Raw genomic sequence first — 51813 nt, 5'->3', positions numbered from 1 at the left:
CCCGAACGGATCGGCGTCCACCTCTCCGAGGAGTTCCAGCTCCACCCCGAACAGTCCACCGACGCCATCGTCATCCACCACCCCGAAGCGAAGTATTTCAACGCACGCTGACGCGGACCGACGTACACTTGTCGGTCCCATACAGGCCGGTCGCCTGTTCCTCCCGGGCATGCCCGCGGGGAAGAGGTGACCGGCCTTCTCGTCCCTACAGAGAGGTGTGCCGGATGACCAGCACCGTTCCCGCGCCCGTAGCCCGTACGGCCGACGGACACGCCCTCCAGGCGGTGCTGCTCGACATGGACGGCACCCTCGTCGACACCGAGGGGTTCTGGTGGGACGTCGAGGTCGACATCTTCCGCGAACTCGGCCACCGACTTGACGAATCCTGGCGTGACGTCGTCGTCGGCGGGCCCATGAGCCGCAGCGCCGCCTTCCTGATCGAATCCACCGGCGCGGCCATCGACGTCGCCGAGCTCTCCGTCCTCCTCAACGAGCGCTTCGAGGCCCGCATCGCCGACGCGGTGCCCCTGATGCCGGGCGCCGAGCGGCTGCTGTCGGAGCTGGCCCGGCACAACGTCCCCACCGCCCTCGTCTCCGCCTCGCACCGCCGCGTCATCGACCGGGTCCTGCGTTCGCTGGGCCCCGAGCGCTTCGCGATCAGCATCGCCGGCGACGAAGTGCCGCGGACCAAGCCCCACCCCGACCCGTACCTGATCGCCGCCCGCACCCTCGGCGCCCACCCCTCGCGCTGCGCGGTCGTCGAGGACACCGCGACCGGGGTCGCCTCGGCCGAGGCCGCCGGCTGCCGGGTGGTCGCCGTACCGTCCGTGGGCCTGATCCCGCCCGCCCCGGGCCGTACCGTCGTCCGCTCGCTGGAGGACGTGGACCTCCGCTTCCTGCGGTCCCTCATCACTCCGATGAACTGATCGCGCACTCAGGGTTCCGAACAGAATGAGGGTGGGACCGAGGTCCCACCGCAGACCGTCCGGTACGGAGCCCCGGAGGCCGAAATTCCATCCTTGCCGGGGCAGTTGCTCGGGTGACCTTTGTCACCGGAGCGGCTGCCCCCGGCCATGCCCAGAGCACCCATCGGCTTCCTTTGTGTCCCGATTGATCAGCTCCTGACCGAATCCGCGCGGACTTCGGTGTGAGCAGGCGTACTCCTCCCATCACGGTGTGAATACACCCCCGCCGCGACCCGTTCAAGCCACCCCTTCCGGGCCCACTAATGTCGTCGCGGGACCTGCCGCCGCACCGCAGCCGCCCCGCGCACACACCCTTGTGCCGGGGTCGCGCGGACCGATCGTCACACCACCGGCCCGATCGTTCCGCCCTGAACGGGCGACGCCGCGCAGTGCCCTTTTCACCGCTGTGAACAAGTGCCGGGTTGAGGGAGTTTTTCGAGGATGAACCGCAAGACCATGGTGCTGACGGCCGCGGCCGGCCTGCTCACCCCCGCGCTGACCGCCTGCGGCAGCACCAGCGGAACCGGAGCGGGCACAGGAGCGATCGTCGTCGGCACCACCGACCGGTTCGAGGCCGCCGATACGGTCCCCGCCCCGTTCGACCCGGCGTACGCCTACGACGCCGGGACCTGGAACGTACTCCGCCAGACCGTCCAGACCCTGATGCACACCCCGCGCGGCGGCGGCCAGCCCGTCCCCGAAGCGGCCTCCGACTGCCGCTTCACCGACGCCGGCAACGAGAGCTACCGCTGCACCCTGCGCCCCGGGATGAAGTTCGCCAACGGCGACCCGCTCACCGCGAAGGACGTCAAGTTCTCCATCGAGCGCGTCCTCGCCATCAAGGACGAGAACGGCCCGGTCTCCCTGCTCTCCACCCTCGACACCGTCGAGACCAAGGGCGCGGACACCATCGTCTTCCACCTGAAGACCCCGGACGCCACCTTCCCGTACAAGCTGTCGACGCCCGCCACCGGCATCGTCAACCAGAAGATGTACGACGGCAAGAAGCTCCGCGACGGCTTCGCCGTCGACGGCTCCGGCCCCTACACGATGAAGCCCGAGGTCAAGGACAACCACCTCGTCCGGGCCGTCTTCAGCAAGAACCCGAACTACAAGGGCGACATCAAGCTGCAGAACGACAAGGTCGAACTGCGCACCTTCACCGACTCCGTCGCGATGGGCAAGGCCCTCACCGACGGCTCGATCCAGATGGTCTCGCGCACCCTGTCGCCCGCCCAGATCCAGGACTTCGCCGCCAAGCCGCCCAAGGGCGTCAAGCTCGTCCCGATGCCCGGCCTGGAAATCCGCTACATCGCCTTCAACACCGAGGCACCGGTCGTCAAGGACAAGGCCGTCCGCCAGGCCCTCGCCGCCGCAGTCGACCGCAACGCGATCATCTCCAAGGTGTACGGGAAGTCCGCGACGCCGCTCTACTCGCTGGTCCCCACCACGGTCAACGGACACGTCAACTCCTTCTTCAACAAGTACGGCGAGGCGAACACCGCCAAGGCCGCCGCCCTGCTGAAGGACGCCGGGATCAAGACCCCCGTCAAGCTGACGCTGAACTACACCAACGACCACTACGGCGACGGCACCGCCGGAGAGTTCGCCGCCCTCAAGGCCCAGCTGAACTCCACCCAGCTCTTCGACGTCACCGTCCAGGGCACCGACTGGGCCGACTTCCGCCCCGCGCAGAAGAAGGGCGACTTCGCCGCCTACGGCCTCGGCTGGTTCCCCGACTACTCCGACGCCGACAACTTCCTCGCCCCGTTCCTGGAGCAGGACAACTTCCTGGGCACCCCGTACTCCAACAACGCGGTGCGCTCCAAGCTCATCCCCGAATCGCGCCGCGCCGTCGACCGCAGCGTCGCCGCCCCCGCGATCGCGGAGATGCAGGACATCGTCGCCGACGACGTCCCCGTCCTGCCCCTGTGGCAGGGCAAGCAGTACGTCGCCGCGCGCGACGGCATCACCGGTGTGGAGTGGTCCGTCAACTCCATCTCGGACCTGCAGCTGTGGGAACTCGGCCGGGGTGTCAGCGGCTGAGCACCACAGCGACCGGCCCGCGGGACGACCGCGGGCCGGCTCCAACGAAAGCGCTCGACTGTGAAGGACGTTCGTGAGATGAGACGTAACCAGTGGCTGGTCGCCCCGGTAGGGGCGGTCACGGCCGCCGCGCTGCTCAGCGGTTGCGGAGCGCAGAACGGCGCCGCCGCCGGCGACGGCAAGGGCGTGGTCATGGGCATATCGGCCGACGTGCGCTCGACGGACCCGGCGGCGGGTTACGACCCCGGCTCCTGGCTGCTCTTCAACAACGTCTTCCAGTCGCTGCTGGCCTTCCCCAAGGGCGCCACCACCCCCGAACCGGACGCCGCCCAGTCCTGCGCCTTCGAGGGCAGCGACAGCAAGCTCTACAAGTGCACCCTGCGCGCCGGCCTGAAGTTCAGCAACGGCAACAGCCTCACCGCCCAGGACGTCAAGTTCTCCTTCGAGCGCACGCTGAAGATCAACGACCCGAACGGCCCCGCCGTCATGTTCGGCTCGGTCACCCGCATCGACACCCCGGACGACAAGACCGTCGTCTTCCACCTCAAGTCGTCCGACGCGACCTTCCCCAGCAAGATCGCGTCGGGCGCGGGGTCCATCGTCGACCACCGCGAGTACCCGGCCGACAAGCTCCGCACCGACGGCAAGGCCGTCGGCTCCGGCGTCTACAAGCTGGACTCCTTCTCCAACAAGAGCGCCGCCTTCTCCGTCAACGGCTCCTACACGGGCCAGGCCAAGGCGAAGAACACCGGCGTCACCATGAAGTTCTTCCACGAGGACGAGGGCGCCCTCAAGGCCGCCCTCGAAGCGGGCGACGTCGACTTCGCCTTCCGCGGCCTCGCCGCCAAGGACATCGCGGGCATGGCCGCCAAGACCGGCGACCAGAAGGTCCTCGTCGTCCAGGGCGCCGGCGCCGAAGTCGAACACCTCGTCTTCAACATGAACGACCCGGTCGTCGGCAAGCTCCCCGTCCGCAAGGCCATCGCCTACCTCGTCGACCGCGACGCCCTCGTCAAGGACGTCTACGACGGCACCGCGACCCCGCTCTACTCCATCGTCCCCGCCGGGATCGGCTCCCACAGCACGGCCTTCTTCGACCGCTACGGCGGCAACCCCCAGCCCGACAAGGCCCGGGCCGTCCTCAAGGCCGCCGGCTACAAGGACAAGATCAAGCTCACGCTGTGGTCCACCCCGTCGCGCTACGGGCCCTCCACCGACCAGGAGTTCCAGGCGATCGCCAAGCAGCTGAACGCGAGCGGCCTCTTCGACGCCGAGGTCAAGTCCGTCGAGTTCGGGCAGTACGAGAAGGACATCCAGGCGGGCAAGTACGGCGTCTACGTCAAGGGCTGGGTGCCGGACTACCCCGACGCCGACAACTTCACGCAGCCCTTCTTCGGCCCGGACAACGTCCTCCTGAACAACTACGACAACAAGGAGATCACCGGGACCATCATCCCGGCGACCTCCGCGAAGGCCGACCGCACCGCCACCACCACCGACTTCACGCGCCTCCAGGACATCGTGGCCGAAGAGGTGCCGATCCTCCCCCTGTGGCAGAGCAAGCAGTACGCGGTCGCCCGCCCCGACATCGCCGGACTCCAGTGGTCCCTCGACGCCTCCACGGTCTTCCGCTTCTGGGAGATCAGCAAGGGCTGACCCACCCACGCCGCCCGACCGCCCCGCCCTCAGGGAGTCACTGCGCTCCCGGGCGGACCAGGCCGCTCTCGTACGCGTACACGGCGGCCTGGACCCGGTCGCGCAGACCCAGCTTCGTCAGCACGTGACCCACGTGCGTCTTGACCGTGGTCTCGCTCACGAACAGATCCGCCGCGATCTCCGCATTCGACAAACCGCGCGACACCAGCTTCAACACCTCGACCTCGCGCTCCGTGAGCGTGCCCAGCGTGTTCGGCACGGGGGAGTCACCCGACGGCAGGTGCCCCGCGTACTTGTCCAGGAGCCGGCGCGTGATGCTCGGCGCGAGCATCGCCTCACCCCCCGCCACCACCCGGATCGCCTGCACCAGCTCCACCGCCGGCGCGTCCTTCAACAGGAAGCCGCTCGCCCCCGCACGCAGCGCCTCCACCACGTACTCGTCCAGATCGAAGGTGGTCAGCACCAGCACCTTCGCCGGCCCGTCCCGCCCCGGCCCCGTGATCTGCCGGGTCGCCTCCACCCCGTCCATCCGCGGCATCCGGATGTCCATCAGCACCACGTCGGGCTGGAGCGCCCGCACCTGGTCGATCGCCTGCAGGCCGTCCCCGGCCTCGCCCACGACCGCGAGATCACCCTCGGCTTCCAAGATCATCCGGAAACCGGTGCGCAGCAGTGGCTGGTCGTCGACCAGCAGGACGCGGATCGCCACAGGGTCTCCCTCGTAATCGCATCAACACTCGGACAGCACGGCAGGACCCCGCCCATTCTGCCCTGACCCGCCCCTCACGATTCCTCCGACCGCTCCACCGCCGGCCGCGCGGAGATCACCAGCGGATACACCGGGGGAGTGCCACCGAACTCCGGACACACCGCCTGGTGGTCGCACCAACCGCACAACTTCGTCGGCCGCGGCCGCCAGTCACCCGACTCCGTCGCCTCCTTGATCGCCTCCCACAGCGCCAGCAGCTTGCGCTCCATCCGCTCCAGGTCCTCGATCACCGGGTCGTACGTGATCACGTCCCCGCTGCCCAGATACACCAGCTGCAGCCGCCGCGGCACCACCCGCTTGAGCCGCCACACCACCAGCGCGTAGAACGTCATCTGGAACAGCGCGCCCTCCGCGTACTCCGGCCGCGGCGCCTTGCCCGTCTTGTAATCGACGATCCGCACCTCGCCCGTCGGCGCGACGTCCACCCGGTCGATGATCCCCCGCAGCCGCAGCCCCGAATCCAGCTCCGTCTCGACGAAGAACTCCCGCTCCACCGGCTCCAGCCGCGTCGGATCCTCCAAGGTGAACCACCGGTCCACCAACGCCTCGGCCTCCGTCAGCCACCCCGCCAGACCCACGCCCCCGTCGTCCCCCGGGAACAGCTCCGTCAGCTCCGGCTTCGCCTCCACCAACCGGTCCCACTGCCCCGGGATCAAAGCCTTCGCCCGCGGCGCCGTCCGCTCCTGCGCCGGGTGGTCGAAGAGCCGCTCCAGCACCGCGTGCACCAGCGTCCCCCGGGTCGCCGCCGCACTCGGCTTCTCCGGCAGCTTGTCGATCACCCGGAACCGGTACAGCAGCGGGCACCGCATGAAATCGCTCGCCCGCGAAGGGGACAGCGAAGTGGGCCGGGCTGCTTCGGCCGGACCGGTACCGGGGCTCGTCGTCATACCAAGACCCTACGACCCGCCACCGACAGCACGGGCATACCATCGACGCCGACCCCCCTCGCACTGCATGATCGGAGCATCACACCGCGCGACCGCGCGGCCCCACCGACCCCGGCAGGACCGCACGGACGCCGCCGATCGACCGAAGGACACCCGTGGCAGACAGCGACGAAACCGGCGAGCCCACCAGTCGCCGCCCCGCACCGGGCGGCGGAATCCTCATGGGCCGACCCTTCGGCGTACCCGTCTACGTCTCGCCCAGCTGGTTCCTCGTGGCCGCCCTCATCACCTGGATCTTCGGCAACCAGCTCGAACGCGTCCTCCCCGACCTCGGCCCCGCCCGCTACCTCGTCGCGCTCTTCTTCGCGATCGCCTTCTACGCCTCCGTCCTCGTCCACGAACTCGCCCACACCGTCGCCGCCCTCCGCTTCAAACTCCCCGTCCGCCGCATCCAGCTCCAGTTCTTCGGCGGCGTCTCCGAGATCGAGAAGGAATCCGAGAGCCCCGGCCGCGAGTTCGTCCTCGCCTTCGTCGGCCCCCTCCTCTCCCTCCTCCTCGCCGGCGGCTTCTACCTCGGCATGAAGGCCGTCGAGCCCTCCACCGTCCCCGGCGTCCTCCTCGCCGGACTGATGATCTCCAACCTCCTCGTCGCCGCCTTCAACCTCCTCCCCGGCCTCCCCCTCGACGGCGGCCGCATGCTCCGCGCCGTCATCTGGGCCCTCACCAAGAACCCCATGACCGGCACCGTCGCCGCCGCCTGGGTCGGCCGCGCCATCGCCGTCGCCGTCCTCTTCGGCCTCCCCCTCCTCACCGGCACCGGAGTCATCGACGGCACCCCCACCCGGGACCTCGGCGGCATGGACACCGTCATGAACGCCCTCCTCGCCGCGATCCTCGCCGGCATCATGTGGACCGGAGCCGGAAACAGCCTGCGCATGGCCCGCCTGCGCCAACACCTCCCGCAGCTGCGCGCCCGCACCCTCACCCGACGCGCCATCCCCGTCGAATCCGCCACCCCCCTCTCCGAAGCCCTCCGCCGCGCCAACGACGCCGGAGCCCGCGCCCTCGTCGTCGTCGACGGCCACGGAGACCCCACCGCCCTCGTCCGCGAAACCGCCATCGCCTCCGTCCCCGAACACCGACGCCCCTGGGTCGCCGTCAGCGGCCTCGCCCAGGACCTCACCGACGGCATGAAGGTCTCCGCGGAACTCGCCGGCGAAGACCTCCTCGACCGCCTGCGCGCCCACCCCGCCAGCGAATACCTCGTCCTCGAACCCGGCGGCGAGATCTACGGCGTCCTCTCCACCCTCGACGTCGAAAAGGCCTTCGTGAAGGCCATGGCACGGCCCCAGTCCTAGACCCAATACACTGGTCACATGTCCGAACCGACCGGTGCCGCCCGCCGACGCGGGCCCTTCAAGGTCGGGGACCAGGTTCAGCTCACCGACCCCAAGGGCCGCCACTACACGTTCACGCTCGAAGCCGGGAAGAATTTCCACACCCACAAGGGTTCCTTCCCGCACGACGAGCTGATCGGTGCTCCCGAGGGCAGTGTTGTCCGCACCACGGGGAACGTCGCGTACCTCGCGCTGCGCCCCCTGCTCCCCGACTACGTCCTGTCCATGCCCCGCGGCGCCGCCGTGGTCTACCCCAAGGACGCGGGCCAGATCCTGGCCTTCGCCGACATCTTCCCCGGCGCCCGCGTCGTCGAAGCGGGAGTGGGCTCCGGATCGCTGAGCAGCTTCCTGCTCCGCGCCATCGGCGACCAGGGCATGCTCCACAGCTACGAACGACGCCCGGACTTCGCCGAGATCGCCACCGCGAACGTCGAGCGCTACTTCGGTGGCCCCCACCCCGCGTGGCAGCTCACCGTCGGCGACCTCCAGGACAACCTGTCCGACACGGACGTCGACCGCGTGATCCTCGACATGCTCGCCCCCTGGGAATGCCTGGAGGCCGTCTCCAAGGCCCTCGTCCCCGGCGGCATCCTCTGCTGCTACGTGGCCACCACCACCCAGCTCTCGCGCACCGTCGAGTCCATCCGCGAATTCGGCTGCTACGCCGAACCGCAGCCCTGGGAATCGATGATCCGCAACTGGCACGTCGAAGGCCTCGCCGTCCGCCCGGACCACCGGATGATCGGCCACACCGGCTTCCTCGTCACCGCCCGCCGCCTCGCCGACGGCGTCGAAGCCCCGCTGCGCCGCCGCCGCCCCTCCAAGGGCGCCTACGGCGAGGACTACGACGGCCCCGGCAGCCGCTCCGCCGAGCGCACCGCCGACACCGAGCGCGGCTGACCGCCGACCCCGCACAACGCACCGGCGCCGGTGCGCAGTTCCCCGCTCCTCGCGGGAACCGCGCACCGGCGCCTCTTCGTTGTACCCACCGACAGCCACGCGCCCCACCCGCCCCACCGGCCACCAGGACGGACCCGCCCGTTCCGAGCCCGTGTGAGGTGTGGCACGATGCTGGCTCCCCGTCAGCGCCGCCCCACAGGAGACGCACCGCGTGCCGCACACCCCCGCCGCCCCGGACCAGGCCCACACCCGCACCCGACCGGTGCACTGGACGGCCACCGCGGTGGCCCTGGGCGCCGTCGTGGCGGCCGCGGCCTTCCTCCAGCCCGACCCCGCCGCCGCCTCCGCGCCCCGAGCCGTCGCCGGACCCGAAACCCGGCCCGCCACCGCCCCCGCACCCGACGCGGCAGCGGCGACCTACCCGCTCGACTGCCACGGCGTACCGCAGCGCGTCGTCGCCAGCGCCCAGGGCGACCTCGACGGGGACGGCCGCCCGGAAACCGTCGCCGCCGTCCGCTGCGACGCGGGCTCGGGCACCCCGCCCCACGCCGTCTACGTCCTCACCACGGACCCCGGGGCCGCCACGACCCCCCGGGTCGTCGCCACCCTCCTCGAAGCCGGCGCGCGCAAGACCGTCACCGACCTCGCCGTGCGTGACCACACCATCACGGCCACCCTGCTCGGGTACTCATCACCGGAAATACCGCGCTACGCACCCGATCTGAAGCAACAGGCCAAGTGGCGCTGGACCGGCGGAAAATTCAGCCAGGAGCTTACGGACTCGGGCGCAAAACGGGTTTGATTCCGGTACGGCGCTAATCCGCGTCCGGACCGTAGACCTCGACCCTGTCCGAAACGCGTCGCACGTGGATGCAGTCGCCCGGGCATTCCTTGGCCGAATCGACGACGTCCTGCAACAACGGCAGCGGAACCGGAGTCGTCGCCCCCGCCTCCTGGAGCAGTTCGTCCTCACCGCTCTTCACGTACGCCAGACCATCGATGTCCAGCTCGAAGACCTCCGGCGCGTACTGGACGCAGATCCCGTCCCCGGTGCAGAGGTCCTGGTCGATCCAGACCTCCAACAGCTCGCCGCCCTCGCCGGCACCACCCGTGTGGGCCTCGTGCTGCACGGTCATATCTCCTGCCGTTCCCTGTCCTCGGTGATCCACTCCGTTCACACGTCGCGGCAAGTCGCGCGACCCCTGACGGGTGTTGAACAGTTCGACCTTACAACCGGCTGCTTTCCGATGTTGAAGGGTGGGTATTTCCTTGGCGTGAGGGAGTACGCAAGGGTGAAGATCGGACACACCCCTACCGTCTTTGTGATCTAGGGGTTTCAATCACCACCAGCCCAGGTAGGGTCAGGAAGCGTCCAGCTCCCCTTGGAGGAGGTGAGGACCGTGGCAGCCCACGACGATGACATCACCCGCGGCATCCGGCCGGGGCGAGGGTCCGATGACCCCGCCGGTCAGGTTGCCTATCTCGAGCAGGAAATCGCCGTCCTGCGACGCAAGCTCGCCGACTCTCCGCGACACACGAGGATTCTCGAAGAGCGGATCGTCGAGCTGCAGACAAATCTGGCCGGTGTATCCGCACAGAACGAGCGACTCGCCAATACGCTCCGCGAGGCACGCGACCAGATCGTGGCCCTCAAGGAGGAAGTCGACCGGCTCGCACAGCCGCCGGCCGGCTTCGGAGTCTTCCTGCAAGCGAACGAAGACGGCACGGTCGACATCTTCACGGGGGGCCGCAAGCTCCGCGTGAACGTCAGCCCCAGCGTCGACCCCGAGGACCTCAGGCGTGGCCAGGAGGTCATGCTCAACGAAGCCCTCAACGTGGTCGAGGCCATGGAGTTCGAACGGGCCGGGGACATCGTCACCCTCAAGGAGATCCTTGAGGACGGCGAGCGCGCCCTGGTGGTCGGGCACACCGACGAGGAAAGGGTGGTGAGGCTCGCCGAGCCGCTCCTGGACATCACCATCCGCCCCGGCGACGCCCTCCTGCTCGAACCCAGGTCCGGCTACGTCTACGAAGTGGTGCCGAAGAGCGAGGTCGAGGAGCTCGTCCTCGAAGAGGTCCCGGACATCGACTACGAGAAGATCGGCGGCCTGGGCGACCAGATCGAACTGATCCGCGACGCGGTCGAGCTCCCGTACCTCCACCCCGACCTCTTCAAGGAACACGAACTGCGCCCGCCCAAGGGCATCCTGCTCTACGGCCCCCCCGGCTGCGGAAAGACGCTGATCGCCAAGGCGGTCGCCAATTCCCTGGCCAAGAAGGTCGCCGAGGTGACCGGCCAGCCCGCCGGGAAGTCCTACTTCCTCAACATCAAGGGCCCCGAACTCCTCAACAAGTACGTCGGCGAGACCGAGCGGCACATCCGCCTCGTCTTCCAACGTGCCAGGGAGAAGGCGAGCGAGGGCACCCCCGTCATCGTCTTCTTCGACGAGATGGAATCCCTCTTCCGCACCCGCGGATCCGGTGTCAGCTCGGACGTGGAGAACACCATCGTCCCCCAGCTGCTCGCCGAGATCGACGGCGTGGAAGGCCTGGAGAACGTCATCGTCATCGGCGCCTCCAACCGCGAGGACATGATCGACCCGGCCATCCTGCGCCCCGGCCGTCTCGATGTGAAGATCAAGATCGAGCGTCCGGACGCCGAAGCGGCCAAGGACATCTTCGCCAAGTACCTCAAGGCCACCCTGCCCCTGCACACGGACGACCTGTCCGAACACCAGGGCTCCCCGGCCGGCACCGTCCACAGCATGATCCAGACCGTCGTCGAGCAGATGTACGCCGAGTCCGAGGAGAACCGCTTCCTCGAGGTCACGTACGCCAACGGCGACAAGGAAGTCCTCTACTTCAAGGACTTCAACTCGGGCGCGATGATCCAGAACATCGTGGACCGTGCGAAGAAGATGGCCATCAAGGCCTTCCTCGAGCACAACCAGAAGGGCCTGCGGGTCTCCCACCTCCTCCAGGCGTGCGTGGACGAGTTCAAGGAGAACGAGGACCTGCCCAACACCACCAACCCGGACGACTGGGCCCGCATCTCCGGAAAGAAGGGCGAGCGGATCGTATTCATCCGCACGCTCGTCACCGGAAAGCAGGGCGCGGACACCGGACGCTCCATCGACACGGTGGCCAACACCGGTCAGTACCTCTGACGGAGCGGGGCGGCTGCGGGTGCCCCCACCGGGGCACCCGCAGCCGACTGCTTTTCGGCCGCGGCCGGGCCAAGGCAATGATTGAAATGATCTCCCCACCAGCGCGGAGCCGCTCTAGGCTCTTCCGTACCGCCGCATCCGCTGTGCGGGGACGGGCACCGCACACGCACCGGAGCACCAGCGGTACTTGAGCGCCGCTTCCGATCGGAAGCGCCGCCGGGCAAGGAGGGCCGCATGACCGTACGGCGAGTAATGGGGATCGAGACGGAGTACGGGATCTCCGTCCCCGGTCACCCGAACGCCAATGCCATGCTCACCTCGTCCCAGATCGTCAACGCCTACGCGGCGGCGATGCACCGGGCGCGACGCGCCCGCTGGGACTTCGAGGAGGAGAACCCGCTGCGGGACGCCCGCGGCTTCGACCTCGCCCGCGAGGCCGCAGACAACAGCCAGCTCACCGACGAGGACATCGGCCTCGCCAACGTCATCCTCACCAACGGCGCACGGCTCTACGTCGACCACGCGCACCCCGAGTACAGCTCGCCGGAGATCACCAACCCGCGCGACGCCGTCCTCTGGGACAAGGCCGGCGAACGGATCATGGCCGAGGCGGCGGAGCGGGCCGCCCAGCTGCCCGGCGCCCAGCCGATCCACCTCTACAAGAACAACACCGACAACAAGGGCGCCTCCTACGGCACGCACGAGAACTACCTGATGAAGCGGGAGACCCCCTTCTCGGACATCGTGCGCCACCTGACGCCCTTCTTCGTCTCCCGCCAGGTCGTCACCGGCGCCGGCCGGGTCGGCATCGGGCAGGACGGCCGCGAACACGGCTTCCAGATCAGTCAGCGCGCCGACTACTTCGAGGTCGAGGTCGGCCTGGAGACCACCCTCAAGCGCCCCATCATCAACACCCGCGACGAGCCGCACTCGGACGCCGAGAAGTACCGCCGCCTGCACGTGATCATCGGCGACGCGAACCTGTCCGAGATCTCCACCTACCTCAAGCTCGGCACCACCGCCCTGGTCCTCTCCATGATCGAGGACGGGTTCATCAACGTCGACCTGGCCGTGGACCAGCCGGTGCGCACCCTGCACCAGGTCTCCCACGACCCGGACCTGCGCCAGCTCATCACCCTGCGCAGCGGGCGCACGCTGACCGCCGTACAGCTCCAGATGGAGTACTTCGAGCTGGCGCGGAAGTACGTCGACGAGCGGTTCGGCTCCGACGCGGACGAGCAGACCAAGGACGTGCTGGCCCGCTGGGAGGACGTGCTGGGCCGGCTGGAGACCGACCCGATGAGCCTGGCGGGGGAGCTGGACTGGATCGCCAAACGGGAGATCCTGGAGGGCTACCGCAGGCGCGACGGACTGGACTGGGACGCGGCCCGGCTCGGACTGGTGGACCTCCAGTACTCGGACGTCCGCCCCGACAAGGGCCTCTACAACCGTCTGGTGGCCCGCGGGAAGATCAAGCGGCTGCTGGACGAGCCCGCCGTCGAACGGGCCGAGAGCAAGCCCCCCGAGGACACCCGGGCCTACTTCCGCGGCCGCTGCCTGGAGCAGTACGCCGACGACGTGGCCGCGGCCTCGTGGGACTCGGTGATCTTCGACCTGCCGGGCCACGACTCGCTCCAGCGGGTCCCCACGCTGGAACCCCTGCGGGGCACCCGTGCGCACGTCAAGGAGCTCCTGGACCGCTGCCGCACGGCGGAGGACCTGGTCCGGGTCCTTTCGGGGCGCTGAACGGGGCTGAAAGGCCCCCGGTCCGGGAATCATGAGAAAGACCGGACGTTGTGGCCGGACCTTTTCGACAACTACGGGGACGAATGTCGGACCCTCCTTGTAGGGTCCGACGTAGGGTCTGATCTTGAGGGATCCCGAATTCCCGGGGTCTCTCGACGTGAGCGTGCGAACCGAGCGGGGTGAGGTAGACATGGCGACCAAGGACACCGGCGGCGGACAGCAGAAGGCGACGCGCTCGACCGAGGAGGTCGAGGAGACGACCGCCGAGGCGAGTTCGGACGTCCAGGAGCGGCACGAGAAGCTCTCGGACGACGTCGACTCCGTACTTGACGAAATTGACGATGTCCTAGAGGAGAACGCCGAGGACTTCGTTCGGTCCTTCGTTCAGAAGGGTGGAGAGTGATTTCACCTTCGAATCGAAGGTGACACTCTTCGGGGAGGGTGAGTGTCGGGGCTCAGCAAGCGGTGCGGTCGGTGCGGTGAAGTGAAGTCTCTGGACGACTTCGCGTCGAACCGGGCCATGCGTGACGGCCTGCAGTGCTACTGCAGGCCGTGCGCGGCCGAGTATCACCAGCAGCGGCAGATATCCAAGGGCAAGAACGTGCGCCCGCGGGTTATCGCACCGGAGGGGCACAAATACTGTCGGCGATGCCGGGAGATCAAGCCGCACTCCGAATGGGACAAGAACAAGACGGCGTCGGACGGCCTCTCGACGCGGTGCAAGGCGTGCCGCGCCATCGAAGGTCGGGCCAGCCACTTGAAGCGCGCCTACGGCATGACCGAGGCTGAACGTGACGAGATGATCGCAGCTCAGGGCGGGCTGTGTTGTATCTGCCTGAAGCGCCCGGCGGTACATGTGGATCATTGCCGTCAGACGGGTAAGGTCCGAGGCGTACTTTGCTTTAACTGCAATACGGCCATCGGCAAGTTGGGAGACGATCCTGACGCCGCTCGGCGGGTCGTTTCATACCTGGAGGGAAACCTGTGGAACCCAACACTCGTAGCACAGGGCGTCTACCGGCAGCCTTCCTGACGCCGGGGTCCTCCTCCTTCATGGACTTCCTGGGCGCGCACTCGCCCGAGATGCTGCCGGGGAACCGGACGCTGCCGGAGGGGATCGTGCAGGCGCCGCACGGGACGACGATCGTCGCGGCGACGTTCCCGGGCGGGGTCGTGCTGGCCGGTGACCGGCGGGCGACGATGGGCAACATGATCGCCCAGCGCGACATCGAGAAGGTGTTCCCGGCCGACGAGTACTCCGCGGTGGGCATCGCGGGTACGGCCGGTCTGGCCGTGGAGATGGTCAAGCTGTTCCAGCTGGAGCTGGAGCACTTCGAGAAGGTCGAGGGTGCGACCCTCTCCCTGGAGGGCAAGGCGAACCGCCTGTCCACCATGATCCGCAGCAACCTCGGCATGGCCATGCAGGGCCTCGCGGTCGTCCCGCTGTTCGCCGGCTGGGACGAGGCCAAGGAGCGGGGCCGGATCTTCACCTACGACGTGACGGGCGGGCGCTCCGAGGAGCACGGCTACGCCGCCACCGGTTCGGGTTCGATCTTCGCCAAGGGCTCCATGAAGAAGCTGTACCGCGACGATCTGACGGAGCAGCAGGCCACGACGCTGGTCGTGCAGGCGCTGTACGACGCCGCGGACGACGACTCGGCGACCGGTGGCCCGGATTTGGCCCGTCGGATCTTCCCGATCGTCACCGTGATGACCGACGAGGGCTTCCGCAGGCTCACCGACGTTGAGTCGGGGGAGCTGGCCCGCGCGGTCACCGAGCACCGCCTGGCGCAGCCCGACGGGCCGCGCGCCGCTCTGCTCTGACCATCCGTAGCCCTGTAGAAGACCGGAAGAAAGGGACGGACAGCCGGTGTCGACTCCGTTCTATGTGTCACCCCAGCAGGCCATGGCGGACCGTGCGGAGTACGCCCGCAAGGGCATCGCCCGCGGTCGCAGCCTCGTCGTGCTGCAGTACGCCGACGGCATTGTGTTCGTCGGCGAGAACCCGTCCCGCGCGCTGCACAAGTTCAGCGAGATCTACGACCGCATCGGTTTCGCGGCGGCCGGCAAGTACAACGAGTACGAGAACCTGCGGATCGGCGGTGTGCGGTACGCGGATCTGCGCGGTTACACCTATGACCGCGAGGACGTGACGGCCCGTGGGCTGGCGAACGTCTACGCGCAGACGCTGGGCACGATCTTCTCCAGTGCGGGCGAGAAGCCGTACGAGGTGGAGCTGGTGGTCGCGGAGGTGGGTGCGACGGCGTCCGGCGACCAGATCTACCGGTTGCCGCACGACGGGTCGATCGTGGACGAGCACGGTTCGGTCGCGGTCGGTGGCAACGCCGAGCAGATCAGTACGTTCCTGGACCAGCGGCACCGGGACGGGATGACGCTGGCGGAGGCGTTGAAGCTGGCCGTGCAGGCGCTGTCGAGCCAGGCCAACGGGACGGACCGGGAGATTCCGGCGGACCGGTTGGAGGTGGCGGTGCTGGACCGTACGCGGGGTCAGCAGCGCAAGTTCAAGCGGATCCGGGGTCGCCAGTTGGCGCGGCTGTTGGAGGCCGATGTGCCGGCGGCGGCGCAGGTGGACGCCGTGTCGAACGACGAGGAGCCCGACGAGGCCGAGTAGGCGTCGTCGCGGTGTGGTCCGGTGCCCCGGTCCGTCTCTCACGAGGCGGGCCGGGGCACCGGTGCGTTTCAGGGTCCGGTGGGTGGGGGCGGGGGTGCGGTGGAGCCTCGTACGACGAGTTCGACGGGGAGGTCGGGGGCGTTCCAGGGGGTGCCGTCGAGGACGGCGAGGAGGGCGCTCATGCCGTGTTCGCCGACGCGTTCGGCGGGGAGGCCGATGGTGGTGAGTTCGGGTTCGACGGCGGTGGCGAGGGCGAGGTCGTCGAAGCCGGTGACGGAGAGGTCGTCGGGGACGCGCAGGCCGAGGCGGCGGGCCGCTTTGCAGGCGCCGGCGGCGAGGATGTCGTCGTCGCAGACGATGGCGGTGGGTCGCGGCCCGGGGGTGGTCAGGGCGGCTTCCGTGGCGGCTCTGGCGGCGTCGACGCTGAGGTCGGACCTGGTGGTGCGCAGTTCGGTGCCGGGGCCCAGGAGGCGGCTCAGGGCCTTGGCGCGGACGTCGAAGGTCCAGGTGTCGACGGCTGAGGCGAGGTGGAGGAAGCGGCGGTGGCCGAGGGTCTGGAGGTGTTCGGTGACCTGGCGCATGCCGTCGGCGATGGCGAGGTTGACGTGGGCGGCGGCGCGGCCGGCGGTGGGGTCGCTGTCGAGCATGACGAGGGGGAGGTCGTTGCCGCCGATGGCTTCGAGGGTGTGGGCGGCCATGGAGGAGGCGATGACTCCGTCGAGGGCGGCGCTGGCGGAGGCGAAGGGGTCGCGGGCGGGTCCGGTGCCGTCGGGGGAGGGGTAGAGGACGACGCCGAAGCCGTGTTCGGCGGCGATGCGGGCGGCTCCGGTGTAGACGCGGGCGAAGAATTCGTTGGTGAGGGCGGGGACGACGAGGAGGGCGGTGCGGGTGCTGCCGAGGCGGAGGTTGCGGGCGGCGAGGTTGGGGCGGTAGCCGAGGTGGGCGGCGCTCTCGCGGACCTGGGCGGCGGTGCGTTCGGAGACGCGGCCGCGCCATTTGTCGCCGAGGACGAGGGAGACGGTGGCCTGGGAGACCCCGGCGGCGTGGGCGACGTCGCGGCTGGTGGGTCGGGTCACGGGGGTCTCCGGGGTGGGTGGGCGCGGTGGTGGTGCGGGTCCGGCCCGGGGTGGTGGGGCGGGGGGTCGCGGGGGTCGCGGGGGTCTCGGGGTGGACCCCCGGACTGTCGCCATGGTACGTATTACCCGTCACGTTATACGTATTACCCCGGCTGGATCCGGGCGGAAAGGGGCGGTCATGGCCGCGGGATACGCGGAGCTGCTCAGGACCCGGCACGCGGCGAGGCTGTTGGTGGGCACGCTGATAGGCCGGCTGCCCAACGGCACCGCCCCGATCGCCATCGTCCTGTTCACCCGGGCCGAGGGCGGCAGCTACAGCCTCGCGGGTGCGCTGGCGGCGGTGTACGGCGTGGCGAACGCGGTGGGGCAGCCGTTGCTGGGTCGGGCCGTGGACCTCTTCGGGCAGCCGCGGATCCAGTTGCCGGCCGCGCTGGTGTCGGCGCTCGGCATGGTCTGGCTGGCGCTGGCGGGCACCGGCTCGGCCGTCTCGGCGTACGCCGCCGTGGTGGTGGCGGGGCTCTTCACGCCGCCGCTGGAGGGCGGGCTGCGGGCCCTGTGGCCGGGGGTGCTGGGCGGCAAGGAGGAGCGGGTGCACGCCGCGTACGCGATGGACGCGGTGGCGCAGGAGGTCATGTTCACGCTCGGTCCGCTGATGGTGACCCTGTTCGTCGCCCTGTGGGACCCGGCCGTGGCGCTGTTGGTGATCAACGCGATCGGGGTGCTGGGTGCGCTGTCGGTCGTGGTGAGCGAGCCGTCGCGGAGCTGGCGCTCCGCGCCGCGGGAGGCGCACTGGTTGGGTGCGCTGCGTTCGCGGGGGCTGTTGGCGCTGCTGGGCGCGTTCTTCTTCGTGGGGACGGCGCTCGGTTCGATCACGGTGGCGGGGGTCGCGTACGCCGACGGGCACGGCGGCCAGGCGGTGTACGGCTGGTTGATGGCGGCGCTGGGGCTGGGCGCGCTGATCGGTGGCGTGGTCTACGGGGCGCGGCACTGGGCGGGGGCGCCGGAGCGGCGGCTGCGGGTGTTGGTGGCGTTGTTGGCGGTCTGCTACCTGCCGCTGATGTGGGTGCCGGGTCCGGTGGCGATGACGGCGTTGGCGGCGTTGGCGGGGGTGTTCCTGGCGCCGGCCATCGCGTGTGCGTTCATCGTGGTGGACCGGCACGCGCCGTCGGGCACGGTCACCGAGGCGTTCTCGTGGTTGGTGACGTTCTTCGGGGTGGGTGCGGCGATCGGTACGGCGGCTGCGGGTCCGGCGGTGGAGCTGGGTGGTACGGCGTCGGGTTTCGCAGTGGCGAGCGTGGGCGGGGCGGCGGCGCTGCTGGTGCTGATGGTGACTCAGCGGGCGCTGTCGGGGCGGGCGACGGGCGTCGCCGAGGGTGCTTCTGACGAGGCATCGGAGGAAAATGATCGGAACGCCGCTCTCGAACCCGGTTTCAGAACACAGCAGAAGGCGTAATGTTCAGTCATGGACCGCCGCATTTTCGGGCTGGAGAACGAGTACGGCGTCACGTGCACGTTCAGGGGACAGCGCCGACTGTCTCCTGACGAAGTGGCGCGCTACCTCTTCCGCCGTGTCGTCTCATGGGGCCGCAGCAGCAATGTCTTCCTGCGGAACGGCGCCCGCCTGTACCTCGATGTGGGTTCGCATCCGGAATATGCAACTCCCGAATGCGACAACGTGACCGAACTGGTCACCCACGACAAGGCCGGCGAGCGCATTCTCGAAGGTCTGCTCGTCGACGCCGAACGCCGCCTGCACGAGGAGGGAATCGCGGGCGACGTCTACCTCTTCAAGAACAACACCGACTCGGCGGGCAATTCGTACGGTTGCCACGAGAACTACCTGGTGGCCCGGCACGGAGAATTCTCCCGCCTGGCGGACATCCTCATTCCCTTCCTCGTCACGCGCCAGCTGATCTGTGGCGCGGGCAAGGTGCTGCAGACGCCTCGGGGCGCGGTCTACTGCGTGAGCCAGCGGGCCGAGCACATCTGGGAGGGCGTGAGCTCCGCGACGACCCGGTCGCGGCCCATCATCAACACCAGGGACGAGCCGCACGCGGACGCCGAGCGCTACCGGCGCCTGCACGTCATCGTCGGTGACTCGAACATGTCCGAGACGACCATGTTGCTGAAGGTCGGCGCGACCGATCTGGTGCTGCGCATGATCGAGGCGGGCACGGTGATGCGCGACCTGACCCTGGAGAACCCGATCCGGGCGATCCGCGAGGTCAGTCACGACATCACGGGTCAGCGCAAGGTGCGCCTGGCGAGCGGTCGGGAGGCCTCGGCGCTGGAGATCCAGCGCGAGTACTACGACAAGGCCGTGGACTTCGCCGAGCGGCGCGGGATCCGGACGGGGGTCGTGGACCAGGTCCTGGAGCTGTGGGGCCGCACGCTGGACGCGATCGACGCCGAGGACCTGGACCGGATCGGTACGGAGATCGACTGGGTCATGAAGTACCAGTTGATCGAGCGGTACCGGGCCAAGCACAACATGACCATGTCGAACCCCCGGGTCGCGCAGATAGACCTCGCCTACCACGACATCCACCGCCGGCGGGGTCTGTACTACCTGCTGGAGCGCAAGGGTCAGGCGGCGCGGATCTGCAACGACCTGAAGATCTTCGAGGGCAAGTCGGTGCCCCCGCAGACCACGCGGGCGCGCCTGCGCGGTGACTTCATCCGGCGGGCGCAGGAGCAGCGGCGGGACTTCACGGTCGACTGGGTGCATCTGAAGTTGAACGACCAGGCGCAGCGCACCGTGCTGTGCAAGGACCCCTTCCGGTCGGTGGACGACCGGGTGGAGAAGCTCATCGCCGGGATGTGACCGGGTTCCCGCCCGTGGTGGAAGGCGTGGCGGGATCTTGGAGTGGCAGATCTCACGGGCCCCGTACGTCTCTCGTACGGGGCCCGGTGCACGCCTTAGAGTTGGCGGCGACCGATGTGCCGTCTGAGATCTGAGGAACACGTGCGCCGAATTGCCGGCCTGCTTGTCGTCCCCCTTCTGCTGCTGTCGACAGCGGCCTGTGGTGGCGGCGACGACAAGGGCTCCGACTCCGCCCAGATGAAGAACGGGGTGCCCGCGATCACGAAGGGCGCCAAGTTCGGCGAGGAACCCACCGTCTCGAAGGGCAAGGGTGACCCGCCCAAGGAGCTGAAGGTGGAGGTGCTCAGCGAGGGCAAGGGCCCGGCGCTGAAGAAGGGTGACGCGGCGCAGGTGAACTACCTGGGCCAGGTCTGGGACGGCAGCGAGCCGTTCGACAAGAGCTTCGGGCGTCCGGCTCCCTTCGACCTCACCATCGGTGCGGGCGCGGTCATCAAGGGCTGGGACCAGGGCCTGGAGGGCAAGAAGGTCGGCAGCCGCGTGGAGCTGGTGATCCCGCCCGAGCTCGGTTACGGCGCGCAGGGTTCCGGCGACAAGATCAAGCCGAACGCGACGCTGGTCTTCGTGGTCGACATCGTCAAGGGCACGTCCATCCCGGCTTCGGCCAAGGGCAAGGAGGTCCCGCAGGAGAACAAGGACCTGCCCAAGGTCGGTACGAACACGGACGGCAAGGAGGTGTCGCTCGACATCCCCAAGGACGGGACGGCGCCCGCCAAGCTGGTCTCGGAGTACGTGATCGAGGGTGACGGCCCCGTCGTCAAGGACACCGACAACGTGGCGGTCCGGTACAACGGCAAGACGTGGAAGGACGCCAAGACCTTCGAGAGCACGTACGCCAGCGGTACGTCGGCCACGTTCCCGATGGCACAGATGTCGGTGAAGGGCCTCAAGGACGGCATCGTCGGCAAGAAGGTGGGCAGCCGGATCCTGCTGGTGATCCCGCCCGCCGACGGGTTCGGTGACAAGGAGCAGGGCACCATCCCCGCGAACTCGACGCTGGTCTTCGCCCTCGACATCGTCGCCGTGGTGTAACACTTGTCCGGTTGCCCTCCGGCTCCCGCCGGGAGGTACCCCCCTTGTTTTCGTACGTATGAGGAGCAGTTCCGTGAGCGACAAGCTCGAGAAGCCCGAGATCGATTTCCCCGAGGGTCCGGTTCCGACCGACCTGCTCATCGAGGACATCTGGGAGGGCGACGGCGCCGAGGCCAAGGCCGGTGCCATGGTCTCCGTCCACTACGTGGGCGTGGCCTTCTCCACCGGCGAGGAGTTCGACGCTTCCTGGAACCGCGGCTCCGCGCTGCAGTTCCCGCTCGGCGCGGGCCGCGTCATCGCGGGTTGGGACCAGGGCATCGCGGGCATGAAGGTCGGCGGCCGTCGCAAGCTGACGATCCCCGCCCACCTCGCCTACGGCGACCGCGGCGCGGGCGGCGCGATCGCCCCGGGCGAGACGCTGATCTTCGTGTGCGACCTGATGGCCGCCTGATCCAGCGGTCTTCACCGTGAGGGGCCCCCGCCGTACGGCGGGGGCCCCTCACTTTTGCGTTCGCTTTTGTCGAGGGGGCCCAGGACGGTACGGTCAACGGTCACGAGTGTGTCGTGGGAGATCGGGGGAAGGGCGTCGATGGCGATTGCCAAGGCCGAGCGGTTGATGAACCTGGCGCTGTGTCTGTTGGGGACGCGCCGGCCGCTCAGCAAGCGCGAGTTGCGCGGGTCCATCGAGGCCTATCTGGAAGCCGGCAACGACGAATCCTTCAACCGGATGTTCGAGCGGGACAAGGACGACCTGCGCGAGCTGGGGCTGGTCATCGAGACCATCGAGAGTCTCGACGGGGACATCGGTTACATGGCCCGCCGGGACAGCAACCGGCTGCCCGCGGTCTCGCTGGACGCCGAGGAGGCGGCCGCGCTGGGCGTGGCCGCCAAGGTGTGGCAGCAGGCGCGGCTGGCGGGTGCGGCCAGTGGCGCCCTGCAGAAGCTGCGGGCCGGGGGCATGCCGGAGGCGGGGGATCCGTACGACGGTCAGCACAGTGCGATCGAGCCGCGCATCCCGGTCCACGAGGCGGCCTTCGAGCCGTTGATGCTGGCGTGTCGGGACCGGCGCCCGGTGGTCTTCGACTACCGCAAGTCCAATGCGGCGCACCCGGCGACCCGGCAGGTCGAGCCGTGGGCGCTGGAGTGCTGGCGGGGCCACTGGTACCTGGCCGGTTTCGACCGGGACCGCGGCGCGGAGCGGGTGTTCCGGCTCTCCCGGATCACCGGCAAGGTGCGCTCGCGGGCCGGGCAGTACACGGCCGAGGTGCCGGACGTGGTGACCGTGCGCGAGACGGTGGCGAGCTGGGCCGGGGACACGGCGGACCGTTCGGCGCTGATCCGGCTGCGGGCGGGCGCGGGGTATCCGCTGCGGGCCCGGGCGACGGCCGTGCGCGAGGGCGCCGACGGCTGGGACGAGCTGGAGATCCCGTACGGTCACGGACTGGACGCCTGGCTCGTGGAGTTCGGGCCGGACGTGGTGGTGGTGGAGCCCGCGGACCTGCGGGCCGACGTGGTGGACCGGCTGCGCGCCGTGGCCAAAGGCTGAGGGGAACACGTAGCGGCATGGCTGCCAATGCCATTGACCAGACCCGACGGATGCTGTCGCTGGTGACGTACTTGCGCGAGCGCCCCGGGGCGCACGTGGCGGACGTCGCGCGCGCCTTCGGGATCACGGAGGACGAGCTGATCTCGGACCTCGACGTGCTGCCCATGTGCGGGACGAGCTTCCGCGGCGGGGACCTGCTGGACATCGACACCGACGGCGAGCGCATCTGGTGGCGCAACCCCGACGCGTCGGGGGAGTCGACGGCCGAGCCGCTGCGGCTGGCCGCCGACGAGGCCACGGCCCTGTTGGTGGCCGCGCGGGCGGTCGCCACGTTGCCGGGGCTGCGCGAGAGCGACCGCGAGGCGCTGCTGCGGGCGACGGCGAAGCTGGAGGCCGCGGCGGGCGAGGCGGCCGGGGCGAGCTCGCGGCTGTCGGTGACCTTCGAGTCGGAGGGCGGGGTCTTCGCCGACGTCGACCGGGCGATCGCCGAGCGCCGCCGGGTGTGGCTGCGGTACTACTCGCCGGCGCGCGACGAGCTGACCGAGCGCACGGTGGACCCGATCCGGTTGTTCGCGGTGGGGCACACCTACATGGAGGGGTGGTGCCACCTCTCCGAGGCGCGGCGCACCTTCCGGCTCGACCGGGTCGCGGAGATCCGGTTGCTGGACGAGCGGGCCGAGCCGCCGGCGATCGAACCGCGCGACCTGTCGGTGGGGCTCGTGCAGCCGGCGGCGGGGGACCCGGAGGTCGTGATCGAGGTGGGGCCCGGTGGCCGTTGGGTCGCCGAGTACTACCCGCACGACAGTGCGCAGGAGCTGGCGGACGGGGGGCTGCGGATCACGCTGCGCACCCCGGATCCGGCGTCGCTGCGCCGGCTGGGGCTGCGGCTGGGCGGGGACGGTCGGATCGTGTCGCCGACCGAGCTGTCGGACAGTGCGCGCCGGGCGGCGCGCGAGGCACTGGCCGGGTACGGAGAAGAGGTCTGAGGACCGCGACCGAGGGGGACCGCCACACGATGTCAGTCATCTCCACGCCCGACACCGCCGTGCCCGCGGCATCCGGCGCGCCCGGTGGGGAGGCGGTCAGCTTCAAGGCCGCCTGCCCCGATTGCCGGGGCCGCTTCGAGCTGACCGCGGGGGCGCTGCGGCTGGCCATCGGGGGCAGCCGCCGGACCACCTTCTACTCCTTCACCTGTCCGGAGTGCGGGGCGGCGGTGCGCAAGCACGCCGGGGAGCGGATCATCGAGCTGTTGACCGGTGGCGGTGTGAGCACGCTGCGCAGTCTGTAGCGGGCGGTGCGGGGGCAGGGGTTCCGCTCGACGGTCGCTGGACGGCCCGTCGTTTCCGGCCGGGCGCGGCGCCCTGCCCGTCCCGGTGGGCGGGGCAGGCGCTAGGCTCGGCGCATGCTGTGGCCGATGCTCGCAATTGTCCTGGGTTTCCTCGGGGTCGCCGTCCTGGCCGTCCTCGCCGTGCGGGTGTTCGTCGAGGTCCGCAGGCTCTCCGGACAGGTCGCCGAGGCGAGCCGCAGGATCGCGGACGCGTCGGGCGATCTGGAGCGGGCGACCGTAGATCTGGCCCGTGCGGGCCGCGGCGCGCACTAGAGGCGCGCAATCACAGGGGCCCCGGGGGATTGCCGGGCGTTAACCCCTGGGGGTTACGATCCTTGTCAGAGCGGATTCCGGATTCCTGTCCCGGACCACCGCGTCCTTACGACCAGCCGCTTCGGTGAGAAGGAAGTCAGACATGATCGGCAATCTGAAGCCTCTTGAGATCCTCCTGATCATCGCCGTGATCTTCCTGCTGTTCGGCGCCAAGAAGCTCCCGGACATGGCCCGCTCGCTGGGCAAGTCCGCGCGCATCCTCAAGAGCGAGGCCAAGGCGATGAAGAAGGACGGGGAGGCCGAGGACGCCGCGGCGGCCGCCGCCGCTCCCGCCGCTCCCGCCGACCAGGCTCCGCAGGCGGCCCCGCGCACCATCCAGGCCGCGCCCGGTGACGTCACGAGCGCGCGTCCGGTCAGCGAGCCGAACCGCTCCACCCAGGCCTGACCCCCACCGGTCGCGCCAGTCATCTGCAACGAGCCAAGGGACCTGGGTTGCTCAAGTCTGCCCGAAAGCAGGAGAAGCGGGAGAAGGACGCCGAAGGGCGGATGCCTCTCATCGAGCACCTGCGTGAGCTGAGAAACCGCCTGCTGAAGGCGGTCGTGGCGATCCTGGTGATCACCGTCGTGGCTGCTTTCTACTACAAGAATCTGATCGACTTCATGCTGAAGCCGATGCTGGATTCGGTGGGCTGCACCAACGGGGTGGTATCGCAGCGCAACGGCCGGCCCTGTGCCGACATGACCGTGAACGGTCTCATCGCGCCGTTCTCGATCGCCTTGAAGGTCTCGCTCACCGCGGGCATCGTGCTCTCCGCGCCGGTCTGGCTGTACCAGCTCTGGGCCTTCATCGCGCCGGGCCTGCACAACCACGAGAAGCGGTACGCGGTCGGCTTCGTGGCCGTCGGCGCCCCGCTCTTCGGCGCGGGCGCGGTGCTCGCGTACAAGATCCTGCCGCAGACCGCGCAGATCCTGCTGGAGTTCACCCCCGACAACGCGCGCAACCTGCTGCCCGTCGACGATTACCTCGACCTGGTCACGCGCATGGTCGTCGTCTTCGGCCTGGCCTTCGAGCTGCCGCTGCTGCTGATCCTCTTGAACGTCACGGGGGTGCTGACCGCCAAGCGGCTGGCGAGCTGGTGGCGGATCATGGTCCTCGGCATCACGATCTTCGCGGCGTTCGCGACGCCCACCGGCGACCCGCTCACGATGCTGTCGCTCGCGTCGCCGATCATCGCGCTCTACTTCATCGCGCTCGGCATCTGCCTGCTGAACGACCGCCGGCGCAGGCGCAAGAACCCCGACGCCGACCTCGATGACGACGAGGCGTCCGCGCTGGACCTCACCCCGGCGCCGGTCGGCTCGATCGACGAGGTCGCGCCGCCCACGGCGCTGCCCGGCCAAGCCGACGGCGGACGCCAGCGGATCAACGGTTACGACGACGCCACCTGACAGGTACATTCCGCTGGGTGAGTGCTGAGATCACCCTCTTCGTCAATCCCACCGCGGGACGCGGCCGGGGCGCGCACGCCGCGCAGCCGGCCGCTTCCGCGCTCCGGGAGGCAGGTTTCTCCGTGCGGACGGTCGTCGGCACGGACGCCGCCGATGCGCTGGTGCGGCTGCGCGCGGCCGTCCGTGAGGGCACCGGAGCGGTGATCGCGGTCGGTGGGGACGGGATGGTCTCGCTGGCCCTGCAGGCCGTGGCGGGCACGCTGACACCGCTCGGTGTGGTCGCGGTGGGCACCGGAAACGACTTCGCGCGGACGCTGGGGCTGCCCGTGCGGGAGCCGGCGGCGGCAGGACGGCTGGCGGCGCGGGTCCTCAAGGAGGGCCGGTTCCGCGCGATCGACCTCGGGCGGGTGGCCGGCGGCTGGTACGGGACCGTGCTCTGCTCCGGCTTCGACTCGCGGGTCAACGACCGGGGCAACCGGATGCGCTGGCCGCTGGGGCGCTTCAAGTACGACCTGGCGATCCTCGCCGAGCTGGCCGCCTTCCGGCCCTTCCCCTACCGGATCACCCTGGACGACGGTCCGGTCATCGAGACCGAGGCCACGCTGGTCGCCGTCGGCAACACGTCCTCCTACGGCGGCGGGATGCGCATCTGCCCGGACGCCCGGCCCGACGACGGGCTCTTCGACGTCACGGTGGTCGGGGACTGCTCCCGAGCCACCTTGCTGAAGGTCTTCCCGCAGGTCTACAAGGGGACGCACACCGGCCACCCGAAGGTGAGCGTGCACCGGGCCGCGAAGGTCACCCTGGAGGCCGTCGGGCTCACCGCCTACGCGGACGGGGAGCAGGTGGGTCCGCTGCCCGTCACCGCCGAGTGCGTGCCCGCTGCGCTGCGGCTCCTGTCATAAAGATCGCGCTTGTTGTCAGAGGGGGCGGGTAGGCTCGATGACAAGATGACCGAGGAACTTTCCCCCGCCGACGCGTACGCCGCGTTCCGCCGCCGCGCCGCCGAAGAAGCCACGGCCCTGCACCCCTTCCGGGAGATGTACGAATTCGATCTGGATCCCTTCCAGATCGAGGCGTGCAAGGCCCTGGAGGCCGGAAAGGGCGTGCTCGTGGCCGCCCCCACGGGCTCGGGCAAGACCATCGTCGGCGAGTTCGCCGTGCACCTGGCGCTGCTCCAGGGCAAGAAGTGCTTCTACACCACGCCGATCAAGGCCCTGTCGAACCAGAAGTACGCCGACCTCGCCAAGCGCTACGGCGCGGCGAAGGTGGGCCTGCTGACCGGTGACAACAGCGTCAACGCCGATGCGCCGGTGGTCGTGATGACCACCGAGGTACTGCGCAACATGCTGTATGCGAAGTCCCCCGCGTTGACCGGTCTCGGCTACGTCGTCATGGACGAGGTGCACTACCTCTCCGACCGGTTCCGCGGAGCCGTCTGGGAGGAAGTGATCATCCACCTCCCCGAGTCGGTCACCCTCGTGTCGTTGTCGGCGACCGTGTCCAACGCGGAGGAGTTCGGCGACTGGCTGGACACCGTCCGCGGTGACACCGAGGTGATCGTCTCCGAGGAGCGGCCCGTTCCGCTGTGGCAGCACGTCATGGCCGGACGCCGGATCCACGACCTCTTCGAGGAGGAGAGCGACCACGGCGGCCGCGGCAGCACGCGCCGCGAGGTCAATCCCGACCTGCTGCGCATGGCGCGGGAGGAGAACACCCGCTCGTACAACCCGAAGGACCGCCGGCGCGGCAAGATGGTCCGCGAGGCCGATCGCGAGCGCGAGCGCCGCTCCCGCAACCGGATCTGGACGCCGGGCCGCCCCGAGGTCATCGAGCGCCTCGACAACGAGGGCCTGCTTCCCGCCATCACCTTCATCTTCAGCCGCGCCGGCTGCGAGGCCGCCGTCCAGCAGTGCCTGTACGCCGGGCTGCGCCTGAACGACGACGCCAAGCGCGCCCGGGTCCGGGAGATCGTCGAGGAGCGCACCGCCTCGATCCCGGCCGAGGACCTGCACGTCCTCGGCTACTACGAGTGGCTCGAAGGGCTGGAGCGGGGCATCGCCGCGCACCACGCCGGCATGCTGCCGACCTTCAAGGAGGTCGTGGAGGAACTCTTCGTACGCGGCCTGGTCAAGGCCGTCTTCGCCACGGAGACCCTGGCGCTGGGCATCAACATGCCCGCGCGCACGGTGATCCTGGAGAAGCTGGTCAAGTGGAACGGCGAGCAGCACGCCGACATCACCCCCGGCGAGTACACGCAGCTCACCGGCCGGGCCGGGCGCCGCGGCATCGACGTCGAGGGCCACGCGGTAGTGCTGTGGCAGCGCGCGATGGACCCGGCGGCCCTCGCCGGCCTGGCCGGCACCCGTACGTATCCGCTGCGCTCCAGCTTCAAGCCCTCGTACAACATGGCCGTGAACCTGGTCCAGATGTTCGGGCGGCACCGCTCGCGCGAGCTGCTGGAGACCTCCTTCGCGCAGTTCCAGGCGGACCGCTCCGTCGTCGGCATCTCCAAGCAGGTGCAGCGCAACGAGGAGGGCCTGGAGGGCTACACCGAGGGCATGACCTGTCACCTCGGGAACTTCGAGGAGTACGCGCAGCTGCGCCGCGACCTCAAGGACCGCGAGACGGACCTGGCCAAGCAGGGCGCGGCCCAGCGCCGGGCCCAGGCGGCCGGTTCCCTGGAGAAGCTCAAGCCGGGCGACATCATCCACGTGCCGACGGGCAAGTTCGCCGGGCTCGCGCTGGTCCTGGACCCCGGTGTGCCCGCGGGGCGCTCCAACGGGCACCGCGGCCAGGAGTACACCGAGGGCCCGCGCCCGCTGGTGCTCACGGCGGAGCGGCAGGTCAAGCGGCTCGCCGCGATCGACTTCCCGGTGCCCGTCGAGCCCATCGAGCGGATGCGGATCCCCAAGTCGTTCAACGCGCGCTCCCCGCAGTCGCGCCGCGACCTCGCGTCCCAGCTGCGCGTCAAGGCCGGGCACATCGCGCCGGAGCGGTCCCGGCGGGGTCGGGCCGAGGCGGCGGACGACCGGGAGATCGCCCGGCTGCGCGCCGCGCTGCGCGCGCACCCGTGCCACGGCTGCGACGAGCGCGAGGACCACGCGCGCTGGGCGGAGCGCTACCACCGGCTGAAGCGGGACACCCAGCAGTTGGAGCGCCGGATCGAGGGGCGGACGAACACCATCGCCCGCACCTTCGACCGCATCCACGCGCTGCTGACGGAGCTGGACTACCTGCGCGAGGACGAGGTCACCGCGCACGGCCGGCGCCTGGCCCGGCTGTACGGCGAGTTGGACCTGCTGGCCTCGGAGTGCCTGCGGGCCGGGATCTGGGAGGGCCTGAGCCCTGCCGAACTGGCGGCGTGCGTCTCGGCGTTGGTCTTCGAGGCGCGGCAGTCCGACGATGCGGTGGCGCCGAAGGTGCCGCCGGGCGCGGCGACGGTCGCGCTGGCGGAGATGGTGCGGATCTGGGGCAGGCTCGACGCGCTGGAGGAGGAGCACCGGATCAACCAGGCGGAGGGCGTGGGTCAGCGCGAGCCGGACCTCGGCTTCGCGTGGGCGGTGTACCAGTGGGCCTCCGACAAGAGCCTCGACGAGGTGCTGCGCGAGGCCGGGATGCCCGCCGGGGACTTCGTGCGCTGGTGCAAGCAGGTCATCGACGTGCTCGGCCAGGTCGCGGCGGCCGCCCCGGCCAACTCCGGTGGCGGCACCAGCACGGTGGCGCGAAATGCCCGCAAGGCCGTGGACGCCCTGTTGCGGGGTGTAGTGGCCTACAGTTCGGTCGGCTAGCCGCTTTTGGGGCTTCCTCCGAAAGCGGGCATGGCCGGATCTGATCTCTTGCCATGATCCTTTCTCCGGGCGCTGTGCGACGATCTGCGCATGAGTGGGGCAGTGGGCGAAGGAGCGAGACGGGTCGGTCGGCCACGTGCCGATCAGCGAAGACCGGACAGCGGGCGGCCGCCGCGCGAGGAACTCCTCGGCGCGGCGGCGGAGCTGTTCACCGTCCGCGGGTACGCGGCCACCACCACACGGGCAGTGGCCGAACTGGCCGGTATGCGCCAGGCGACGATGTACCACTACTTCGGCGGCAAGGAAGAACTCCTCGCCGAACTCCTGGAGTCCACGGTGGCTCCCTCGCTGGTCCTGGCCAGGCGGCTGCTCGCCGCCGCGGACCTGAGCGCCGAGCGCAGGCTGTGGGAGCTGTGCCGCTCCGACGTCATGCAGTTGTGCGGCGGGCCGCACAACCTGGGCGCGCTCTACCTGCTGCCCGAGGTCGGCTGTGGTGAGCGGTTCGCCCGCTTCCGTCAGATGCGCGCCGAACTGCGCGAGTCCTACCGCGTGTTGCTGCGCGGTACGGACGCGGGCGCCGAACTGGCGCGCGACGCGGCGGGGTTGGCCCTGCGCAACGACCTGGTCTTCGGGCTGGTGGAGGGCGTGATGCTCATCCACCGCTCCGATCCCGGCCGACCCGTCGAGTCCCTCGCGACGGCCACGGCGGACGCGGCCCTACGGATCGCGGGCGTGCCGCTGGGCCCTCAGGCCCCCGGTCCCTCCGGGACCCCGGCCGCCCAGGCCTCGTAGTCCTCCCAGGCCCCCAGCGTGCGCGCGCTCTCGAAGCGGTGCGCGAGCCCGGTGACCGGGTCGGTGAACGACAGGACGCGGGCCAGGAGTTGCAGCGGGCGGCGGTAGTCGTCGGGGGCCGGGTCGCCGACCTCCGGGTAGACGGGGTCGCCCAGGATCGGGGCGCCCAGGCCGTTCAAGTGGACGCGGAGCTGGTGGGTGCGCCCGGTGTGCGGGGTCAGCCGGTAGCGCCCCAGGGCGCCGCGGTGCTCGATGAGCTCGATGCGGGTCTCGGCATTGGGCTCGCCGCCCGGGACCTGGATCGCGGCCATCGTCCCGCGGGTCTTCTCGATCCGGCTGCGCACGGTGCGGGGCAGGTCGAGCGCGGGGTCGTAGGGCGCGACGGCCTCGTACTCCTTGTGCACGCGCCGGTCCTGGAAGAGGAGTTGGTAGGCCCCGCGGTCCTCGGGCCGGACGCTGAACATGAGCAGCCCCGCCGTCAGCCGGTCCAGCCGGTGCGCCGGGCTGAGCGCGGGCAGCTCCAGGCGGTGGCGCAGCAGGGCGAGCGCGGTCTGCGTGACGTGGCTGCCGCGCGGGGTGGTGGCCAGGAAGTGCGGCTTGTCCACGACGAGCAGGTGCGCGTCCCGGTACAGGACGCGGGGCACGGCGGGCGCCGGGTGCTCCGCGGGCAGGTCGCGGTGGAACCACAGGAAGGCGTCCCGCTCGTACGGGTCGTCCGCGCGGCGGGGCCGCCCGTCGGAGCCGTACACCCGGCCCGCGCGCAGCAGTCGCGCCATCGGCTCGGCGCCGGCCGTGCCCGCGTAGTGGGCTTCGAGGAAGGCGCCGATGGTGGGGTACGGGGTGTCCCGGTGCATCAGCAGCCGAACGGGGTCGATGCCTTCGAGCTGGGGCAACGGGGTGGGGGGCTGGGCTCTGCTTCTCATCGGGACCAGCGTATGCGGCCCGGCGGCGTCATCCGGCGCGGGTGAAGGTCCCCAGGTGTCCCGGCCCGGCGTCCAGGTACTCGACGCGGACCTTGCCGTCGGTGAAGGTCACCCCGGTACGGCCGGCCGCGTTCTCGCCGGCGGTCTCGAAGCTGAAGGTGTCGCCGTCGTAGTGGGTCAGCGCGAAGCGCAGCGGCTTCGGGCCGAGCGAGAGCGTCAGGCCCGCGCCGGGCGGGGCGCCGGCTTCGGCGCTCACGGTGAGCCTGCCGTAGTAGGGGCTCTCGTAGGTGCCGGTGTACGCGCCGTCCCCGCGGGCGGGCTTGGCTCCCGTGGGCGGGTGGGCGTAGTCGGTGGGGGAGCGCGGGGCCTCCTCCGACTGGGCGTAGACCGAGGCGAAGAGGTCCAGCCAGTCGGTGGTGGGCCTGCCGTGCTCGGCGGTGTCGAAGAAGTCGAAGGCGGCGGCGTCGGCCATGCCCACGGGCGCGCCGTTGGTGAGGACGACGATGGCCAGCTGTTCCAGGGGCAGCATCGTGACGTTGGTGTTGGCGCCGAGGGCGAAGGCGCCGGAGTGGCCGAGGCGCAGGCGGCCCGCGTCGTCGTAGGACACGTTCCAGCCCAGCCCGTAGAAGCCGGCGCGCCCGGTGGGGGTGGCGGGCGGCGAGGAGACGATCTCGGGCAGGTGGGTCCGGGCCAGGGTGGCGGCCGGAACGATCCGGTGGCCGTCGAGGGTGCCGCCGGAGAGTTGGAGCCGGAGCCAACGGCTCAGGTCGCGGGCGGTGGAACTCACCCCGCCGGCGGCGGCCTGTGCGTCGGGGTCGCGGACGTAGCGCGGGCTCCAGCTGCCGTCGGCGTTCTTGACGTGCGTCGCGGCGCGGTCCGTGGCGTCCTGGAAGCCCTTGAAGGTGGTCGAGGTGCGGGTCATCCCGGCCGGCTTGAAGAGGGTGTCCTGGCTGAGCTTCTCCCAGCTGACGCCCTTGGCGCGGGCGACGGCCTCGGCGGCGGCCGTCAGGCCGAAGTTGGTGTAGGCGTAGCTCGCGCGGAAGGGGGCGAGGGGCTCCTCGCGGAGGTGGCCGAGGATGTAGCTCTGGTCGTAGCCGAGGTCTTCGAGGAGGTCTCCGGCGTGGTCGGGCAGGCCGCTGCGGTGGGAGAAGAGGTCGGCGGTGGTGACGTGGTCCGTGACCCAGGGGTCCTTCAGCGCGAAGCCGGGCAGCTCCACGGGGCGGTCCCAGTCGGCCGGGTCGGCGAGGGCGCCCGCGACGACCGTCGAGGAGACCGGCTTGGAGAGCGAGGCGATCTGGAAGACGGTGTCGGGGTCGACCTTCGCGGGATCGCCGGTTCTGCGGACGCCGAATCCCTTGAGGTAGACGACCTTGTCGTGGCGGACCACGGCGACGGAGACGCCGGGGACGCCGGTGCGGCGCATCAGGGCGGTGATGGTCGCGTCGAGGCCGGCGACGGCCTTGTCGACCTGGGCGTCGGTGAGGGTGGGCTTCGGCGGTGGGGGGCCGGTGGTGGCGGTGGCCGTGGCCGTGGCCGTGGCGGCGGCCGTGAGGGTCGTGGTCAGGAGCAGGGCGGCTCCTGCGGCGCCGAGGGTTCGGGCGCGGGGGCGTGAGCTGCGCATGGGGCCATTGTCCTGCGGGGGGTGCGGGGCCGCCCGTTCGCCCGGCCGCCGGCCGGCCCGCGGCCCGCTGGGTGGGGCCGGCAGGCCGGTTCGACGCCGGGTGCGGGTCGTCCTGCCCTCCGGGGGCGCCTCAAACGCCGGCGGGGCTGGATTGTGGGGCGCCTCGGGTCCTGCGGGGGCTGGAGGTGGGGCGCCTCAAACGCCGGCGGGGCTGGATGGTGGGGTTGGGGGAGGGGTTAGCCCTGTTCGGCTTCTACTTGGGCGTTCCAGTCGCGCTTGATCGCGCGCCAGCCTTCGTCCGTTTCGCCCAGGCGCCAGTAGCCGGAGATGGACAGCTGCTTGGCCGGGATGCCGCGTTCGATCTTCAGGTGGCGGCGCAGCTCCTTCACGAAGCCCGCCTCGCCGTGGACGAACGCCTGGACCCGGCCCGGCAGGAACTGCAGCGAGGTGACGGCCTCGACCAGGGCCTCGCCCACCGGGCGGTCGCCGCGGTGGATCCAGATCGGGACGATGCCGTCCGGGGTGGCGATCTTCTGCTCGTCCCCCGGGCCGCCGACCTCCACCAGGGCGATCACCTCGGCGCCCACCGGCATGTGCTCCATGGTGGTGCCGATCGCGGGCAGTGCGCTCTCGTCGCCGGCCAGCAGGTGCCAGTCGGCCGTCGGGTCGGGGCCGTAGGCACCGCCGGGACCCAGGAAGCGGACCGTTTCGCCGGGCTGGACGCGCGCCGCCCACGGGCCCGCCAGTCCTTCGTCGCCGTGGACGACGAAGTCGATGGTCAGCTCCGAGTGCGCCGGGTCCCAGGCGCGCACCGTGTAGGCGCGCTGCCGCGGCCAGTCCTCGCGGGGGTGCGCGGTTCTGATGTCCTCCAGGTCCCAGGGTTCGGCGTAGGTGACGCCCTCGGGGGCGAAGAGCAGCTTCACGTAGTGGTCGGTGAAGTCCCCGACCGTGAACCTGGCGGCCAGGCCCTCTCCGCCGAGGATGACGCGCACCATGTGGGCGCCCAGTCGCTCGGTCCGGACCACCTCGGCGGTGGCGATCCTGCGTGCACGTCCTTCTGCCACGGCGTCTCCCCGATGTCCCGTGCTGCTTCCCCTGAAACTTAGGATTACCTAAGTTACCACCTCAGAGTCGAAGTGCACTGGTGAGGCGCGCAACCGCGCCTCCCAGGCCCCACCGGTGACCGAGCGCGTCCAGCACGTCGGGGTGCGCCGGAGCGGCCGGCAGGGCCGGATCGAACGGGGGAAGCGGCACGTCACGGGCCACCTGGACCACCTTGGGGGCCACGGCGAGGTAGGGACGGGCCTCATCGAGCCGCTTGCGCTGCGTCGGGGTCAGTTTCGAGGCCGGGTCGCCGACCGCCGCGAGGATTCCGGCCAGGTCACCGTAGGCGTCGAGCAGTTTCGCGGCCGTCTTCTCACCCACTCCGGGCACGCCCGGCAGGCCGTCGCTCGGATCCCCGCGCAACAATGCCAAGTCGGCGTAGCCGGGACCGTCCACCCCGTACTTCTCCCGCAGCCAGGCCTCGTCCGTGACCTGGAGGGTGCCGACCCCCTTGAGGGGGTACAGGACGCGGCGCTCCTGGGCGTCGTCCACCAGCTGGTAGAGGTCCCGGTCGCCGGTGACGATGTCCACCGGACCCGTGGCCCGGGCGGTGAGGGTGCCGATCACGTCGTCCGCCTCGTAGCCCTCGACGCCCACCCGGGCGATGCCGAAGGCGTCGAGCGCGGCCTCGATGATCGGGACCTGCGGGGCGAGGGTGTCCGGGGTCTCCTCCTCGTCGGGACCGGTCTCCGTCTCCACGGCGACGCGGTGGGCCTTGTACGAGGGGATCAACTCCACCCGCCAGTGCGGCCGCCAGTCCGCGTCCATGCAGGCCACCAGATCGTCCGGCCGGTGGTCCTGGACGAGGCGCCCGATGAAGTCGAGGAGCCCGCGCACGGCGTTGACGGGGGTCCCGTCCGGTGCCCGGACGGAGTCCGGAACGCCGAAGTAGGCGCGGTAGTACAGGGAAGCGGTGTCGAGGAGCATCAGGCGTCGGGTCACCTTGACGATGATGCCGTACCCCACCGACACCCTCCCGCACCTCCGTCACCATCCGCGACGGGACCGGACCGGAACGCCACCATCCGTCACTGGAATACGGCTCGGAATTCGCCGGGGCCCCGATACGGTCGGGCCGTGCGAGCGGTGCAGGGGGCCGATGCTGCGTAAGGTGCTTACAGCACACCCATGTGCGACGGACAAGGGGAGGGCAGCCCCGCCATGGACGACAAGGAAAAGGAAAGAGACACCAAGGAACCGCTGCGGGTGGGCGTGGCCGTGCGCAAGCGGCGCCGCGCGCTGCGACTCACCCTCGCCGCCGTCTCGGCGCGCAGCGGACTCTCGGTGCCGTTCCTGAGCCAGATAGAGAACGAACGGGCCCGGCCCAGCATGCGCTCCCTCGAACGGGTCGCGGACGCGCTGGAGACCACGGCCGTCGAACTGCTGGCCGCGTCCGACACGGCGCGCACGGTCGACCTGGTCAGCGCCGCCGACGAGCAGGGCCTCGAACCGGCTCCGGGCGTACGTCCCTTGGTGCGCGGGCACCACCAGCTGCACGCCCTGGAGTTCACCGGGGACCGGGACGCGGGCCGCGAGTACCAGCACCGCAACGACGAGCTGATGTACGTGGTCTCCGGGTCCTGCCAGGTCGAGGCCGAGGGGCGCGCGTACCGGCTGGAGTGCGGCGACGCGCTGTTCCTCTCGGGTGGGGTGCGGCACCGCTGGCGGGCCATGACCGAGGAGACCAAGCTCCTCGTCGTCGCCGTCGGGGACCACATCCACGCCACCTCCGAGCCCCCTTCGCCGGAGCACTGACCGGCGTGCGGGGGCCGCGGGTCGTCTCCCTGGTGCCCTCCCTGACCGAGGCGGTCGCGGTGAGCGCGCCGGGGCTGCTGGTGGGGGTCACCGATTGGTGCACGCACCCGGCGGACCTCGGCGCCGCGGTGCGGATCGGCGGTACGAAGAACCCGGACGTGCGGGCCGTCGTGGAGCTGCGCCCGGACCTGGTCGTCGCCAACGAGGAGGAGAACCGGCTCCCGGACCTCGACGCCCTGCGCGCGGCCGGGCTGCGGGTGCTGGTCACCGAGATCCGTGACCTGCCTCAGGCGCTGCGGGAGCTCGAAGGGCTGTTCGTCGACGCCCTGGGGCTGGCCCGGCCCGGCTGGCTGGCGGACGCCGGGGCCGCGTGGCGGCGGGTGGAGCCGGTGGGCGCCCGGAGCGCCTTCGTACCGGTGTGGCGGCGGCCCTGGATGGTGCTGGGCCGGGACACCTTCGCGGGCGACCTGCTGGCCCGCCTGGGGGTGCGCAACGTCTACGCCGGCCACGCCGAGCGGTACCCGAGGATCCCGGCGGCCGAGCTGGCCGCGGCGGGTTGCGATCTCGTCGTGTTCCCGGACGAGCCGTACCGCTTCACGCCCGTGGACGGTCCGGAGGCCTTTCCCGACCTGCCCGCCGCCCTCGTCAGCGGCCGGCACCTGACCTGGTACGGGCCCTCGCTGGCCGAGGCTCCGGCGGTGCTGGCGGCAGCCCTGCGGCCCTAGCGGGGCGCGGCCAGGAGGCGGCCGGTGTACAGGCCGCGCAGGGTGTTCGCGGCGGCCGCCAGCCAGGCGATGACGAGGGCCACGAACAGGGCGGTGGCCAGCCAGCCGAAGGCGGTGAGGCCGGTGTGGCGGGCCAGTCCGGCGGCTCCGGTGACGCAGGTGCCGACGGGGAAGGTCAGCGCCCACCAGGTCATCGCGAACCCCATGCCGCGCCGGGCGGCCCGCACCAGCATCGCGGCGGCCAGGGCCAGCCACAGCAGGGCGAACCCCATCACGGGAACCCCGTAGACCACGGCGAAGGCGGCGAACCCGTCGGCGTAGGGGGCGGCTATCGACCGGGGCGCCATGTCCGCGAGCGAGTTCACGGCGGTGGTGGACTGGCCGAGGGGCCCGAGGACCAGGAAGAGGGTGGGGGTGAGGGCCAGGGGCAGGGGGCCGCTCACGATCAGCCGGCCGAAGACCAGGGGGAGCATCAGCAGGGTGGCGAGCAGGCTGATCCCGAACATGGCGTAGCAGGCGAGCAGCATGGCCTCGCGGGCCTGCCCGGCGGCCAGGTGGGGGATCAGCAGGGGACCCAGTGCGGCGGAGACCATGGGGGCGACGACGGGGAGCAGCCAGACGGGGGTGGCCTGCTCGGCCTCCACCTTGTGGCGGACGACCATGAGGTAGGGGATTCCGGCGGCGGCGAGCAGACCGATCAAGGTGCCCGCGGAGAACAGCACCGTGTCCACGGCCACGGCGGCGGTGACTCCGATGAGGTCCTTGCCGACGATGAGGGTGCCGCCGCCGACGGCCAGCAGGGCCATCGAGAGGCACCCGTAGAAGGGGGCCACCGTGGGGTCGAGCAGGTGGGCGCGGGCCTGGTCGCGGTGGTGCAGCCAGTGTCCGGCGCGGGCGGCGAGCAGAACGAGCAGGAGGGCCGCCGACAGCGCCCAGACGGCCTGGCAGGCCACGCGCTGGCCCGGGAGCTGGTGGGGGAGGGTCGCGCCGGCGTTGGCGATGATCGCCGTGCCCATGATCGAGGCGTACCAGTTCGGGCCGAGGTGGCGCAGGACCGGGAACGGGCGCCGGGGGGCGGCGGTGCCGGAGGGCCGGGTGCCCAGGGCTTCGTGGGCCCGGCGGGCGGTGGGGCGGTGGTGTGCGGTGGTGGCCATGGATCCAGCGTGCGCCCGAGGAGGGGTGGTCGGCAGAACCCACCTTCCTATGAGGCCATAAACTGACCTTATGACTGACGCTGGCCACGGATCTGCCGGGCACACGGTTCCGCTCTCGCACCGGGTGCCCGACCTGGGCGCGCTCGAACTGCTGATCGCGGTGGCGCGGGTCGGCAGCCTCGGCGGCGCCGCGCGGGAGGTGGGGATCACCCAGCCCGCGGCGAGCAGCCGGATCCGGGCCATGGAGGCCCGGCTGGGGGTGGCGCTGGTGGACCGTACGCCGCGCGGCTCCACGCTGACCGCGCAGGGCGCGCTGGTCACCGACTGGGCGCGGCGGATCGTGGAGGCGGCCGAGGCCTTCGACGCGGGGGCCCAGGCGCTGCGGGGGGCGCGGGACTCGCGGCTGCGGGTGGCGGCCAGCATGACGATCGCGGAGTACCTGCTGCCGGGCTGGCTGATCGCGCTGCGCGCGGAGCGGCCGGGGACGGCGGTGTCCCTCCAGGCGGACAACTCGGCGCTGGTGGCGGAGCGGGTGCTGGCGCGGGAGGCGGACCTCGGCTTCGTCGAGGGGCCGGCCGTGCCGGACGGGCTGGACTCGGTGGTCATCGCGCAGGACCGGCTGGTGGTGGCGGTGGCGCCGGTGCATCCGTGGGCGCGGCGGCGGTCGGGGGAGGTGACTCCCGCCGAGCTGGCCACGACCCCGCTGATCCTGCGGGAGCGCGGGTCGGGGACGCGGCAGGTGCTGGACGCCGCGCTGGCCGGATGCGGGGGGTTGGCGCAGCCGCTGCTGGAACTCGCCTCGACGACGGCGGTGAAGGCGGCGGCGATCAGTGGGGCGGGGCCGTGCGTGCTGTCGGAGTTGGCGGTGCGGGACGAGTTGGCCGGGCGGAGGTTGGTGGCGGTGGTGGTGGCGGGGGCGTCGCTGGGGCGGTCGTTGCGGGCCGTCTGGCCGGCGGGGACCCGGCCCGCGGGGCCGGCCCGGGACCTGTTGTCGCTGACGCGGTCGACGCCTGCGTGACGGGGCCGGGGGCGTCCGCCGGTGGCGGTGCCTCCGGCGGCGCCTCAAACGCCGGCGGGGCTGGGAGGTCCGGCCCGATCGCCGGCGGGGCTGGAAGACGCGGCCGCGCCGGTGGTGGTGCCTCCGGCGGCGCCTCAAACGCCGGCGGGGCTGGATTGTGGGCCGGGGTGGAAGATCCAGCCCCGCCGGCGTTTGAGGCGCCCCCGGAGGGCGGGGCGGGGGTGGCTACGGGAGGGTGGCTGGGACGCGGGTGGCGGCGGTGATGAGGGCTGACATCACGCGGGTGTCCTTGTCGCGCTCGGGGTGCCACTGGACGCCCAGGGCCCAGGAGGCGTCGGCCGTCGGGAGTTCGATGGCCTCGACCGTCCCGTCCAGCGCGTGCGCCGAGGCGATCAGGCCGCGCCCGAGCCGGTCCACGCACTGGTGGTGGTAGGTCGGTACCTCCGCCACCTCCGGTACGAGCGACGCGTAGCGCGTCCCCGCCACCGGCCGCACCGGGTGCCAGTCCACCGGACCCGGTTCCCCCGCGTGCCCGTCGATGTGCTGGACCAGCGTGCCGCCCAGGGCCACGTTCAGCGCCTGCATGCCCCGGCAGATCCCCAGCAGCGGGGTGCCCGCGTCCAGGGCGGCCCGGATCAGGGCCAGCTCCCAGGCGTCGCGCACGGTCGCGGGGGCGCCCGTACGGGGGTCGCGGGGGGCTCCGTAGTGGACCGGGTCCACATCCGGGCCGCCCGCCACGACCAGGCCGTCCAGTCGGCTCAGGACCGCGGCCGCCTGCCCGGGATCGTCCGGCGGGAGCAGCACCGCGCTGCCGCCGGACGCCTGGACCAACTCGTAGTAGCCGGTGGGCACGAGGGCGGTCGGGAGGTCCCACGCGCCGTAGCGGGTGGACGCCTCCACATAGGTGGTGATGCCGATGAGCGGCCTGGGCACGGTGCATACCTCCAGCGGGTGGAACGACGGGCGGTGGTGGTGGACGGGACGAGCGTGTCAGTCCCGGGTCAGTTCCGCCTCGGCTGCCGCCAGAGCCGCGAACTCCTCCTCGGGCGCCGAGGCCACCAGGTGGTGCCGACTGTAGAACGCGAAGTAGGCGAGGGCGACGGCGTACACGGCGAGTGCGATGAATGCGGCGTCCTTGTCCACCAGGAAGGTGGCGACCAGGGCCGACAGGGCCAGTACGAAGGCCACCGTCGAGGTGACCATCCCGCCCGGAGTGCGGTACGGCCGCTCCAGGTTCGGCTCGCGGCGGCGCAGCACGATGTGGGACAGGGCCATCAGGGCGTAGGAGATGGTGGCGCCGAAGACGGCGATGTTGAGCATCCGGGCCCCGTCCCCGGTGGCCGCGGCCAGCGCGAAGCCGATCGCACCGGGGATGACCAGCCCCAGGTAGGGCGCCTTGCGGCTGCTGGTCAGGGACAGGAAGCGGGGCAGGTAGCCCGCGCGGGAGAGCGCGAAGAGCTGGCGCGAACCGGCGTAGATGAGGGAGAAGAAGGAGGCCACGAGCCCGGCCAGGCCCGCGTAGTTGACGAAGCGGCTCAGCGGGGTCGGGCCGCCGGTGCCCTCCAGGGCGACGACCAGCGGGTTGCCCGCGTCCTTGACCGCGTCCGCGCCCTGCGCGCCGGTCGCGGCGAAGAAGGTGATCAGGGCCAGGAGAGCCAGGATGCCCATGGAGATGGCGAGCGCCTTCGGCATGGAGCGGACCGGGTCCTTGGCCTCCTCGGCCGCGAGCGGCACGCCCTCCACGCCGAGGAAGAACCACATGCCGAAGGGGAACGCGGCCCAGATGCCCAGGACGCCGTAGGGCAGCCAGGAGCCCGAACCCGCCGCGCTCGCGTCGACGGCGATGTCGTCGAGGCCGCTGACGGAGAAGTCGGTGAAGGCGCCGACGGCGAAGATCAGCAGGGCGGCGACGGCGACGGCGGTGACGACGAGGCTGAAGCGCAGGGCCTCGCCCACGCCCCAGAGGTGCACCCCGATGAAGATGACGAAGCAGCCGAGGTAGACCGGCCAGCTGGAGGTGAGGCCGAAGAGGCCGAGGGACTCGACGTAGTCGCCGATGAAGATGACGATCGCGGCCGGAGCCAGGATGTACTCGATGAGGATGGCGGTACCGGTGAGGAAGCCGCCCCAGGGACCGAGCGCGCGCCGGGCGAAGCCGTAGCCGCCGCCCGCGGTGGGCAGGATGGTGGAGAGTTCGGCGAGGGAGAAGACCAGACAGGCGTACATGGCGCCCATGAGGACGGTCGCGATGGCGAGGCCGCCGAAGCCGCCCTTGCTCAGGCCGACGTTCCATCCGGAGAAGTCCCCGGAGACGACGTAGGCGACGCCGAGGCCGGTCAGCAGCAGCCAGCCGGCGCTGCCGCGGCGCAGGGTGCGGCGCTCCAGGTAGTCGTTCCCGCCCTCGGACCCCCCGTCGGCTCCGCCCTCGGGTCCGCCCTCGGGGGACGGGGTGGGTCCGGGCACGGCCTTCGTCAGCCGGGCCTCGATGTCGTCGGCCATGTGCGCGCTCCTGCCTAGGGCAATGGTTGTGGGCCGTACCTTTGCCGTTCGGGAGTGGCGGGCGCAAGACCCCTGCGTTAAACGGTGGTTACGAAAACCTCCGCGACCCCGGATCCGACCCCGCTCACGCCAGGAAACCGCGCAGCAGCGCCGCCGTCCCCCCGCAGTGCTCCCGCATCACCTCGCGCGCCGCCTCCGCGTCCCCCTCCAGGACCGATTCCACCAGGGCGGTGTGCTGCTGCTGCGAGTGCTCCAGATTGCGGACCAGCAGCGGGATGCAGTCCAACAGGTCGTTGACGGTGGCCCGGACGGCCGCGTACTGGGCCGTCAGGGTGGCGGAGCCGGCCAGTTCGCACAGGGTGAGGTGGAAGAGGGTGTCCTGGCGCCGGTAGTCCGCGAGCGGGGCGTCGTGGGTCGCGGCGAGCGCCCCGCGCAGCCGGTCCGCCCGTATCCCGTCCAGCCCCTGCGCGGCGCACAGCCCGGCCGCGCCGGTCTCCAGCACCTCGCGGAAGCGCAGCACGTCCTCGATGTCCACGCCCGCGACGCGCCGGCGCAGCTCCTCCTCGGTGGCGCCGACGGGGGTGTCGGGGCGGTGGAGCACGAAGGTGCCGCCGTAGCGCCCGCGCCGCGCCTCCACCAGGCCCTGGTCCTGGAGGACCTTCAGCACCTCGCGCAGGGTGACCCGGCTGATCCCCATCCGCTCGGCCAACTCGCGCTCCGGGGGCAACCGTTCGCCGCCCGGCACCAGACCGAGGCGGACCACCTGGAGGATCTGCTCCAGGGCCTCCTCGAAACCGTTGCCCGCCCGCACCTGGCGCAGCACGGGATTCAGCCGCGCGATCGCCCCACCGTCACCCGCGCCGCCCGCCGCGTTGTTCGTCATATCGGCCCCTCCCCTTCCCAAGCAATGGTTCTATTCAATACCTTAGGCCTCCTCGGCTCACCGAAGGAGAGATTCCCGTGGTAGACCGCATGCCGCCGCTCGCGCCCGAGGAGCTCCGCTCCCTCGTCGCCGACGGCGAGATCGACACAGTGGTCCTGGCCTTCCCCGATATGCAGGGGCGACTCCAGGGCAAGCGGTTCGCCGCGCAGTTCTTCCTCGACGAGGTCATGTCCCACGGCACCGAGGGCTGCAACTACCTGCTCGCCGTCGACACCGACATGAACACGGTCGACGGCTACGAGATGTCCTCCTGGGACCGGGGCTACGGCGACTTCGCCATGCACCCCGACCTGTCCACCCTGCGCCGCATCCCCTGGAACCCGGGCAGCGCGCTGGTCCTCGCGGACCTCGCCTGGAACGACGGCTCGCCCGTCGTCGCCGCGCCCCGCCAGATCCTGCGGCGCCAGCTGGAGCGCCTCGCCGGGCTCGGGTACACCGCGATGGTGGGCACCGAGCTGGAGTTCATGGTCTTCCAGGACACCTACGAGCAGGCCTGGGACGCCAACTACCGCGGCCTGACCCCGGCCAACCAGTACAACATCGACTACTCCGTCCTCGGCACCGGCCGGATCGAGCCGCTGCTGCGCCGCATCCGCAACGAGATGCAGGCCGCGGGCCTGGTCGTCGAGTCGGCCAAGGGCGAGTGCAACCTCGGGCAGCACGAGATCGCCTTCCGCTACGACGAGGCCGTGGTCACCTGCGACCAGCACGCGGTCTACAAGACCGGGGCGAAGGAGATCGCCTCCCAGGAAGGCGTCTCGCTCACCTTCATGGCCAAGTACGACGAGCGCGAGGGCAACTCCTGTCACATCCACCTCTCGCTCAACGACGCCGACGGGCGCAACGTGATGGCGGGCGAAGCGGGCGAGGAGGGCGGCGCACACGGCGGCATGTCACCGGTGATGCGTCACTTCCTGGCCGGCCAGCTGGCCGCGCTGCGCGACTTCTCCCTTCTCTACGCCCCCAACATCAACTCGTACAAGCGTTTCCGGCCGGGATCCTTCGCGCCGACCGCCGTCGCCTGGGGCGTGGACAACCGCACCTGTGCCCTGCGGGTGGTCGGCCACGGCCGCTCCATGCGCTTCGAGAACCGCCTCCCGGGCGGCGACGTCAACCAGTACCTGGCCGTGGCGGGCCTGGTCGCGGCCGGTCTCTACGGCATCGAGAACCGGCTGGAGCTGCCCGAGGCCTGCGCGGGCAACGCCTACACCGGCGACTACGCGCACGTCCCCACCACCCTGCGGGAGGCGGCCGAGCTGTGGGAGAACAGCGAGATCGCCAAGGCGGCCTTCGGCCCCGAAGTCGTCGCCCACTACCGGAACATGGCCCGGGTCGAACTCGACGCCTACGACTCCGCCGTGACCGACTGGGAGCTGCGCCGCTCCTTCGAGCGCCTGTAATCCCGCTGCCCGGGCCGGCCACCGCCCGGGCGCACCACCCACCGAGCGAACGACTGAGAGGCACCACGTGTCATCCGATGCGCTGGACGTACTGAACCCGGCCACCGAGGAGGTCGTCGCCACCGTCCCGGCCGCCACACGGGACGACGTCGACGCCGCCGTCGTACGGGCCGCCGCGGCCCAGCGCGGCTGGGCCGCCGCCGCACCCGCCGACCGGGCCCGGCTGCTGCGCCGCTTCGCCGCCGCCGTGGACGAGCACCGCGAGGAACTGGCCTGGCTGGAGGTGCGCGAGGCCGGCCACACCATCGGCAACGCCCGCTGGGAAGCGGGCAACGTGCGCGACCTCCTCGAATTCGCCGCCGGGGGAGTGGAACGGCTCGCGGGCCGGCAGATCCCGGTGGCCGGCGGCCTCGACGTCACCTTCCTCGAACCCCTCGGCGTCATCGGCGTGATCGCCCCCTGGAACTTCCCCATGCCGATCGCCGCCTGGGGCCTGGCGCCCGCCCTCGCCGCGGGCAACGCCGTGATCCTCAAGCCCGCCGAGACCACCCCCCTCACCGCACTGCGGCTGGCCTCCCTCGCCCTGGAAGCGGGTCTGCCCGAGCACCTCTTCCAGGTGCTGCCCGGTCGCGGACCGGTCGCGGGCGACGCCCTCGTCGAACACCCCGGAGTCGCGAAGATCGTCTTCACCGGCTCCACCGGGGTCGGCAAGCAGATCATGGCCAAGTGCGCCGAACGGGTGAAGCGGATCACCCTCGAACTCGGCGGCAAGAGCCCCAACATCGTCTTCGCCGACGCCGACCTCGAAGCCGCCGCGGCCGCGGCCCCGATGGCCTTCCTCGACAACACCGGCCAGGACTGCTGCGCCCGCACCCGCATCCTGGTCCAGCGCTCCGTGTACGACCGCTTCCTCGACCTGATCACCCCCGGGATCGAGGGCGTGGTCGTCGGCGACCCGGCCGACGAGAAGACCCAGATGGGTCCGCTGATCTCGCGGGCCCAGCTGGAGCGCGTACGGTCCTATGTCACCGACGACCTCACCGCGGTCCGCGGCACCGCCCCCGAAGGACCCGGCTTCTGGTACCCGCCCACCCTCGTCACCGGGGCCGACCCCACCGCCCCCGTCGCTGCCGAGGAGGTCTTCGGGCCGGTCGCCGTCGTCCTGCCCTTCGAGGACGAGGAGGACGCCGTCCGGCTGGCCAACGCCACCGAGTACGGGCTCTCCGGCTCGCTCTGGACCCGCGACGTGGGCCGCGCCCTGCGCGTCTCGCGCGCCGTCGCCGCGGGCAACCTCTCCGTCAACTCCCACAGCAGCGTCCGCTACTGGACCCCCTTCGGCGGGTACAAGCAGTCCGGCCTCGGCCGCGAACTCGGACCCGACGCCCTCACCGCATTCACCGAGACCAAGAACGTCTTCATCAGCACGGAGGCCTGAGCCACATGACCGCCCAGAACACCGACCGGACCACCGAAGAGATCGTCTGCCGCCGCCTGGTCGGCCGTACCGCCGTCATCACCGGAGCCGGCAGCGGCATCGGCCTCGCCACCGCCCGCCGCCTCGCCTCCGAGGGCGCCAACGTCGTCTGCGGCGACATCGACGAAACGGCCGGCAAGGCCGCCGCCGAAGAGGTCGGCGGCACCTTCGTGAAGGTCGACGTCACCAGCCCCGAGGAGGTCGAGGCCCTCTTCAAGACCGCCTTCGACACCTACGGTTCCGTCGACATCGCCTTCAACAACGCGGGCATCTCGCCCCCGGACGACGACTCGATCCTGACCACCGGGCTGGAGGCGTGGAAGCGGGTCCAGGACGTCAACCTGACCTCCGTCTACCTGTGCTGCAAGGCCGCCCTGCCCTACATGCAGCGCCAGGGCCGCGGCTCCATCATCAACACCGCCTCCTTCGTCGCGATCATGGGCGCCGCCACCTCCCAGATCTCCTACACCGCCTCCAAGGGCGGCGTCCTGGCCATGTCCCGCGAGCTGGGCGTCCAGTTCGCCCGCGAGGGCATCCGCGTCAACGCCCTGTGCCCCGGACCCGTCAACACCCCGCTCCTCCAGGAGCTGTTCGCCAAGGACCCCGAGCGCGCCGCGCGCCGCCTCGTGCACATCCCGGTCGGCCGCTTCGCCGAACCCACCGAGATCGCCGCCGCCGTCGCCTTCCTCGCCAGCGACGACTCCTCCTTCATCAACGCCACCGACTTCCTGGTCGACGGCGGCATCGCGGGCGCGTACGTCACCCCGCTGTAGAACGGCCTCCCAGGTCCGCCCCGAGCGTTCACCTGGACCGCACCACCCCGACAGCCGGGCGTCGCACGACGCCCGGCTGTCGTGCTCCGTCGTCCGCGACGATCTTCGTAAGAATCAGGAGCGTCCACCCCCGTGACCCACCTCACCACCGCACGGCGGCTGCAGGCCGTCGGCGCCGCCGTCGCGATAGCCGCCGGCGCCCTCGTGGCCGCCGCGCCCGCCGCCCAGGCGGCCCGCCCCGGCGCCCACTGCGCCACCCCGAAGGTCGGCGCCGGCTGGTACGGCGACAACCAGGCGCGCCTCCAGGAGCTGATCGACCAGTACGGCCGGTGCAACCCTTACCGCCCGAACCGCGACAAGCCCGTCGCCGTCTTCGACTGGGACAACACCGTCGTCAAGAACGACGTCGGCGACGCCACCATGTTCTGGCTGCTGCGCAACGGCAAGATCCGCCAGCCCGCGCGCGGCGACTGGAGCACCACCAGCCGCTACCTCACCCCGGCCGCCACCAAGGCCCTCGCCGACGCCTGCGGCGCCCTCGCCCGGCCCGGCGCCCCGCTGCCCACCGGCAACGGCACCCCCGCGGGCACGCGCTGCGCCGACGAGATCAACGCCGTCTACGGCACCGCCGCGACCAAGGCGGGCGCCGCCGCCTTCGCCGGCTGGGACCGCCGGACCATCGAGCCCGCCTATGCCTGGCTGCCCCAGCTGACCCAGGGCTACACCGCCCGCGAGGTCCGCTCCTTCGCCGCCGCCGCCCGCACCGAGAACCTCGCGGCTCCCGTCGGCGCCACCCAGCGGGTCGGCAGCTCCACCGCCACCGGCTGGGTGCGCTACTACGACCAGCAGAAGGACCTGATCGGCGGCCTGCAGAAGGCCGGATTCGACGTGTGGATCAGCTCCGCCTCGCCGCAGCCGGTGGTCGAGGTGTGGGCCAAGGGCGTCGGCGTGGCCGCCGACCACGTCATCGGCATCCGCAACACCACGTCGTACGACGGGAAGTTCACCCCGCACCTCCAGGGCTGCGGCTCGGTGCGCGACGGCGCCGACACGATGATCACGTACGTCGACGGCAAGCGCTGCTGGATCAACAAGGAGGTCTTCGGCGTGCGCGGCGCCGCCGCCGAGAAGGTCCAGCCCGCCAACCGCCGCCAGGTCTTCGCGGCCGGCGACTCCGACACCGACGTCTCGTTCCTGCGCGACGCGACCGCGCTGCGCCTCGTCCTGAACCGCAACAAGAACGAGCTGATGTGCCGGGCGTACGACAACAGCGACGGCCGCTGGATCGTCAACCCGATGTTCATCGAGCCGAAGAAGCAGAAGGCCGCCCCCTACCCCTGCGCGACCACGGGCTTCACCGGGCACGACGGAACGCCCGGCCCGGTGCTGCGCGGTGATGCCAGCGTCGTCCCGGACCAGACGGACTCGGTCTTCTGAGCGTTAGAGGAAGGTGCGGCCCTCGCCCCGGTACGTCGGGGCGGTGGCCGTCACCCGGTCGCCCTCGACCAGGTGCAGCGCGTCGAAGCGCTCGCACAGCTCCCCGGCCTTCGCGTGCCGGAACCACACCCGGTCACCGATCCGCAGGTCGTCCGCGGGGGCACCGAGCAGCGGGGTCTGCACCTCGCCGGCGCCCTCCTGCGGGTCGTAGCGCAGGCCCTGGGGCAGGTACGGCTGCGGCAGCCGGTCGGCGCCCGCCGCGCCGGAGGCCGGATAGCCGCCGCCCAGCACGGTGATCACGCCCACGCCCGGCCGCCGGACGACCGGCTGGGCGAAGAGGGCCGCCGGACGCCCGCGGAAGGAGGTGTAGTTGTCGAACAGGCGCGGCACGTACAGGCCCGATCCGGCGGCGATCTCGGTGACCGCGTGTTCGGCCGCCGTCTGCTGCACGCTGCCGGTGCCGCCGCCGTTGACGAACTCCAGCTCCCCGACGACCTCGCGCACCGCCCGTACGGTCTCCGCGCGCCGGACCGCCAGCTCCTTGCGGGCCGTCGCCTGCATCAGGCGGATCGCCCGGGAGCGCAGCGGACGGCCCGTCAGGGAGTCGCCCACGCCCGCCACATGACCCTCGTACCCCATCAGCCCGACCACCCGGAAGCCCGGCCGGGCGGTGACGGCGCGGGCCAGTGCGGCCAGCTGGGCCGGGTCGCGCAGCGGGGAGCGGCGGGCGCCGACCCGGACGAGGCCGCCCAACAGGTGCAGTGCGGTGTCCAGTTCGAGGCAGACCCGGATCTCCTCGGACCCGCCGCCGCGGGCGTGGTCGATCAGCTCCAGCTGCGCCGGGTCGTCCACCATCACGGTGACGGCGCGGGCGAGCTTGGGGTCCGAGGCGAGCTCGGCGAAGCCGGTGCGGTCGGCGGAGGGGTAGGCGAGCAGGACGTCCTCGAAGCCGGACCGGGCCAGCCAGAGGGACTCCGCGAGGGTGTAGGACATGATTCCGGCGAACCCGGGCCGGGCCAGGACCCGTTCGAGCAGGGTCCGGCAGCGGACGGACTTGCTCGCCACCCGGATCGGCTTCCCGCCGGCCCGGCGCACGAGGTCGTCGGCGTTGGCGTCGAAGGCGTCCAGGTCCACGATGGCCAGCGGTGCGTCGAGGTGGGCGGTGGCCCGGTCGTAGCGGGCCCGATCGGCGGCGGGGGAAGTCATGGGCGCAGCTTGCCATGCCGCTCTACCGGTGGGTAGGCCCTCCGGCACCCGCCTCAAACGCCGGCGCGGCTGGGGGGTCCCGGTCCCCGCAGGCCCGTGCGCGCGTCACCGATCCGCCTCAAGCGCCGGCGGGGCTGGATGGGGCGGGTGGGGCTGGGGGTGCGGGTGTCCGCCGGGTCGGGCGCGCGTCACCGATCCGCCTCAAGCGCCGGCGGGGCTGGATGGGGCGGGTGGGGCTGGGGGTGCGGGTGTCCGCTGGGTCGGGTGCGCGTCACCGATTCGCCTCAAGCGCCGGCGGGGCTGGATGGGGCGGGTGGGGCTGGGGGTGCGGGTGTCCGCTGGGTCGGGTGTGCGTCACCGATTCGCCTCAAGCGCCGGCGGGGCTGGATGGGGCCGATTGAGCCTGCCCGGCGTTTGAGGGCGCAGGGGCGGGGCTGGTTGAGTCCGCCCGGTGGTTGGGGGTGGGGAGGGGTGGGCGTCGTAGAGTACGGGCAGGCAACCGCAGGCACGGCACGGTACGGAACGGGGGCGGAGCCGCCGGATGACCATGTCTGACCAACACACCGCCCCGCCCACGGACCCGGGCCCCGGCACCGAAACCCGCCCGGCCCACCCGGCCCACCCGGCCCGCACCGCGGCCGCAGTGATCGCCACCGCCGCCGGCCTCGCCCTCATCGGCGGCGCCGCCTTCGGCGTCTGGTCCGACCACCACGCCCGCCAGCGCCCCGTCACCCCCGCCGCCGCCCACCGCACGGCGGCCTCGCTCTGGCGCGAGACCCCGATCGACACCCTCTTCCCCCCGACCCTCGACGGCCGCGGCGCCGGCCCCGGCGGTTCCGACCGGACCTGGACCCGGGTCGCCCTCGCCCCCGACGCGACGTGCGCCACCGCGCTCCCCACCACCTGGCGGGCCCCGCTCGCCCCCACCGGCTGCACCCGCGTGCTGCGCGCCACCTACACCGACGCCACCCGCAGCGCCCTGATCTCCGTCGGCATGGTCTTCACCACGGCCGACGGCCCCGCGATGGCGGCGCTCAAGGGCCACCTGCCGGTCCCCTCCGGCTACGGGTTCGCCGACGGGCAGCGCGGCGCCTGGACGGTGTCGGTCCTGCCCGAGGCGCCCGTCGTCCTCTACTCCGTCTCCGCCTTCGCGGACGGCCGCCCGGTCGCCGCGCCGCGCCCGGCCGCCGACGCGGTGAAGAAGGACGACACCAGCGCCGTCGCCCAGGCCGGCCTCGGCTACGAGGCCAAGGGCGTCGCCGACCGGATCGAGCGCGCCCTGCGCGCCCTGGCCGCCCCGCCCACCCCCACGGCGAAACCGGAGCCGTCCCGATGACCCGCCGGCCCCACCCCGCGCCCCACCCCGCGCCCCACCCCGCGCCCCACCCCGCGCTCCGCTCCGCCGCGGTCTGCGCCGCCCTCGCCCTCGCCTGCGCGGCCCTCGCCGCCCCGCCCGCCGCCGCCGACGCCATCCGCGACCGCCAGTGGAACCTCACCGCCCTGCGCGCGGAGGAGGCCTGGGGCACCACCCAGGGCCACGGGATCACCGTCGCCGTGCTCGACACCGGCGTCGACGCGACCCACCCCGACCTGGCCGGCCAGGTCCTCGAAGGCACCGACCTCGTCGGCATGGGCGCCTCCCGCGGCGAGCGCGCCTGGGCCCGGCACGGCACCGCCATGGCGGGGGTGATCGCCGGGCACGGCCACGGCCCCAACCGCCAGCAGGGCGTCCTCGGCATCGCGCCGCAGGCCAGGATCCTGCCGGTCCGGGTGATCCTGGAGGAGGGCGACCCGGGCCGGGCCAAGGCCCGCGAGAGCAAGGGCGGCGCCCTCGCCGAGGGGATCCGCTGGGCCGCCGACCACGGCGCCGACGTGATCAACATGTCCCTGGGCGACGACAGCCAGTCCGCCCACCACGAGGCCGCCGAGGACGAGGCCGTGCAGTACGCCCTGGCCAAGGGCGTGGTCGTGGTCGCCTCGGCCGGCAACGGCGGCGAACAGGGCGACCACACCTCCTACCCGGCCGCCTACCCCGGCGTGATCGCCGTCACCGCCGTGGACCGCAAGGGCGCCAAGGCCCCCTTCTCCACCCGCAACTGGTACGCCACCGTCAGCGCCCCCGGGGTCGACATCGTCATCGCCGACCCGGACCGCGGCTACTACGAGGGGTGGGGCACCAGCGCGGCCGCCGCGTCCGTCTCGGGCGTGGTGGCGCTCGTCCGCTCCGCCCACCCGGAGCTGGCCCCCGCGCAGATCAAGAAGCTGCTGGAGGACACCGCCTCCGACGCCCCTCGCGGCGGCCGCGACGACGCCCGCGGGCACGGTCTGGTCGACCCGGTCGCCGCCCTCCAGGCCGCCGACGCGCTCACGGCGGACTCCATCACCCCGACCCCGGTCCCGGCCACGAGCCGCTACTTCGGCCCCGGACCCGAGCCCGTACGTCCCCCCGCGCGCCGCGGCCGGTACGCGACGCCGGTCGCGGCGGGCGCGGGGGTGGCGCTGCTCGTGCTGGCGGGCGTGCTGGTCCGGCGGCGCCGGCCGGACGAAGAGCACCGCACCGCGATATAGGGTCGGGTAACTGTGGCCCAGAAGAACATTCCAGACCCCGGTTTCTCCGACGACGACGGCACCGCCGATCCCCGGCTGAGCGCGGCCCTGGCCGCGTGGGCCCAGGACAGAGCGCAGGAGCCACAGGTGCTGGCGGCCCTCAAGGACGCGCGCCTCCTGGTCCCGGTCGTCGCCGTGCTCGGCGAGGTCGAGACCGACCCGGAGACGGGCCTGAAGCGCGAGAAGACCAGCGACATGGCCGTCCCCACCCTCAAGGCGGGCGACCGGCGGGCGTTGCCCGCCTTCACCTCGATCGCCTCGCTGGCCCTGTGGGACCCGGCGGCCCGGCCCGTGGCCGTCCCGCTCCACCAGGCACTGGCGGCGCTCGCGCACGAGAAGGCCGACACCCTCGTCCTGGACCTCGCGGGCCCGGTGCCCTACCAGCTGACCGGCCCGGCGCTGCTCGCGGCGGCCGAGGGTCGCACCGACGCCGACCCGCTCGCCGACCCGGCGGTCACCGCGGCCGTACGGGCGGCCGTGGTCGCGACCCGGAGCGTCGTACGGTCCTACCTCGGCCCGGCCGGCGCCGACGCGGACGGCACCCTCGCCGTGGTGCTGGCCGACGGCGCCGACCCGGCGGGCAGCGCCCGGGAGCTCGCCGAGGCGCTGGCGGCCGACGAGACCCTGCGGGCCCGCCTGGTGCGCGGACTGGACCTGGCCCTGCTGCCCGCGGACGCGGCGGCTCCCGGAGAGCTCCTCTTCGTCCGGGACTGAGAACGCGCCCGCGAGCGGAACGCGAACGGTCCCGGGGGGGGGGGGGGGGGGGGGGGGGGGGGGGGGGGGGGGGGGGGGGGGGGGGGGGGGGGGGGGGGGGGGGGGGGGGGGGGGGGAGGGGGGGGGGG

Annotated in this window: 48 protein-coding genes; 35 read left to right on the top strand and 13 right to left on the bottom strand. The window is 71.5% G+C overall.

Annotated features, from left to right (window positions below):
* The first annotated feature begins 224 nt into the window (after window positions 1–224).
* The 3 genes from ACZ4UB_RS35680 (at window position 225) to ACZ4UB_RS35670 (ending at window position 4667) form a co-directional block, all read left to right on the top strand.
* The gene (locus ACZ4UB_RS35680) at window positions 225–926 is read left to right on the top strand and encodes an HAD family hydrolase (RefSeq protein WP_468076800.1); all 702 of its coding nucleotides are present in this window, start codon (window positions 225–227) and stop codon (window positions 924–926) included.
* Window positions 927–1406: 480 nt separating this feature from the next.
* Window positions 1407–3011: an ABC transporter substrate-binding protein gene (locus tag ACZ4UB_RS35675; RefSeq protein ID WP_468076798.1), complete on the top strand. Its 1605-nt coding sequence runs from the start codon at window positions 1407–1409 to the stop codon at window positions 3009–3011.
* A gap of 78 nt (window positions 3012–3089) precedes the next feature.
* Window positions 3090–4667 carry an ABC transporter substrate-binding protein gene (locus ACZ4UB_RS35670; RefSeq protein ID WP_468076796.1) on the top strand — a complete coding sequence of 526 codons (1578 nt, stop codon included), beginning with the start codon at window positions 3090–3092 and terminating at the stop codon, window positions 4665–4667.
* 37 nt (window positions 4668–4704) lie between these two features.
* Here the strand turns inward: ACZ4UB_RS35670 and ACZ4UB_RS35665 are convergent, their stop codons facing one another.
* Both ACZ4UB_RS35665 and ACZ4UB_RS35660 read right to left on the bottom strand, forming a co-directional pair.
* On the bottom strand, window positions 4705–5376 hold the full coding sequence (locus ACZ4UB_RS35665; protein WP_354383618.1) for a response regulator transcription factor: 672 nt from the start codon (window positions 5374–5376) through the stop codon (window positions 4705–4707).
* 74 nt (window positions 5377–5450) lie between these two features.
* Window positions 5451–6323: a RecB family exonuclease gene (locus ACZ4UB_RS35660; protein WP_468076794.1), complete on the bottom strand. Its 873-nt coding sequence runs from the start codon at window positions 6321–6323 to the stop codon at window positions 5451–5453.
* 155 nt (window positions 6324–6478) lie between these two features.
* Between ACZ4UB_RS35660 and ACZ4UB_RS35655 the strand changes: the two genes are divergently transcribed.
* From ACZ4UB_RS35655 to ACZ4UB_RS35645, 3 genes are all read left to right on the top strand, one after another.
* On the top strand, window positions 6479–7681 hold the full coding sequence (locus ACZ4UB_RS35655) for a site-2 protease family protein (RefSeq protein ID WP_468076792.1): 1203 nt from the start codon (window positions 6479–6481) through the stop codon (window positions 7679–7681).
* Window positions 7682–7699: 18 nt separating this feature from the next.
* Complete coding sequence (locus ACZ4UB_RS35650; protein ID WP_467963035.1) at window positions 7700–8620, top strand: tRNA (adenine-N1)-methyltransferase; 921 nt, start codon at window positions 7700–7702, stop codon at window positions 8618–8620.
* 211 nt (window positions 8621–8831) lie between these two features.
* Window positions 8832–9422, top strand: coding sequence for a hypothetical protein (locus ACZ4UB_RS35645; RefSeq protein ID WP_468076790.1), 591 nt, complete (start codon window positions 8832–8834; stop codon window positions 9420–9422).
* A gap of 13 nt (window positions 9423–9435) precedes the next feature.
* Here the strand turns inward: ACZ4UB_RS35645 and ACZ4UB_RS35640 are convergent, their stop codons facing one another.
* Entirely contained in the window at window positions 9436–9756 is a 321-nt protein-coding gene (locus ACZ4UB_RS35640) for a ferredoxin (RefSeq protein WP_354383623.1), read from the bottom strand.
* A gap of 264 nt (window positions 9757–10020) precedes the next feature.
* Here ACZ4UB_RS35640 and arc point away from each other — a divergent pair, with 264 nt between their 5' ends.
* From arc to prcA, 6 genes are all read left to right on the top strand, one after another.
* Window positions 10021–11787: a proteasome ATPase gene (gene arc / locus ACZ4UB_RS35635; RefSeq protein WP_354383624.1), complete on the top strand. Its 1767-nt coding sequence runs from the start codon at window positions 10021–10023 to the stop codon at window positions 11785–11787.
* A 234-nt stretch (window positions 11788–12021) separates the two neighbouring features.
* Complete coding sequence (gene dop, locus ACZ4UB_RS35630; protein WP_354383625.1) at window positions 12022–13533, top strand: depupylase/deamidase Dop; 1512 nt, start codon at window positions 12022–12024, stop codon at window positions 13531–13533.
* A gap of 190 nt (window positions 13534–13723) precedes the next feature.
* Window positions 13724–13936 (top strand): ubiquitin-like protein Pup, encoded by a 213-nt coding sequence (locus ACZ4UB_RS35625; RefSeq protein WP_354383626.1) that lies wholly within the window; start codon window positions 13724–13726, stop codon window positions 13934–13936.
* Between the two features lie 117 nt (window positions 13937–14053).
* Entirely contained in the window at window positions 14054–14566 is a 513-nt protein-coding gene (locus ACZ4UB_RS35620) for an endonuclease VII domain-containing protein (RefSeq protein WP_468076804.1), read from the top strand.
* Entirely contained in the window at window positions 14518–15357 is an 840-nt protein-coding gene (gene prcB / locus ACZ4UB_RS35615) for a proteasome subunit beta (RefSeq protein ID WP_468076787.1), read from the top strand. Before ACZ4UB_RS35620 ends, prcB begins: the two co-directional genes overlap by 49 nt.
* A 46-nt stretch (window positions 15358–15403) precedes the next feature.
* Entirely contained in the window at window positions 15404–16165 is a 762-nt protein-coding gene (gene prcA, locus ACZ4UB_RS35610; RefSeq protein ID WP_467963051.1) for a proteasome subunit alpha, read from the top strand.
* Between the two features lie 68 nt (window positions 16166–16233).
* On the opposite strand, the gene ACZ4UB_RS35605 is transcribed toward prcA, so the two are convergent.
* Entirely contained in the window at window positions 16234–17241 is a 1008-nt protein-coding gene (locus ACZ4UB_RS35605; protein WP_468076785.1) for a LacI family DNA-binding transcriptional regulator, read from the bottom strand.
* Window positions 17242–17419: 178 nt separating this feature from the next.
* On the opposite strand from ACZ4UB_RS35605, the gene ACZ4UB_RS35600 reads away from it, so the two are divergent.
* The 13 genes from ACZ4UB_RS35600 (at window position 17420) to ACZ4UB_RS35540 (ending at window position 30332) form a co-directional block, all read left to right on the top strand.
* Window positions 17420–18694 (top strand): MFS transporter, encoded by a 1275-nt coding sequence (locus ACZ4UB_RS35600; protein ID WP_468076783.1) that lies wholly within the window; start codon window positions 17420–17422, stop codon window positions 18692–18694.
* 9 nt (window positions 18695–18703) lie between these two features.
* Window positions 18704–20065: a Pup--protein ligase gene (gene pafA / locus ACZ4UB_RS35595; RefSeq protein ID WP_030016332.1), complete on the top strand. Its 1362-nt coding sequence runs from the start codon at window positions 18704–18706 to the stop codon at window positions 20063–20065.
* 141 nt (window positions 20066–20206) lie between these two features.
* Complete coding sequence (locus tag ACZ4UB_RS35590) at window positions 20207–21154, top strand: FKBP-type peptidyl-prolyl cis-trans isomerase (RefSeq protein ID WP_468076781.1); 948 nt, start codon at window positions 20207–20209, stop codon at window positions 21152–21154.
* 58 nt (window positions 21155–21212) lie between these two features.
* Complete coding sequence (locus tag ACZ4UB_RS35585) at window positions 21213–21605, top strand: FKBP-type peptidyl-prolyl cis-trans isomerase (RefSeq protein ID WP_354383633.1); 393 nt, start codon at window positions 21213–21215, stop codon at window positions 21603–21605.
* Window positions 21606–21743: 138 nt separating this feature from the next.
* Window positions 21744–22700, top strand: a complete 957-nt coding sequence (locus ACZ4UB_RS35580) for a helix-turn-helix transcriptional regulator (RefSeq protein ID WP_468076779.1) — start codon at window positions 21744–21746, stop codon at window positions 22698–22700.
* 17 nt (window positions 22701–22717) lie between these two features.
* Window positions 22718–23686: a helix-turn-helix transcriptional regulator gene (locus ACZ4UB_RS35575; RefSeq protein ID WP_354383635.1), complete on the top strand. Its 969-nt coding sequence runs from the start codon at window positions 22718–22720 to the stop codon at window positions 23684–23686.
* Between the two features lie 29 nt (window positions 23687–23715).
* Window positions 23716–23988 (top strand): hypothetical protein, encoded by a 273-nt coding sequence (locus ACZ4UB_RS35570; protein ID WP_467963063.1) that lies wholly within the window; start codon window positions 23716–23718, stop codon window positions 23986–23988.
* Window positions 23989–24102: 114 nt separating this feature from the next.
* Window positions 24103–24300 (top strand): hypothetical protein, encoded by a 198-nt coding sequence (locus ACZ4UB_RS35565; protein ID WP_468076777.1) that lies wholly within the window; start codon window positions 24103–24105, stop codon window positions 24298–24300.
* A gap of 142 nt (window positions 24301–24442) precedes the next feature.
* Window positions 24443–24745 (top strand): Sec-independent protein translocase subunit TatA, encoded by a 303-nt coding sequence (tatA, locus tag ACZ4UB_RS35560; protein ID WP_385783223.1) that lies wholly within the window; start codon window positions 24443–24445, stop codon window positions 24743–24745.
* Between the two features lie 47 nt (window positions 24746–24792).
* Window positions 24793–25749: a twin-arginine translocase subunit TatC gene (gene tatC / locus ACZ4UB_RS35555; protein WP_468076775.1), complete on the top strand. Its 957-nt coding sequence runs from the start codon at window positions 24793–24795 to the stop codon at window positions 25747–25749.
* A gap of 17 nt (window positions 25750–25766) precedes the next feature.
* The gene (locus ACZ4UB_RS35550) at window positions 25767–26654 is read left to right on the top strand and encodes a diacylglycerol kinase (RefSeq protein ID WP_468076773.1); all 888 of its coding nucleotides are present in this window, start codon (window positions 25767–25769) and stop codon (window positions 26652–26654) included.
* Window positions 26655–26699: 45 nt separating this feature from the next.
* Entirely contained in the window at window positions 26700–29540 is a 2841-nt protein-coding gene (locus ACZ4UB_RS35545) for a DEAD/DEAH box helicase (RefSeq protein WP_354383641.1), read from the top strand.
* A gap of 90 nt (window positions 29541–29630) precedes the next feature.
* Window positions 29631–30332 (top strand): TetR/AcrR family transcriptional regulator, encoded by a 702-nt coding sequence (locus ACZ4UB_RS35540; RefSeq protein WP_468076770.1) that lies wholly within the window; start codon window positions 29631–29633, stop codon window positions 30330–30332.
* On the opposite strand, the gene ACZ4UB_RS35535 is transcribed toward ACZ4UB_RS35540, so the two are convergent.
* The 4 genes from ACZ4UB_RS35535 to ACZ4UB_RS35520 all read right to left on the bottom strand — a co-directional run bounded on the left by ACZ4UB_RS35535 (window position 30287) and on the right by ACZ4UB_RS35520 (window position 34907).
* Window positions 30287–31255 (bottom strand): pseudouridine synthase, encoded by a 969-nt coding sequence (locus tag ACZ4UB_RS35535; RefSeq protein WP_468076768.1) that lies wholly within the window; start codon window positions 31253–31255, stop codon window positions 30287–30289. The genes ACZ4UB_RS35540 and ACZ4UB_RS35535 overlap by 46 nt on opposite strands.
* 28 nt (window positions 31256–31283) lie before the next feature.
* A complete protein-coding gene (locus tag ACZ4UB_RS35530; protein ID WP_468076766.1) occupies window positions 31284–32876 on the bottom strand; it encodes a serine hydrolase in 1593 nt (530 codons plus the stop codon).
* 236 nt (window positions 32877–33112) lie between these two features.
* Window positions 33113–33940, bottom strand: coding sequence for a siderophore-interacting protein (locus ACZ4UB_RS35525; RefSeq protein WP_468076764.1), 828 nt, complete (start codon window positions 33938–33940; stop codon window positions 33113–33115).
* A 61-nt stretch (window positions 33941–34001) separates the two neighbouring features.
* The gene (locus tag ACZ4UB_RS35520) at window positions 34002–34907 is read right to left on the bottom strand and encodes a 5'-3' exonuclease (protein WP_468076802.1); all 906 of its coding nucleotides are present in this window, start codon (window positions 34905–34907) and stop codon (window positions 34002–34004) included.
* A gap of 234 nt (window positions 34908–35141) precedes the next feature.
* On the opposite strand from ACZ4UB_RS35520, the gene ACZ4UB_RS35515 reads away from it, so the two are divergent.
* Window positions 35142–35735 (top strand): helix-turn-helix domain-containing protein, encoded by a 594-nt coding sequence (locus ACZ4UB_RS35515; RefSeq protein WP_354383646.1) that lies wholly within the window; start codon window positions 35142–35144, stop codon window positions 35733–35735.
* Between the two features lie 5 nt (window positions 35736–35740).
* The gene (locus tag ACZ4UB_RS35510; protein ID WP_468076762.1) at window positions 35741–36460 is read left to right on the top strand and encodes a helical backbone metal receptor; all 720 of its coding nucleotides are present in this window, start codon (window positions 35741–35743) and stop codon (window positions 36458–36460) included.
* Here the strand turns inward: ACZ4UB_RS35510 and ACZ4UB_RS35505 are convergent.
* A complete protein-coding gene (locus ACZ4UB_RS35505; RefSeq protein WP_354382665.1) occupies window positions 36457–37614 on the bottom strand; it encodes a TDT family transporter in 1158 nt (385 codons plus the stop codon). The genes ACZ4UB_RS35510 and ACZ4UB_RS35505 overlap by 4 nt on opposite strands.
* Window positions 37615–37684: 70 nt before the next feature.
* Here ACZ4UB_RS35505 and ACZ4UB_RS35500 point away from each other — a divergent pair, with 70 nt between their 5' ends.
* Window positions 37685–38632: a LysR family transcriptional regulator gene (locus ACZ4UB_RS35500; RefSeq protein ID WP_468076759.1), complete on the top strand. Its 948-nt coding sequence runs from the start codon at window positions 37685–37687 to the stop codon at window positions 38630–38632.
* Window positions 38633–38857: 225 nt separating this feature from the next.
* On the opposite strand, the gene ACZ4UB_RS35495 is transcribed toward ACZ4UB_RS35500, so the two are convergent.
* The 3 genes from ACZ4UB_RS35495 to ACZ4UB_RS35485 all read right to left on the bottom strand — a co-directional run bounded on the left by ACZ4UB_RS35495 (window position 38858) and on the right by ACZ4UB_RS35485 (window position 42014).
* Window positions 38858–39565, bottom strand: coding sequence for a gamma-glutamyl-gamma-aminobutyrate hydrolase family protein (locus tag ACZ4UB_RS35495; protein ID WP_354382663.1), 708 nt, complete (start codon window positions 39563–39565; stop codon window positions 38858–38860).
* A gap of 57 nt (window positions 39566–39622) precedes the next feature.
* A complete protein-coding gene (gene eat / locus ACZ4UB_RS35490; protein ID WP_468076757.1) occupies window positions 39623–41131 on the bottom strand; it encodes an ethanolamine permease in 1509 nt (502 codons plus the stop codon).
* Window positions 41132–41255: 124 nt separating this feature from the next.
* Complete coding sequence (locus ACZ4UB_RS35485) at window positions 41256–42014, bottom strand: FadR/GntR family transcriptional regulator (protein ID WP_468076755.1); 759 nt, start codon at window positions 42012–42014, stop codon at window positions 41256–41258.
* Window positions 42015–42091: 77 nt separating this feature from the next.
* Between ACZ4UB_RS35485 and ACZ4UB_RS35480 the strand changes: the two genes are divergently transcribed.
* The 4 genes from ACZ4UB_RS35480 (at window position 42092) to ACZ4UB_RS35465 (ending at window position 47158) form a co-directional block, all read left to right on the top strand.
* Window positions 42092–43474 carry a glutamine synthetase family protein gene (locus tag ACZ4UB_RS35480; protein ID WP_354382660.1) on the top strand — a complete coding sequence of 461 codons (1383 nt, stop codon included), beginning with the start codon at window positions 42092–42094 and terminating at the stop codon, window positions 43472–43474.
* Window positions 43475–43541: 67 nt separating this feature from the next.
* Complete coding sequence (locus ACZ4UB_RS35475; RefSeq protein ID WP_468076753.1) at window positions 43542–44909, top strand: aldehyde dehydrogenase family protein; 1368 nt, start codon at window positions 43542–43544, stop codon at window positions 44907–44909.
* 5 nt (window positions 44910–44914) lie between these two features.
* On the top strand, window positions 44915–45721 hold the full coding sequence (locus tag ACZ4UB_RS35470) for a 3-oxoacyl-ACP reductase (RefSeq protein ID WP_468076751.1): 807 nt from the start codon (window positions 44915–44917) through the stop codon (window positions 45719–45721).
* Window positions 45722–45853: 132 nt separating this feature from the next.
* Entirely contained in the window at window positions 45854–47158 is a 1305-nt protein-coding gene (locus ACZ4UB_RS35465) for a haloacid dehalogenase-like hydrolase (protein ID WP_468076749.1), read from the top strand.
* 3 nt (window positions 47159–47161) lie between these two features.
* Here the strand turns inward: ACZ4UB_RS35465 and ACZ4UB_RS35460 are convergent, their stop codons facing one another.
* A complete protein-coding gene (locus ACZ4UB_RS35460) occupies window positions 47162–48364 on the bottom strand; it encodes an amino acid deaminase/aldolase (protein WP_468076747.1) in 1203 nt (400 codons plus the stop codon).
* A 541-nt stretch (window positions 48365–48905) separates the two neighbouring features.
* Here ACZ4UB_RS35460 and ACZ4UB_RS35455 point away from each other — a divergent pair.
* From ACZ4UB_RS35455 to ACZ4UB_RS35445, 3 genes are read left to right on the top strand one after another with little or no spacing between them, the layout of a single operon-like run.
* Window positions 48906–49700 carry a hypothetical protein gene (locus ACZ4UB_RS35455; protein ID WP_468076745.1) on the top strand — a complete coding sequence of 265 codons (795 nt, stop codon included), beginning with the start codon at window positions 48906–48908 and terminating at the stop codon, window positions 49698–49700.
* On the top strand, window positions 49697–50932 hold the full coding sequence (gene mycP, locus ACZ4UB_RS35450) for a type VII secretion-associated serine protease mycosin (protein WP_468076743.1): 1236 nt from the start codon (window positions 49697–49699) through the stop codon (window positions 50930–50932). The genes ACZ4UB_RS35455 and mycP overlap by 4 nt, the downstream gene beginning before the upstream one ends.
* 12 nt (window positions 50933–50944) lie before the next feature.
* Complete coding sequence (locus ACZ4UB_RS35445; protein ID WP_467963102.1) at window positions 50945–51685, top strand: SseB family protein; 741 nt, start codon at window positions 50945–50947, stop codon at window positions 51683–51685.
* Window positions 51686–51813 lie beyond the last annotated feature (128 nt).

The organism is Streptomyces sp. NPDC028419, from assembly GCF_055565515.1.
The sequence above is the reverse complement of the archived record's forward strand: the minus strand, read 5'-3'. Positions and strand labels throughout refer to the sequence as shown.

Coding starts and splice junctions, on each gene's coding strand:
- pafA (WP_030016332.1), top strand. CDS start 18,704: ATGGACCGCCGCATTTTCGGGCTGGAGAACGAGTACGGCGTCACGTGC.
- ACZ4UB_RS35470 (WP_468076751.1), top strand. CDS start 44,915: ATGACCGCCCAGAACACCGACCGGACCACCGAAGAGATCGTCTGCCGC.
- ACZ4UB_RS35505 (WP_354382665.1), bottom strand. CDS start 37,614: ATGGCCACCACCGCACACCACCGCCCCACCGCCCGCCGGGCCCACGAA.
- ACZ4UB_RS35535 (WP_468076768.1), bottom strand. CDS start 31,255: ATGAGAAGCAGAGCCCAGCCCCCCACCCCGTTGCCCCAGCTCGAAGGC.
- ACZ4UB_RS35650 (WP_467963035.1), top strand. CDS start 7,700: ATGTCCGAACCGACCGGTGCCGCCCGCCGACGCGGGCCCTTCAAGGTC.
- ACZ4UB_RS35460 (WP_468076747.1), bottom strand. CDS start 48,364: ATGACTTCCCCCGCCGCCGATCGGGCCCGCTACGACCGGGCCACCGCC.
- mycP (WP_468076743.1), top strand. CDS start 49,697: ATGACCCGCCGGCCCCACCCCGCGCCCCACCCCGCGCCCCACCCCGCG.
- ACZ4UB_RS35670 (WP_468076796.1), top strand. CDS start 3,090: ATGAGACGTAACCAGTGGCTGGTCGCCCCGGTAGGGGCGGTCACGGCC.
- ACZ4UB_RS35515 (WP_354383646.1), top strand. CDS start 35,142: ATGGACGACAAGGAAAAGGAAAGAGACACCAAGGAACCGCTGCGGGTG.
- ACZ4UB_RS35600 (WP_468076783.1), top strand. CDS start 17,420: ATGGCCGCGGGATACGCGGAGCTGCTCAGGACCCGGCACGCGGCGAGG.
- tatA (WP_385783223.1), top strand. CDS start 24,443: ATGATCGGCAATCTGAAGCCTCTTGAGATCCTCCTGATCATCGCCGTG.
- ACZ4UB_RS35580 (WP_468076779.1), top strand. CDS start 21,744: ATGGCGATTGCCAAGGCCGAGCGGTTGATGAACCTGGCGCTGTGTCTG.
- ACZ4UB_RS35585 (WP_354383633.1), top strand. CDS start 21,213: ATGAGGAGCAGTTCCGTGAGCGACAAGCTCGAGAAGCCCGAGATCGAT.
- ACZ4UB_RS35620 (WP_468076804.1), top strand. CDS start 14,054: ATGCGTGACGGCCTGCAGTGCTACTGCAGGCCGTGCGCGGCCGAGTAT.
- ACZ4UB_RS35640 (WP_354383623.1), bottom strand. CDS start 9,756: ATGACCGTGCAGCACGAGGCCCACACGGGTGGTGCCGGCGAGGGCGGC.
- ACZ4UB_RS35675 (WP_468076798.1), top strand. CDS start 1,407: ATGAACCGCAAGACCATGGTGCTGACGGCCGCGGCCGGCCTGCTCACC.
- eat (WP_468076757.1), bottom strand. CDS start 41,131: ATGGCCGACGACATCGAGGCCCGGCTGACGAAGGCCGTGCCCGGACCC.
- ACZ4UB_RS35485 (WP_468076755.1), bottom strand. CDS start 42,014: ATGACGAACAACGCGGCGGGCGGCGCGGGTGACGGTGGGGCGATCGCG.
- ACZ4UB_RS35455 (WP_468076745.1), top strand. CDS start 48,906: ATGACCATGTCTGACCAACACACCGCCCCGCCCACGGACCCGGGCCCC.
- dop (WP_354383625.1), top strand. CDS start 12,022: ATGACCGTACGGCGAGTAATGGGGATCGAGACGGAGTACGGGATCTCC.
- ACZ4UB_RS35530 (WP_468076766.1), bottom strand. CDS start 32,876: ATGCGCAGCTCACGCCCCCGCGCCCGAACCCTCGGCGCCGCAGGAGCC.
- ACZ4UB_RS35680 (WP_468076800.1), top strand. CDS start 225: ATGACCAGCACCGTTCCCGCGCCCGTAGCCCGTACGGCCGACGGACAC.
- ACZ4UB_RS35625 (WP_354383626.1), top strand. CDS start 13,724: ATGGCGACCAAGGACACCGGCGGCGGACAGCAGAAGGCGACGCGCTCG.
- ACZ4UB_RS35565 (WP_468076777.1), top strand. CDS start 24,103: ATGCTGTGGCCGATGCTCGCAATTGTCCTGGGTTTCCTCGGGGTCGCC.
- ACZ4UB_RS35540 (WP_468076770.1), top strand. CDS start 29,631: ATGAGTGGGGCAGTGGGCGAAGGAGCGAGACGGGTCGGTCGGCCACGT.
- ACZ4UB_RS35500 (WP_468076759.1), top strand. CDS start 37,685: ATGACTGACGCTGGCCACGGATCTGCCGGGCACACGGTTCCGCTCTCG.
- ACZ4UB_RS35575 (WP_354383635.1), top strand. CDS start 22,718: ATGGCTGCCAATGCCATTGACCAGACCCGACGGATGCTGTCGCTGGTG.
- ACZ4UB_RS35520 (WP_468076802.1), bottom strand. CDS start 34,907: ATGCTCCTCGACACCGCTTCCCTGTACTACCGCGCCTACTTCGGCGTT.
- ACZ4UB_RS35570 (WP_467963063.1), top strand. CDS start 23,716: ATGTCAGTCATCTCCACGCCCGACACCGCCGTGCCCGCGGCATCCGGC.
- ACZ4UB_RS35545 (WP_354383641.1), top strand. CDS start 26,700: ATGACCGAGGAACTTTCCCCCGCCGACGCGTACGCCGCGTTCCGCCGC.
- ACZ4UB_RS35660 (WP_468076794.1), bottom strand. CDS start 6,323: ATGACGACGAGCCCCGGTACCGGTCCGGCCGAAGCAGCCCGGCCCACT.